The following is a 57,671-nucleotide window of genomic DNA, read 5'->3' on the forward strand; positions in this document are numbered from 1 at the left end:
ATAAGTCAAACCATCCAAAAAGGCAAAGTATGCCTTTCCGGATGGTTCGCCTTATGCTTGTCGCCTCTGGGCAAAGCCCTTCCGCTTTTCGTTTGTCCAGCTGCGGCGGCTAGCCCCTCGAGGTCACAACTGAAAAATCCCATAAGGCAAAGGGCGCCTTTTGGGATTTTCCTGTTGTGCTTGTCGGGGCTGATCGAGCCGCCTCCGCTTTTCGTTTCTTATTGAATATTTTTGTTCATTTGTTTGATTGCTGCTTTTTCTAGTCGTGATACTTGTGCTTGGGAGATTCCGATTTCTTCTGCGACTTCCATTTGGGTTTTTCCTTGAAAGAAGCGTTTGCTGATAATGAGTTTCTCACGATCATTCAATCGTCTCATTCCTTCTTGAAGGGCAATTTCTTCGATCCAGTGGAAATCGCGGTTCTTTTCGTCGCTCAGTTGATCCATAACGAATATTGGGTCTCCTCCATCATTATAGATGGGTTCAAACAGCGAAACGGGATCTTGTATGGCATCCAGTGCAAATACGATTTCTTCGTGAGATACATCAAGAACTTTGGCAATTTCTTCTGCAGTCGGCTCCTTGGATGTCTCCCCCATTAATTTCTCCCTTACTTGCAGAGCTTTGTACGCAATATCCCGTAGTGAACGGGACACCCTTATCGGGTTATTGTCTCTCAAATATCGACGGATTTCCCCAATGATCATCGGAACCGCGTATGTAGAGAATCGAACGTTTTGACCCAAATCAAAATTATCGATGGATTTCATTAATCCGATACACCCTACTTGAAATAAATCATCAACATACTCACCACGGTTATTAAAGCGTTGAATTACACTTAAGACGAGGCGTAAATTTCCGTTGACCAGTTTTTCTCTCGCGGTGATATCACCCGCTTGCATTTCCTTGAATAAAATTCTCATTTCATCATTTTTGAGCACTGGCAATTTGGACGTATCCACACCACAAATCTCGACTTTATTACGTGTCATTCTTTCCCCTCCTTGTAGGAGCTGCTGTACAAAATTCAGTATTTCCTTGAAGAGGAAAAATATGCATTTCATTCTGACATAGAGGGGCGGGAAAGGTCCAAATCCCTTACAATACCTGATTCAAAAAGCTAAAAATTTTTTTAATTCCTGGCCACATTAAAAAGCTGACCTTTTCAATTGAAAAAGTCAGCTTTTTAATGTCATACCATTTTATTGAATTCCTTCTTCAATCGTTTGATAATCCTTTTTTCCAATCGGGAAATATAGGACTGTGAAATCCCAAGCATATCAGCTACGTCTTTCTGGGTTTTTTCCTCTTCCCCCATCAATCCAAAGCGAAGCTCCATAATTTGTTTCTCACGGTCAGTTAGCTGATGAAGGGCATTAAAGAGTAATTTTTTATCCACTGTTGCCTCAAGATCTTTTGTAATGATGTCTTCATCCGTCCCGAGAACATCCGATAACAGCAATTCATTTCCATCCCAATCGATATTAAGGGGTTCGTCAAATGAGACTTCCGAGCGAATTTTGTTGTTTCTTCTTAAGTACATAAGAATTTCGTTCTCTATACACCTTGAAGCATAGGTCGCCAACTTGATTTTTTTCTCGGGATTGAAGGTATTGACTGCTTTAATAAGGCCGATGGTGCCGATACTGATCAAATCTTCTATATTGATGCCTGTGTTTTCAAACTTCCGGGCTATATATACTACCAGTCGTAAATTACGTTCTATCAATAAGGATCGTGCTGCCTTGTCACCTTTAGGCAATTTGTTGAGCAGGACTTCTTCCTCTTCCTTTGTCAACGGTGGAGGGAGGGCTTCACTACCACCTATGTAGTAAATTTCATCTGTCTTCAGACCCAGCTTGATTAACAGTTTGTACCAATAATACAAAAATTTGAATTTGAATTTTTTCATTGTTGCTCCCCCTTCTATTTCTTTAAATTGTGAGTATAGTAGTAATAATTGATTCACGAAACGTTAAGCACCGGTTTTCTTGAAGCCATTTTCGGATGGACGATCGCCCCGAAACTCCCATCTGCCGATAAGGGTTCTTCTCTAAAGGCGACTAACCCATTTGGTATGGTCCATTCCGCTTCATGATCACTGAGTACTAATGAATCAGGCTTTATCGCGGCTAGAAGCTGACTGTTTCTTCCTACCGATTGTGCTGGAACGATACGCATTCTGTCAGACCAGCGGGTATCGATCTCTTTCCCACCCGAAAAAATTTCTTCCACATCATGGCAAAGTGCCTTCATTTCATCGGGAATTTCACCCTCGATTTCAGCAATGGATAGAATCATGACCGGACTTTTTGAAATGGGATCCTGAAGTTGATTCCCACTGTCCACAAGACCGCTTACAGTACAATGGAAATCACCAATCTGAATGCTGACTTTCAGGAGCTGATCATATTGGAGCTTCACATGCTCGATACTATCCATTCTCCCTTTCGAAAAGTACCAGGCAAGAGGCAGGGCGAGCATCACAAATACCCAGCTTATCGGGTCACCAAATCCGCGAATGCTTGCAAGCAGCATGGATGATTCCCTGCTTGGATCGAAGCTGATAAAATAATGAGCCCCAATTAATATTCCACCCATAAAAAAGGTGACGAAATAAAACATAAGAAGATTTGATATATAATAGCGCAATCTTCTATAGCCAAAAGCTGAATACACCATGACGACGGAGAATAATAACTTGACTAAGGGGTTTCCTGCAAAGTAAGCATATGGTGAAAAAGCGAGGAGAATAATGACAGAGCCTATCAGACTTCCGATACCTATTCTCCAGAGGGCGTATTGTCTCTTTAAAATGATTCCTGTTAACCATAATAAGAAAAAGTCTACTAACAGATTTAACAACCAAATGACATCCAAATATAAAGTCAATCTCTCCCCTCCTTTTAACACCTCACAATTCGATTCCGTTAAAGACCGGAATGACTTATGAGAAGTATATCGTACATCCTTTTTAAAGGTTGTCATTTTTTGTATGCTCCCACGGAAAAGTTTTCGGAGATATGAACGAAAAATGTCATTAAATATGGATGCCATAAACACCACCAAAATATAGTTTTTCGGAATGCATTTTTAGTCCAGGGAAAAGAAAATCCTATAAAAATAAGAATCCCCCAAGGCATGAAGCCTTGGGGGATTCTTATTTTTATTCCATTATTAACGACGACGGTTTCTATTGCGAAGGAAGGTTGGAATGTCCAAAGTTTCTTCCGCACCTTGATTTGAAGATGTTCTCACAGGCTCTTGCTGTTGAGGCTGCTCTTCACGTTTAGGCTGTTCCCGTTTCACCGATTGGCTTGGGTTGGTACTTGGATTTGGTTTCATCCCACCGAACGTTGGTCGGGTCTGTTTCGGAGGTTGAATGACCTCTTCATTGAACCCGGTTGCAATGACGGTAACGACGATATCATCTTTTAATTCTTCGTTGATGACAGAACCGAAGATCATATTTACTTCTTGATCTGATGCAGAAGCTACAATATCAGCAGCTTCCTGAACTTCGTAAAGGCTTAATGAAGTCCCACCAGTGATGTTCATCAGGACGCCCTGAGCTCCATCGATGGATGTCTCAAGCAAAGGACTTGAAACTGCCTTTTTCGCTGCTTCAGTTGCACGGTTCTCTCCAGATGCTGCACCGATGCCCATTAGGGCTGAACCTTTGTTAGACATGATCGTCTTAACATCTGCAAAGTCCAGGTTGATCAGACCAGGTGTAGCGATAAGATCCGATATACCTTGTACACCTTGACGCAGGACATTATCGGCTTCACGGAAAGCTTCAAGCATCGGAGTACTCTTATCTACGATTTCCAGAAGGCGATCGTTTGGAATGACAATAAGGGTGTCCACGCCTTCTTTCATAGCTGCGATGCCACCGCTTGCCTGATTTGAACGCTTTCTGCCTTCAAATGTAAACGGGCGCGTCACGACACCTACCGTCAATGCGCCGATTTCGCGGGCAATTTGAGCAATGACCGGAGCTGCACCAGTACCGGTTCCTCCACCCATTCCGGCAGTGACAAAGACCATATCTGCTCCTCTAAGTGCCTCTTCAATCTGTTCTTTACTCTCTTCAGCGGCTTTTTTACCTACTTCAGGATTCGCACCTGCTCCTAATCCCCTGGTTAATTTGCCACCGATTTGCATCTTTATCTCAGCTTTTGATAGATTCAAAGCCTGTGCATCCGTGTTGACTGCGATAAATTCAACACCTTGTACGCCGTGCTCGATCATGCGGTTTACGGCGTTGTTTCCTCCGCCACCGACACCAATAACTTTTATTGTCGCTAATGAATCTAAATTTGTATCAAACTCCAACATGACAAATCCTCCTAACTCGTCGAATCTATGGATTCCTTTATTTATTCAAAGAAGTATCCAAAGAACTTTTTCACTTTTGACATGGCCTTTTCATCTTCATGTTCTTCTTCTTTTACCTTTGCAGGCTTCTGCTTTTTATTCACAGGTTTTGATTGACGCTTCTCAGCAGCCTCTACAGGCACTGGTTCCGCGCTTACAGATCTTCCTTGCAATCTAGCATTCTTTTGAGCGTATTTAATCAATCCAACTGCTGTTGTATACTGTGGTTCCCGTACACCAATATAATCAGGAATTGCCACACGTACACGATTTTGGAAAACGATTTGTGCTAATTCTAACACACCTGGAAGATTTGCTACACCACCAGTTAGAACATATCCACCTGGCAGGTCCCTGATTCCCAATCGTTTCAGTTCATGGCTGATGAGGTCAAGAATCTCTTCAAGCCTTGCTTCTATGATATCAGAAATTTCTAATTGATTAAATTGCTGATGTTGATCACTGCCAATAATTGGCACGCTGAACACTTCATCTTCAGACGCATGGTCATAGAATGCATGTCCATATTTTGTTTTGATTTTCTCTGCGTCGTCCGTTGATGTCCGTAATCCGATCGACAAATCCTTCGTGATATGCTCCCCGCCAACGGGTAGCACGGTTGTTGCCTTAAGGTGTCCCTGTTCGAAAACGGCTATCGTCGTAGAACCGCCACCTATATCGATCAAGGCAGCTCCAAGGTTCTTTTCATCCTTTGATAAAGCAACCGTACCTGCGGCTAAGGGCTGAAGGACGATATCGACAATTTCAAGGCCGGCTTTTTCTACACAACGGAGAGTATTATGTAAAATCGTCTTAGATCCCGTAATGATGGTGCCTTCCATTTCAAGTCGAACACCGATCATACCCCGGGGATCTGTAATCTCATCCAATCCATCAACGATGAACTGTCTTGGGATTACATTGATGATTTCCCTTTCTGGAGGAATCGATACAACCTGTGCTGCATCCATCACTCTTAGAACGTCTTCATCGCCGATCTCCCTGTTATCACTCGACACTGCCACCACACCATGACAGGATTGAAGTGACACATGGTTACCTGTTATACCTACGATGACCTGGCTTATAGATAAACCGACCATCCTTTCAGCTTGTTCAACTGCCTTCTTGATTGTATGAACAGTTTCGTCTATATCTACGATGGAACCTTTTCTGATTCCTTCTGAGTTCACATTTCCTACACCGATTATGTTTAAGGAATCATTTGTCATTTCACCAATGATTACTTTCACTGTGGATGTACCGATGTCTAGGCTAACGTAAATTTCATTGCTGTTCACTCTATGGCACCTCCTTAAAGAATGTTTATTTGGAACAACAATCCTAGAAAAATATTATTCTAAGTATATCTTAATATGATATTCGTCGTAACAAAAACGATTCCCTTTTAAAATTCTAATTTTTTTCTCTTTTTTCTTGATTATTTGACCAATTGCTAATCATTATTCTTCTAATCACTGCAATGTTTTGGAATAATCTTACCCCAAAAGCAAAAACAGCCGCCAAATATAAGTCTACACCAAGATGTACGCCCAGAAAAGCTAAACTTGCTGCTAGTAAAATATTAAAAAAGAATCCAGAAACAAAGACCTTGTCATCATAAATATTTTGGAGGTGGGCACGAATACCGCCAAATAATGTATCCAATGCTGCGAGAACCGCAATCGATAAATAATTTGAATACTCTTCTGGAATTCTAATATCTGTCAGAAGCCCGAGGACGACCCCTACTAGCAACCCTAAAACGGGAAGCCACATATTATTCGTTCCCTCCTCTTTCCTTAACCGGTTCCATAAAACGGATCCGGATTGTATCTTTATATTCTGGAACCGTGAGCTTTTCTAAAGGCTTTGAAATGCTGACCCGTAGATTATCAATAAAGAAATCTTCAACTGATCTTGAAACCTGCATGCGGTTATACAGGTCCTTGGCTGCATTTACATCCTTGGTCAACACCCTCACTTCAAACGGTATTTTTTTAATTGAATTACCGTCCACCTTCGTTTCTCCATTAATATCCCGGATAACTGAGGTATTGATTAGTCGATGGCCGTCAATCGCGATATCGACTGCATCATACTGATTGAGTTCATTTACAAGCCTCTCCAAAAGTTCCGGGGAGACATTTTGAACTTTTTCACCCAGGAGGATTTCCTCCATTGAAGGCTCGATCGTCAGGATAAGACCCGGACCCGTTTTTTCTGTCAGCCCCATTTCAGTCTTCAATTCCTCTAACGTTTGCTTTAATGCCTGCTCTGGGCTTGATTGCTGCTCGGTCTTATACTGTTCCAACTTCGCTTCTACAGAACGAGTTTCTGATAAAAGGTTAGAGTTGACTTCCTTTTCTTTCAGAAGCGCTTCCCTCAGTTCCCAGATATCTCTGGTATCCCGGACAACTGGCTCTTTGACAGTCTGGAACTGAATGGCAATCATAAACCCGATGATGACCGTTATGACGGTAAAGCTGATTTTAAGTTTGTTGTCCATTTATTGCACCTTACTTTCGGGACCTGACCCACGCCCGTACCGTTTACTTCAATGGGAGCCGGCTCATGATTCGCCAATGGTGGGTTCGAGGATGACCGAATTTTCTTTTTTCATCTCAAATATGATATTTTCATTCACCAACTGATCCTTCACTCCGCCTGTGATATTCATGGCGGAGGACAACACTTCCGGATCTCCGATTGCCGTAATTTTGAACGGGGCAGGGTACTCGATGCCATCAATCTGGATGACCGGACCGTTACACAGTATGTATGAATCATGCTTAAGTCTTTGTCCGTTGATGGCAACCGCAGAGGCACCCGCTATATATAATTCATTAATCACCTTAAAGACATGGTGTTCATGGACAATATAATTATTTGCGTTTTCTTCCTCCGGGTCATATTTCGCATCGGACAAGGTGACCGTTACCCCCGGCCCCTTCACTTTCGTTTTACCTAAGTACATACGGTACTTCTCAGCATCCTCTGCCAGGTTGAAATAAATTTGCTTCTCTTTGGAGAATTCCTTCTCCATATTGCCGACCTTCTCCTGTTTCTCATAAAGTTTTTCCTGCAGACGATTATTCTTCTGCTGGTACTCGAGGATTTGATCTCTTAATGTTTCTTCCTGTTTCCATTGACCATTTGTCCGGCTCCCGAGCTCTTTTTGTTCTGTGTTTGCCAGACTGAATGAAAAAGCAAGGATGAAACCCAAAACCAGACATACAAGAGAGAGGACCACGTGCTTACCTCTCACCTTCATCCTCTTCATTCGTTTGTTCACCTTCCGTTTCGTATGCTCTGAAATAAGAACCTACCTCTAAGTCAATGACCCCTTTTACTGCAGGATCTAATTGGCTGACGATCGAAGGATAATGCACCATCTTTTCTGAGAAGCTACGGATGGTCGCACTCACTTCGAACCCATCATTCATAAATAGAGTCAAGTGATATTGGTCTGTTTTCTTGGGAACGAGGTTGATCTCCGAGATGAGATGCTGCACTTCTTTCGGAAGTTCCCCTAATTCGTTCACCATTTTGGCCAGGACCTTATCCTCTTCGAATCCCCTCAATAAAGGTGCATCCACAGGAATTGATCCGGTCCCTTTATCCAGGACCTTCCCATTTTCCAAAATGACAAAAAATTTATTCCCCTTTGAGAGATACGCTTTTTTATCATATTCTTGAACGGTTATTTCGAATGAATTCGGAAAGGATAATTCCACTTTCGCATCCTTTACTTCAGGAAGCTTCTTTAATTGCTCGACCGTTTCCGCTTTGCTTACACTCCATACATTCATACCTTTGTCAATTCCACTTTTTTGAAGAACCGTCTTATTTGATATAAGTTCATTCCCATGAACGGACACTGTGTTTACATGACTCAAGGGCGATTGAAAGTATACAACCGACAATATCATCAGAAAGAATAAAGAAAGTAAAAACAGAAGCCTGCGGTTTGCTTTCTTTTTTCGGTGTTGTTTTAGTTTAGGAATACGATCTTCAATGGAAACAACATTTTCTTTTTTCATTGCGTTCTCCTCAATTTCACTTTGATTTCATTATGTCATGAGTGAGTTAAACTCGTCATGTCTTATAATGAAAGTACTCTTTACATTGGGATACCTTCTATTCTATACGAAGGAATAACATGTTAAAAGAGGAACAGAACGTTATTTTCTGCCATAAGCCCTTTTGGAGGCGAAAAAAATGAGTGATGCAGGGTTAATAGCCTATTTTTGAAGAATTGACCTACAGCCACCCTAAGATGGATTGTCCATACCGCTTTTCGTATATGTACTTTCATTCACTTACCAAAAGAATGACCATCCTATGTATTTCACTCTTGAACCTTATTTTAAACACCAAATGAAGCATTATGAATGCATGTCATTGAATTGTAAAAGTTTTGGTTAACAAAAGTAACAAACTCTCCTTTATTTTGAAAAGGTATGATAAAAATGAATTACGTATATGTAATTTATTGTAACATCGAAAACACAATTATCCTATTGTTATTTCATTCAACAGAAGGATTTTCTTCGTTTCATTGCAAATAAAAAAAGAGACCGACTGAGAAAAATGGGAAGGCCCGGTGAGGTCTTGATTCATCATTCGCCTCTTCTGCCATTTTTCTTGTGTCAATCTCTTTTTATGAAGCATCAATTTCTTGAATAGCGGCTTATATTCAACAGGACCCCTACAGCCATTAGCATGAGGGTCAAAGAAGATCCCCCGTAGCTCAAGAATGGAAGTGTAATCCCGGTCACGGGCATCAACCCCGTCACTACCCCTACATTGATCATCACCTGGATGGCAATCATGGAAACGATCCCTAAAGCAAGGAAGCTTCCAAATAAATCAGGTGCTCCCAATGCGATCCTGATCCCTCTCCACAAGATCAATGAAAACAGGATCAATACCAGGGTACCCCCAATAAATCCAAGTTCCTCTGCTAAAATAGCAAATATAAAGTCGTTTTGAGGTTCCGGCAAATAAAAGAACTTCTGTCTGCTTTGTCCCAGACCCAATCCAAATAATCCCCCCGGCCCGATGGCATACAGGGACTGAATAATTTGGAAACCGCTATTGAGCGGATCCTGCCAGGGATCTAAAAAGGATGTAATCCGTTTAATCCGGTATGGTGCAGAAATGACGAGTCCTACAAATCCCAACAGACCAATCATGCCTAGCCCTACAAAATGTTTAATCCGAGCCCCTGATATAAAGATCATCACAACAGAAGTCCCCACCATGACGGTACCCGTTCCTAAGTCCGGCTGGAGCATGATCATTCCAAAAGCTGTAAACACAAGTAAAAGTGCCGGAAGGACTCCTTTTCTAAAAGAAGTAATATACTTTTGGTTCTCAGATAAATACTTTGATAGAAAGGCGATCATCGCGAGTTTCATAAACTCCGAAGGCTGAATTGAAAAGGCTCCTACACCTATCCAGCTCCTCGAACCATTCCGGAGCACCCCTATCCCGGGAATGAGAACGAGCACAAGGAGGACGAAGCAAATGATGATGATGATCTTTGACCAATTTCTCCATGTCCAGTACTCTACGTTCATGATGAAAAACATCGCGAATAGTCCTACACCCGCAAAGAGCACCTGCCTTTTTGCAAAGAAAAAGGAGTCATCGAATTTGTAATCTGCCCATACAGCACTCGCACTGTATACCATGACCAGTCCAATCGCAAGCAAAGTGAGTGTAACCACAATGAGTATAAAATCGGGAGTCGATTTTTTTAAAGGCAATCCTAAACACCTCGAATAGACAAATTTAGAGCCGTTCGAGCATAGAAAACTACTGATCCTGGATTGAATGACTGGTTGTGTAAGTATGGATGCTCTATATGGACAAGCCCTTATTAAAGCTTATGCACGGCCTCGATAAAAATGTCACCGCGTTGTTCAAAAGTACGATATTGATCCCAACTTGCACATGCAGGGGACAATAATATGATATCCCCTTCCCGTGCATGCTCATACGCAACCGGGACCGCCTTTTCAACATTATCGACAGGAATAATCGTTTGTATCCCTGCCTTTTCCCCTGTTTTCACGAACTTCTCGGATGTTTCTCCAAAGGTGATCAATGTTTTGACGTTTACGAGATATGGAATCAGGTCATCAAATACATTTCCACGATCCAATCCTCCTGCAAGTAATATTGTAGGGGATTCAAATGCTTTAAGCGCACTTTTCGTCGCCAGGCTGTTCGTTGCTTTAGAATCATTGTAAAATTTAATGCCATTCATTTCCCGAACGAATTGAGTTCGATGTTTCACTCCGCCAAACGTACTCAATACCTTTCTGATGCTATCATTTGAAACTCCATATATTTTACAGGCAGCAACGGCACATAGGATATTTTCAAGGTTATGAGCACCCGGAAGGACGATGGAAGATAAATCAACCACTTTTTCGTCTTTGAAATAAATCGCACGATCCTTTATGTAGGCACCGTCTTTGATTTCTTTTTCGGTTGAAAAGCGAATCACCTGGGCTTTTGTAAAGCATACCGCTTCCTGAACATGCTCTTGATCACCGTTAATGATTAAATAGTCTTTTTCCGTCTGATTTTTTGTAATATTGGATTTCGCTTTCCAATATTCGCTCAAGTCCCCATGGTAATCAAGATGTGCATCATATAAATTTGTGATAATGGCAATGTGCGGAGCGAAGTCCTGGGTCCCCATCAGTTGGAAAGAAGAAAGTTCGACTACCATCTTTTCATCCTCTTTCGCGTCCTGGGCTACTTCAGAAGCAACGGTTCCGATATTCCCGGCAATCAGAGGCTTTTGATTATCCTCTTTCAACATTTCGAATAGCAGTGTCGTGGTGGTTGTCTTTCCATTGGTTCCCGTGATCCCGATCATTTCCGCCTCAGAAATTAAATAAGCGAGCTCGACTTCCGTTAAAACGGGAATATTCTTCTCCATCGCTTTTTTAATCAATGGGTTATGGTATGGGATACCCGGATTCTTTATGACATATTGAAAACCTTCATCCAAAAGCTCAATGGGATGACTTCCGCATATGACTTTAATCCCTTCCTGAAGGAGACCCTGGGCTTCGGGATTTTCCGACAAAGGCTTTTGGTCATTGACCGTAACAAATGCTTCTAACTTATGTAGGAGAGAGGCAGCACTTACCCCACTTTTTGCCAGTCCTAATACAAGTACTTTTTTATGTTTGAATTTCGTAATGTTTTTCACTTATAACCACACCTCAATATAGATTCCTAAAACGGCAAAAAGTAATCCCACAGTCCAAAAAGTGACGACGACACGCCACTCCGACCATCCGACCAGCTCATAATGGTGGTGCAATGGGCTCATTTTGAAAATACGCTTTCCGGTTGTTTTGAAGCTTGCTACCTGTAAGATGACGGAAAGAGTCTCAATGACGAATACTCCCCCAATTAGGATTAATATGATTTCAAGCTTGGTTAAAATGGCAATCGTAGCGATTGCGCCACCAAGTGCAAGTGAGCCGGTATCACCCATGAATACCTTGGCAGGGTGGGCATTAAAGACCAGGAAGCCAAGAACCGCCCCCACCACCGCTACTCCGAAAATGGCAACATCATATTGGGATTGGCTCCACGCAAGTACAGCCAGTGCCCCGAATGCAATGGCACTTGTTCCGGACACCAAACCGTCCAGACCATCCGTCAAATTGACGGCGTTTGAAAATCCAACAAGCCAAAAGATAATGAACAAGCAATAAAACCAGCCTAATTCAAACGAAACATCGGTTAATGGTATCGAAACCGTGGTCGGAAAGTCGTTCTGTTTAAAGATAAGATAAAAGATCACCGATATGACAATCTGTCCCAGCAGCTTCTGCTTGGAGGTCAAACCTAAATTCCTTTTCATAACGACTTTAATAAAGTCATCCAGGAAACCCAATAAACCAAATCCGACGGTCACCAGGATCATTAAATACGTTTCAGGACCGGGTTCTGAATATTTACCTGTCATAACAAATGTGGTGATGACAATGGATACTAAGAACACGATTCCACCCATCGTAGGTGTACCGGTCTTTTTTTGATGCGACTCTGGACCTTCATCCCGGATGCTTTGTCCAAACTTCAATCTTCTGAGGAAAGGGATAAACAAGGGGGCAAGCAATACGGTAATGAGAAACGCCATTATAATGGTAAAAAAGATCACTTGTTCCATCATCGTCATTCCCCTCCCATTCCGTCTGTTGGATCCTGTATAGATCCGTTCATAGACATATCATTTGTTTGATTTCGTTCAGATTCATTGCTAAAAATAAACTTCGTCATAATTTCCCACTTTTCTTGATTGTAATTTTGTTTGTAACTCTCTTGTAAGTTTAAATAAGCCTTGTATACATCTTCAACTATAAATAACGGAAAGTGATTGGGGACAAATGATGGGATTTCTTCACCCTTGGGCCAAAGGGAAGCAACCGCTCCTTTTTCGATACTCCTAAAAAGGTTCACTTCACCACCCTCAGGTATATATAGTCCCTTCTCCATTCCCATCCTAGTTGAATTTGAAACTACTAAAAAGGGTAAGCCAGGCAAGTGGATTCCTTTGGTTTCCGGAAACAACTTCTTTACTTCATCATAAAGCAACATTCCTACATCCCCTTGATGAAGTGTCTTGCCACTTCCCGGTCATCAAAATCGTATACATGATTCCCTATGATCTGATAGGTTTCATGTCCTTTCCCGGCAATCAGGACGACATCTCCCGGTTTCGCAAGGTTCAAGGCTTCTTTAATCGCCTCTTTGCGATCAACGATCAATTGATATTGTTTGCCGACCACTCCGGCTTCCATATCCTTCAAGATACCCCCGGGGTCCTCGGTCCTGGGATTATCTGAAGTGAAAATGGCATAATCCCCGTAATCACAGGCAATTTCCGCCATGAGCGGCCTCTTGATCCTATCCCTGTCCCCTCCGCATCCGACCACTACAATCACATGGCCATTTGTAATCGTCCGGATGGTCTCTAATACATTTTTCAATCCATCCGGAGTATGGGCATAGTCGACAATGACCGAAAATGGCTGACCTTCTGAAATTGTTTCAAACCGTCCCCTGACTCCTTTGGCTTTTTCAAGGCTCCTTATACTTTCATCGATTGGTATACCCGCAGCGAACGCTGTCGCTATTGCAGCCAGGGCGTTGTATACATTAAACTTCCCCGCATACTTTAATACCAACTCCCGTTCCCCAAATGGAGAGACAAGGGTGAAGACCGACTCTGTTGCCCTAAGGACCACATCTTTTGCATGGAAATCAGCTGATGAAGCCAGGCCATATGTAAACACATGGGCGGCTGTGGATTTGATGAAATAATCAGCTGCAGCATCGTCCTTATTAATAATGGCATACTTAGGGGATTTCTTGAAATAAGTATTCCCTAATTGAGAAAACAATAAGCCTTTCGCATTACGGTAGTCTTCCATTGTTTTGTGATAATCGAGATGATCCTGTGTCAGGTTCGTAAACACTGCGATATCATAGTCGCAGCCGTGCACACGACCTTGATCCAAAGCATGGGAAGAAACTTCCATGATGGCGGTCCGCACCCCTTTATCGCAAAATCGTCTGAATGTCTGCTGAAGGGTTAAACTGTCAGGCGTCGTATTATGGCTGACCTCCAACTCTTCCCCCACTTTGATATGCAGGGTTCCAATCAATCCTGTCTTCATCCCACTCTGAGTAAAAACGTGATCGATGAGATGGGTCGTCGTGGTTTTGCCGTTTGTCCCCGTCACTCCGACCAAAAGCAGCTGATGGGAGGGCTGTTTATAAAAATGGTCCGCTAGAATCGCCATCGCTTTCTTCGTATCGGGAACAATAATGACAGGAACTCCTGCATCCAGTTCCCTTTCTGCAAGGATCGCTGCTGCACCATTCTTCTCTGCCACTGGTGCAAGAGAGTGGCTATCGATCTCCAATCCATTAATACAGATAAATAAATCACCATTCTTTACTTTCTTATGATGGTTCGCGATGTTTGAAATAGCTGGATTCCCTTCACCCTGTACTGAGAAAAACGGTAGTACTTCCAGCAAAGTGTGCAATCTCATCCTTTCAACTCCTCACAGGCAGAAAGCAACCTTTTTATATTTTACAAAAAAATATGAATGAAAGCTATCAACCTTTTAACTTAGTTCGATATCTTTTTAACGTCACGCGGGCTGACACTTTATATACCGGGGATTCATCGATTCAATCCCCGGCATAAATAAAAAGTATATCATGAAATGACTATTGTGTAGACCTTCTCCGCCATTATTCTTCAGATAGATAAACCCTTACCTTTGAACCCTGTTTTATTTTCACTCCCGGGTCCGGAGACTGACTTACCACCTTTTCTCCACTTCCGCTTACGTCCAAGTCGAGATTCACCAGTTGTTCCCGCAGTTCATTTTTCGTCAATCCGACCAAGTCCGGGGTTTCAATCAGCGGAGTGTCGGTCCACGTCATCTCTTTTTCAATTTGACCTTTACGCTTCGGTACCCCCATTGCCTCCAGACTGTCACCTATGATACTTCCTCCGATTGGGGCTGCTACGACCCCACCGAATTGAATCGTACCCTTCGGATTATCGACAGCGACATACACTACAATCTGAGGGTCATCTGCAGGAGCCACTCCCATAAAGGAAACGATATGATTGTTTTCCAGGTACTTACCGTCTTTTGCCTTTTGCGCTGTCCCCGTTTTCCCGCCTACCCGGTAACCATCTACAAAGGCTTTCTTTCCGCTACCTTTGGCCACCACACTTTCCAACGCTTCACGAATCTGCTTGGAGGTTTCTTCGGAAATGACCCTCTTCTTAATCTGTGGGCTCTTTCTCATGACCACTTCTCCTGTTGAAGGGTCGATAAGCTCTTTTGCGATATAAGGTTGATACAATACTCCACCGTTCACTGCCGCTGACACTGCTGCGACCTGTTGAATGGGGGTAACGGCCACCCCCTGGCCAAATGCGGTTGTCGCCTGCTCTACAGGCCCTACACGGTCAAGGTTAAAGAGAATCCCCTTCCCTTCCCCTTGCAGATCGATTCCCGTCTTTTCACCAAAACCAAAATCATGGATATAACTGAATAATTTTTCTTTGCCTAACCTCTGACCCAATTCGACAAATCCCGGGTTACATGAGTTTTGTACCACTTCAAGGAATGTTTGAGTCCCGTGTCCCCCACGCTTCCAGCAGTGGAGAGTCGACCCAGCCACCTCGATATGCCCGGGATCATGAAATGTCTCTTTATAAAGATCCACCTTTTTTTCTTCGAGGGCTGCTGCAAGAGTAATGATCTTGAACGTAGAACCAGGTTCATACGTGCTCCAAATCGGTAAATTCCGATTATAGATCTCCTGAGGTACATTACGGAAATTAGCCGGATCAAAGGTCGGTCTGCTCGACATGGCCAGTATTTCCCCATTCTTAGGATTCATGGCGATGGCAATGATGCCATCTGGATTATACGTCGCCTCTGCGATATCCAATTCACGCTCAACGATTGTTTGTACCTTGGTATCGATCGTTAACTTTAAATCCAGCCCATTCTCGGGTTTTTCAAAATCATCTGCCATATCAGGCATTCTCTTTCCTTTGGCATCGGAGAAAAATTTGACATACCCTTTATCTCCACTAAGCTCATCATCATAAGAAAGTTCAAGTCCCATAAGCCCTTGATTATCGATTCCTGCGAAGCCAAGTACATGGGATAAATAACTTCCATATGGATAATATCGCTTAGAATCCTCCCCTAAATACACACCCTTTAAATTTAAATCCCTCACTTCTTTCGCTTTTTCATACGAAATCTTTCTCGCTTCCTTAATCAACACCATATTGGCTTTCTGTGTTACATATTTATATGCAGACTCAACTGAAATATTAAGAACGGCCGCCAGTTTATCCGCTGTCCCTTGAGGATCCGTAATTTGCCGTGGAACGACAAATATGGTCGGTGCACTTTGGTTCCCGGCGAGTTCTACTCCATTTCGGTCTACTATTTTCCCTCTCTCAGGTTGAAACGGGATATTTCGACTCCAGGAGTCTTTTGCCAAACCGGTAAGCCAGTCCCCTTTAAAAAACTGAACATACCCCAGCCGGATATCTATGATGGAGAAAATAAGGACCCCTACTACAAGCGCTACTGCCAATCTCTTCCTTACCGTTACATTGGATACTCTTTTCACAAATGGAACCTCCCCTTCTATGGCTCGTTCCATTATATGCTTGGACTAATGATGGTATGTTTGAATTCAGTGAAAGACTAAGGGCTGCTTTTAGCGGGATATTGTTTGATGAAAGGTTGGACAAAAAGGGATGACTCAATGAGTCATCCCTTTTTGCTAATTTAGTTGTTGTTGTTCTTCTTTTTCTTTTGGTTGGGCTGCTTCTTCAGGAGTCTTGAAGTTGACGACGAGTGGCTCATCTTTCTTGACCTTTATACCAGGTTGTATATTCTGGCTGAAAGCATACCCATTTCCAACCATATTGATCTTCAGACCGGCAATGCCCGCTACCTTAAAGACATCCCTTACAGACCACCCTTTCATATCCGGAATGGTGATGTCTCCGTCGGTTTTGATCACAACTCTTTCTCCTTCAAGAATGGCGTTTCCGCCTTGAGGAAGTTGTTTGACCACTTGAGAACCACTTCCGACCACGACTGGAGTAACCCCTGCTTTTTCCAGCTCTTTTTTCGCTTCTTCCACGCTCATTTCCCTCGTATCAGGGAGTGATTGTTTCTTAAGGCTCACTTTTTCCTGAGGTTTGATGTTCAGGTATTTTAAGCTGTTTTGCATAACGGGATTGAATATGGCAGAGACCGGATCAGAGCCGATTTCAGTTGGTTCCAATTCAGGCTGCTGTACCCCGACATAGACAATTAACTGAGGGTCGTCGATAGGGGCCATGCCCATAAAGGAGAAAAGATAATTTTCTTTTCCGACCATATAACGGCCATTCGATGGATCAGGTATCTGACCCGAACCGGATTTACCACCGACACGATATCCTTCTATCGCAAACTTCTGTCCTGTACCATGTTCAGATGTGACAGTCGTCTCCAGGTACTCCCTGGTCTTGATCGCTGTTTCCTTCGTTATCGGGCTCCCTGAAACTTCAGGTTTTGTCTCTTTGATCACTTTATTTGTATTGGGATCGACGATCTTTGAAATGACATAAGGCTTCATCATTTTCCCATCATTGGCAATGGCCGACTCCGCCTGAATCATTTGAAGCGGCGTGACGGTCGTACCTTGACCGAAAATGGTGGTGTATTTTTCAATCGGATAATGATATAATATCGAACCCGATGCCTCATTTGGTAATCCTACGTCTGTAGCTTCGCCAAATCCAAAGTCATGCAAATAGTTTTCATATTTCTTAAATCCGATTTTATCAAGCAGATTCGCAAATGCAACATTGGAGGATCTTTGAACGCCTTCAAGGAATGTAATCGTTCCCCACCCTTCTCCACCATTATGATCCCGGATCGGATTTGGAACATTTTCCACATAATACTTACCAGATTCATAGGTTTCATTCGGATTGAACTTTCCTTCATTCACTGCAGCTGCAAGGGAAAAAGATTTCATTGTGGAGCCTGGTTCATAGGTATCTTCAACGATGATATTCGTCCAGTTATCCAGGAGCCCCTCTCTTGTGTCAGGGTGAAAGGTAGGTCTTTGACTCATGGCAAGAATCTTCCCTGTTTTCGGGTCAGATACGATCGCAAACATCTTCTTAGGCTTGTATTTTTTCTGGACTTCATTCATTGCTTCCTCAAGGAAGGTTTGAATCTTCTTATCGATGGTAAGATAAAGGTCATCTCCATCCTGGGGTGGTGTAACATGTTCGTCTGCATTTGGCAATAAATAGCCCCACACATCACTCTTATAAGAAACAGAACCATCTTTGCCTTTCAATACATCATTGAAACTTGCTTCCACTCCCATTTTCCCCACTGTTGTAGAGTCCCCATCGTCGTCCGTTGTCTTCTGTGCGAACCCGATAAGATGTGAGGCGAAGGAGCCGTTAGGATAGAATCGTTTCGCTTCCTTCCTGAACGTAACACCGGGAATATCTTCTTCTTTAATTTCAAGCATCATCTGATGGGATAAGTCTCTTCCTGCAGCACCGAATTCCACTTGATAAGTACCTTTTTTGTTTAAGCGGTCATAAATCTCACTTTCCTTCATATCAAGATACTTGGCAAGGACTTCGGCCGTTTTTTCAGGGTCTGTCACATGCTTAGGTTTCTTTGGATTACTGGTGATACTTGGATCTAATATCGCAACCAGTGTATAAGCGGATGTGTCCTCTGCGATGACTTCACCTTTCCCGTCAAAGATTGTTCCTCTATGTGCTTCTAAAATATGACTTTTAATATATTTTTTTGCCGCTTGTGACGCAAGGACCTTCCCTTCCGCTTCCCCTGTGACCTGAATGGTGACAAAGCGGACCATTAATACAAAAAAGAGCAAGCCGAAAATCCCGAAAAGGATGGCTGCCCCTATGTTCATACTTGGCCTTTTTTTCATTATTGTTCAACAACCTTAACGTTCTTTTCTTTCAAGTTAAGTCCAAGTTCCTTCGCTTTTTCGAGAATACGCTCATACGTACTCAGTTCACTTACTTGAAGTTTCAGGTCATTGTTCGCCTTTTCCTGCTTTTCAACGGTCGTTTCTACGTGTTGAACTTCTTTGTTGACATCATAGATGGCCGCCTGGGTCGATACAATTTGAACAGCCAGGATACAAAATACCATTGCGAAGATGGCCACTAGGATTTTCTCACCCGGTGTGACAACGGACCTTCTTTCTTCATTCAAACGCTTAGGTTTGGCTTGAGCGGACTGATAGGATTTCTCAACTTTTTGCTGCTCATAATTTCTGGCTAAGTTACTCAAAATTCTCCCTCCTGTTTCCTTCTTTTATATATTTTTTTCTGCGATTCTCAGTTTAGCCGACCTGGCTCGATTATTTTCTTCCAACTCTTCTGCGCTTGGCAGGATCGGTTTTCTCGTTACAAGTTTAAGTTCTGCTTCATACCCCTCTGGGATGATAGGTAATCCCGGTGGAAGATCAGGCCCTGATGCTTTTTCTTTGAACATCGTTTTACAAATCCTGTCTTCTAAAGAATGGAACGTAATGACACTCACTCTTCCACCCTTATGCAAAAGCCCTATGGCTTGTTCCAATGAATCCTCGAAAGCCCCAAGCTCATCGTTGACGGCAATGCGGATCGCTTGAAAGACCCTTTTGGCAGGATGACCACCCTTTCGTCTAGCAGGTGCCGGAATCCCGTCCTTGATCAGTTCTACTAATTCACTTGTCGTTTCGATTGGTTTCACATCGCGTGCAGCTTCAATCTTCCTTGCAATCTGCTTCGAAAACTTTTCTTCACCATACCGGTAAAAGATTCGGACCAGGTCTTCAAACGACCAGTGGTTGACGACATCATAAGCACTTACTTCACCTTGTAAGTCCATTCTCATATCCAGAGGCGCATCGTGGTGATAACTAAAGCCCCTTTCTGGAGTATCCAGCTGAGGAGATGACACACCCAGATCGTAAAGAATCCCATCCACATTATGTACTCCGAGATGTTCAAGTTCTTCCTTGATATGTCGGAAATTTGATTGAACGAATGTTACCCTGTCCTGATAAGCTGCAAGCTTTTCTTTCGCATGGTTGATAGCTGTTTCATCCTGATCGAAGCAATAAAGATGCCCCTCGGACGAAAGCTGGCTGGCAAGGTACTCACTATGGCCCGCCCCGCCTAACGTACAATCCACATAGACTCCATCTTCCTTGATATCCAGTCCATCTACGGTTTCTTTCAATAATACGGTTGTATGTTTAAACATGTTGACTTCACCTTTCCAATCGAACGTTTTGTGGCGGGTTAAATATCAAACCCCTCCATATTCTCTGCAAGCTCAGCAAATGAATCTTCAGACTGTGTGAAATAGTCTTCCCATAATGATTTACTCCAAATCTCAATTCGATTGGAAACTCCCAAAATAATGCATTCTTTATCCAATTGCGCATAATTCACAAGTGTAGCAGGAATATTCACCCTGCCCGTTTTATCCAGTTCACTCTCGGTTGCCCCTGAGAAGAAGAATCGAGTGAAGGCACGGGCATCTTTTTTAGTAAGCGGCAGAGCTTTAAGCTTTTCCTCTAAGGATCGCCACTCATCCATGGGGTAACCAAATAAACACTGATCAAGTCCCCGGGTGATGACGAAAGAATCCCCGAGATGATCACGGAACTTGGCAGGTACGATTAAACGGCCTTTATTATCAATGTTATGTTGATATTCGCCCATGAACATATGCACTGCCCCCACTTTCTATCACAAATGTACCACATCCCCCCACTTTTCTCCACTCTTTTTTATATTCTTTCCTTGCAAAATATTCCCTCTATTTTTCATTAGTGTTTTTCTTGCTTTTACAGACAAATTTCCAAGGTTGAATTTTGTCTCTATACAACATAAAAAGGACCAAATTCGCATATAAAAACGAATTTGGTCCTTTTTTATTGACCGATCAAATATATATTACTTTATGAGTGCCATCAAAGGAATAATCCTGCAGGGTCAGGTCCCTTACGAAAGTGGGGCCGTATTTGTTCATGAAGTAGAGGACATTCCAGGTTCTTTCCTGTGGTCCTTCATTTGGTCTGATACTGTTTTCCACTTTCGTGAACTGAGTGAAGATTAATGAGTGTTTATCTTTTAACGCTTTGTCAATTTTTTTGCGCAAATAATCAAACTGACCATGATGGAATTCAAGGTTCTTATCAAGGATCGGATTTAATCCCCGATCAATCGAGACGACCTGTTTACGGATTTCCTCATATCGGCGATCGAGTTCAACCTGGATGCTCTTCATTTCCTTTTCTATCCCAGGACGCTCAAGAGATTTCCAAAAAGCATCCCTGGCAGTTGTTACCCCTTCTGTAATTACTCCGTGAATGGATAATTGGAGGTCTTGAATCCTCTTGTTTATCTCCCTTTCCACAATGGTGATATTTAATCGTGGCACGACGGGAGGCATCTTCAAATCTACATATTCAAACGCCTTTTTCAATTCTCCCCAGTAGGCTATTTCACCCGGTCCCGCAATAAACGCCAGGTTCGGGAATAACCATTCCTGCATCATTGGCCTTGTGACGACATTATTGCTGAATGATTCAGGGCTCTTCTCCAACATCGATAATAACTCAACGGAAGAATATGTTTTTCCGTTATTTTTCTCAAAAAACATATCCCCATCCCGATCTAACAAAGCCCTTTCATTCTGAATTTGAAGAAAAAGATTGGCGGCAGAGGGGGAGATCTCCAGCTGAGTATGAAATCCACTTTCCCGGATTTCACGCTGTTGCAAAAGGACCGCCTCCGTTATCGACTGGCTGTTCTCGATCAATTGACGGAAATGGGTCGCTTCAAGATTTCTTAGTGGGGGGTAGGAGGAATCAATGACCAGTAATCCGAACTCCTTGAATAAACTCATTACGATATGGGCAAATAAGCGGACGATCGACTCTTCCTCATCGATCATCTGATGAAGCTCCACTGAAAGCTGCTTTGAGTATTCCGCTTCCCCTAAAGCGACCAGAATGTCATCAAGCCATTTCTTCATTATCGATTTAGAATACGTTATGTGAGAGGTCATCTTTTTTTCCAATACTCTCTCGGGATACCCCACCTTTTCAAGCTTCGATCCTTTTTCAACGTATATATGATTCACTTCCTGATAATCGTGGTCTTCTCCTGCAATCCAAAAAACCGGTACAACCGGATGCCTAAGTTTCTCTTCCTGCTGCCTGGCCAATTGAATAACTGAAATGATTTTATGTATAGTATAAAGAGGGCCTGTCAAAAGACCTGCCTGTTGACCGGCCACGACGGTTACCGCATTATTCCTCAGTTTCTCAAGTGCCTCATCTACTTTATCTGAAGTAGGCAGCCCTTTCATATAGGAAGAGATACATTCTGAGAGACCCTCCCGAGGGAAATGACGGGACCTTAAATCCTCCATCCGTTCCTCGTAAACTGATGGTCTGTTGATATTATAGTGAAAAAAAGAAGTGACAGGCTCTTCTTGTTTTAAGTATTTAGATGCAAACTGATTTATTGCTGGAATGTTTAAGCTTTCCAATTCCATATGAATTACTCCTTTTCTAGCTCTTGATATCCTAACGATGAGTATATCATTCCACTAAAGGAAAAGGAAAAAACTTGCCTGCTAATTTTTAATACAATTCAAGAATTCGGAGGATCAGACCTGTAATCATTAAGGTGATATAGGCAGTGAAAAATAAAAGGAAGTTCATCCGCCAGAAGCCCTTAAGTACTTTTGGGTAGTCGATCTCACCCTTTGCTTTCCAATACATAATGGCAAACAGCACCCCGGTTGAACAGATCACAATAAAAATGACCCAAAGGAATGATGTCTTCCAAATGGCGAGGATAATGAAGTGAACAGACACAATTAAGAGAAATGTCGTAATATCAATGGCGATATGAACAGCTCTCCGGTGACTCTTTAAGATTTCCTTCGCAAGAATAAAGCTAATGAAATAACCCAAAAATGGAATCATGACGAAAATGGCAATGATTGTTGAAAAAATGGAAGCCATTTTATCCCCCCAGACCTTCTCTTTCTATTCCTTTAACTAATTGGTAAAGTAGATTCATGATGGGTACAAAATGGTGTTCTTTTTGCGCTTTTTCCAGAAGGACGCCAATGATCGATTCAATTTCCGTCCTTCTTTGTGATTCTATGTCTTTTAACATGGAAGATCTATTTTGATATGTATTCCGGCAGATATCGACTACTTTTTCAAAGGAAATATCCCCTTCCATTTGAGGGAATAAGAGAAGCATTTCGTTGAATAATTCCTTCTGTAGACCATGGAAATACGGGTTGTCAACAAGCTTACCATTCGTCACACCCGTTAAAGCTGTAAGCGGGTTGATTGATACATTGACGAATAACTTAGTCAGTAACATTCTCTCGAAGTCGTGCTGGATTGAAAACGGGAAGGAAGCAGTACTCTTTGATACTAATTCTTCTATAGCACGCCAATTTCCTCTAATTAAAGCAATATTCGTCACTGCTTCCCCTAAATGATGGATAGTAACATCATTCTCCTTCATTGCCCCATGCTCCACTGAACCGGCGATCAGGTGATAATGAGGTAATGCTTTCACCCATTCAACATGACCCACCCCGTTTTGAACAAACATCAGGGGCAGGTGAGAACCGAGTCCCACGAGCTCCTTTCTAAGAAACGGGAGATCATATTCCTTCACAGCCACAATCACAAGGTCTAATTCCTTTTGAACTTCGATTTCTTGTACTGCTCCGACCTTTGTTGTGATTGCCGAACCATTTTTATGTATGGTAACCCCATTTTCCAACAGTGAGCGGGCTTGAGACTCTCTTCTCACAATAAGGGTAACATCAAATAACCGGCCCAAATAACCGGCAAATAAAAGGCCGACTGCTCCTCCTCCAATGATTCCAATTTTCATACAAACTCCTTCTTTTTCATCGTTTATGAACATTTTACCAAATTTTATTCAGTGAGAAAACGGTTATGGGCAGAAAGAATCAATCCCTGTTCAAAAGAAAAGGGCCCGTTCCAAAGGAACAAGCCCTGCTTTAGTATATGCTTATACAGGATATACTGGATGTTTTCTGTCACTGAACCTGACATCCTTAGTTTCATAAAGCTTATAACGTTGGATCAATACGGATCGTAATTCATTCGGGGCGGTGATTTCATCTACAATTAATTCAGAAGCCAACTTATAAATATCGATATGTTCTTTATATTCCTTCTGCTTTTCCTGGACATACTGAATTCTTTCTTTCGGATCCTCGATAGCCTGGATCTTATTGGAATAAACGGCATTCACCGCCGCCTCAGGACCCATTACGGCGATTTGCGCCGTAGGAAGAGCAATACACACATCCGGATCGAATGCCGGACCAGCCATGGCATATAAGCCTGCTCCATATGCCTTCCTGACGATCACAGAAATTTTCGTAACCGTTGCCGAACTCATGGCTGCTATCAACTTTGCCCCGTGACGGATGATTCCCGCCCTTTCCACTTTGGTTCCGATCATGAATCCAGGCACATCAGCAAGGAACAACAAAGGAATATGGAAGGCATCACATAATTGAATGAATTTAGCCCCTTTATCCGCAGAATCATGGAAAAGGACTCCACCCTTCACTTTCGGTTGATTTGCAATGATGCCCACTACCTTCCCGTCAAGTCGACCGAAACCAGTGATCAATTCAGGAGCGAATAGCTTTTTCATTTCAAAGAAGCTTCCTTCATCAATCAATGTATCGATGCAATCATACATATTGAAAGGAGCATTTTGATGTTCAGGAATGATATCTTCCAGCAGTTTATCATGTTTAGGTGCAATTCCCTCCAACACCTTTGGCTTGTGCTGGTAATTTGCCGGGAAATAACTTAGATACCTCTTTGCTTCTTCAATCGCTTCATTTTCGGATGAAGCAAGCAGGTCACCACATCCACTGACCGTACAATGCATTCTTGCACCGCCCATTTCTTCAAGGGTGACTTTCTCCCCGATGACTTTTTCCGCCATTCGAGGCGACCCAAGATACATGGACGCATTTCCATCTACCATGATGACGATGTCACAGAAGGCAGGAATGTATGCTCCTCCAGCTGCCGATGGTCCAAAAAGGACGCAAATTTGTGGAACCATCCCGGACATCTTTACTTGGTTATGAAATATTTTACCTGCCCCCCGCCGATTCGGGAACATATCTAACTGATCGGTGATACGCGCGCCTGCAGAGTCCACTAAATAGAAGATTGGCACTTTTAAATTGAGTGCGGTTTCTTGGATTCTGATGATTTTCTCTACCGTCCTCGCACCCCAGGAACCGGCTTTAACCGTAGAGTCATTTGCCATGACGCACACAGTCTGCCCTCCTACTTTTCCGATCGCCGTCACAACACCATCAGCCGGTAAATCTTCAGCCTTGTTATTGGCAAACATCCCATCTTCCTGATAATCCCCATTATCAAATAATTGTTGCAGACGATCCCGGACAAACATCTTTTTTTGTTCTTTCAATTTCTCATGATATTTAGGCTGACCACCGGATGCAATTCTTTCTCTCGTTTCTTCGAGAGTATTAATGAATGTTTTGGATGTCGACATACTATCCCCTCCGTCGTTTTATGTAAAAATACAAGAACGCTTTACAGACAAGCCAGAAATCGCAGTTGATTTCTGACTCATTGTTTTACCAGGATTACCCTTCGATTATCAGTAATACGTCCCCTTCATTCACGAAGTCCCCTACACTCACTTTAATCTCTGTCACTTTGCCTCCCGCTTCAGTTTCAACGGGAATTTCCATTTTCATGGATTCAAGCATTAGAACTGTATCCCCGGTAGATACCTCTCCACCTTGTTCCACTAATACATTTAATACCGTCCCTGCCATTGTTGATGTGATTTCCTTCATGATTGATTCCTCCAGTTTGTCTTCTTATGTTTGATATATTGCGGTGCATTCCGCACCTCATTACGTGCGGTTGGCTGTCAGAAAGTCCTGGAGCCATTTTGTCGTATATGATCCTTCAATAAAGTCGCTGTCTTCAATGATATCCCTGAAAAGACTGACATTCGTTTTGACCCCTTCAATCGTTACCCCTGAAAAGAAAACCTTTGCTTTATTCAGTGCATCCTGGCGGTCATTTCCTTTGATGATACATTTAGATATCATCGGATCATAGAATGGAGTCACATTGTTCCCCTTTTCGTATCCGCTGTCAATACGGACACCTTCACTTTCGCCCCATTCCAATTCTTTCAGCTTTCCTGGAGAAGGGTAAAACGTCTTTGGATCTTCGGCATATACCCTGAACTCAATCGCATGACCGATATTATGGATTTCCTCCTGCCTGCAAAGAGGCAGAGGCTCACCGTCTGCGACAAGCAGCTGCCACTTCACAAGATCCAGCCCTGTGACCGTTTCAGTGACCGGATGCTCAACCTGAAGACGCGTATTCATTTCAAGGAAGTAAAAATTCTCTTCTTCATCAACTATAAATTCTACCGTTCCTGCATTCGTGTAATTCACTGCCTTTCCAGCCTGTATGGCAGCTGTGAACATCTTTTCCTTCGTTTGTTGAGAAAGGGCAGGAGAAGGTGATTCTTCTATCACTTTCTGATTTCTTCGTTGTACGGAACAATTTCGTTCAAATAGATGAACGAGATTCCCATGATGATCACCGAAAATTTGCACTTCTACATGTCTCGCATTCTCTATACATTTCTCAAGAAAGACTTCCTCTTTCCCGAAATAGGCTTTTGCACGGTTTTTAGTAGAATCAAAGCTTTGAACGAGCGCTTGCTCATTTTCACAGCGGATCATGCCGATCCCCCCGCCTCCGCCACTTGCCTTCAGCATAACGGGATAGCCGATTTCACGGGCAACCTTTTTGGCAGCCTCGATGGTACCGACTCCTCCGTCGCTTCCCGGTACTACAGGGACGGACGCTTCCTGCATGACTCTTCTTGCCTCTACCTTATCTCCCATTTTTTCAATGATGTCATGGGAAGGACCAATAAAAGTAAAGCCCTCTTCCGTCACCCTCTTCGCGAAGTCAGCATTTTCTGATAGCAGGCCGTATCCAGGGTGGATTCCATCCACTTTCTCTTCCTTTGCAACTTCCAGTATATTGTCCACTACTAAGTAAGAACGGTTCACTTGTGATTCCCCTATGCAAAATGCAGCATCCGCTTCTTTCACAAAGGGCATATCCTGATCTGCATCTGAATAGACCGCGACTGTTTGAATGTTTAATTGTTTACATGTTTTGATGATCCTTGAAGCGATTTCTCCCCTGTTTGCAATTAATATCTTCTGCACAATCTCTCCCCTTTCTTCATAGAACACACCTGTTCATAATACGAATTCTACAAAAATCGTCGAAATCCTTCTTCTCCATTGTAAACGTTTTCTTAATTAAGTGCAGAATTTTTTGTTATTTTGTTATATAATAATAATAAATACTTGTTCTAATAGTAAACGAATTGCAAACGGATACAACATTCTTCATGATTTCAAAGAAACATTTTTCAGCATTTTAGGAGGTCATACTATGGCAGTGAAAGTGGAAAAATTAAAAGTAAACTATAAAACTCTAGAGGAGTTTAAGAAATTTAAAGAATATGGTGTACAGGAATTATCCATGCTTGAGGACCTGCAGGCCAATATTATTGAAAACGATAGTGAATCTCCATTTTACGGAATTTACTTCGGGGATACCCTGGTTGCCAGAATGAGTCTTTATCAACGCAATGCCCGTTTTGATCAGTACTTCGATCCTCCCCAGAATTACCTGGAGCTTTGGAAGCTTGAAGTATTGCCAAAATACCAGAAAAAAAGCTATGGAAAAGAATTAGTGGAATTCGCCAAGAACTTCGGATTGCCGATCAAGACAAACTCCCGTATTAAATCTCAAGGATTTTGGGAGAAAATGGGGTTTGAAGCCGTCACATACGAAGTAGAAAGAGATTTAGGTGAAAATCCATACGTATGGTTCCCTGAAGGGGTCAAAGAACAGAAAATCAGTTAATACACAAAAAAGGCTTGCTCAAGTACTCTTGAGTCAGCCTTTTTCTATTCACTTATTCAATCTTTGTAAATTACCGTTCTTATCCATTTGGAATTTCACTTTGTCTTCATTTCCTTGAAGCAGGGCCATTTTTCTCGCTTTTTCAAAGATGGCTAATAAAGATTTATGATCTTCTTCAAGGAGATTGAATTTTTCTTGATACTCTTCCAACTCTTCTTCTGTTTCTTTAAGCTTTTCCTGCAGCTGTGAGATTTGTTCAAGAAGCTGATTGTTTTCATTTCGTACTTTTTCCTCGTTACGGACGGCTTCCTCAGCCTTTTGAAGATACTGTATCATACTTCCCATGGAAAATGCTTCCGGAGACTCCGACGTACTTTCAACCGTCGGGATTTTCTGCTTTTCTTCAATCGTCTTATTTAGCGGAGAATGTTTCTTAGATTGCTTTCTCTGTTTCTTTGCCAGTTCGATTCCGGATTTATATTGTTTACGAACAAATGAATTCCAACGAAAGCCACATGCCGCGGATGTCCTTGATAGTTTTTTTCCTACTTCTTCAAACGCTTGCAGCTGAGTACCACCTTCGCGTATATGACGCAATACCACTTCCGCTAACAATACATCTTCATCCTGGCTCCAGGCATCCTGTCTATTTGAAGACATTTCCATCCCCCCTATTTTGTCAGTTTCTCCATACATATGCTCTTACTAGAGAAGATAGAATCAGCATCGCTATTTTTTACCATACAAAAAAGGAACCGGTTTTCACCTGCTCCTTTTGGTAATATGTCTATTTAGAAAAAAATCGTTCTACTGCCAAGTGGTGCTCATCGTGTGCCCAAAGTTTGGAGCATTGTGTGATTTCCTTCAGGATATTCTCTTCTATCCTCTTTGTATTCCATTGGTTTAGAAGTTGCCGCTTATATGCCTTCAAAACCCCTGCAGATTTAGATGAAATCATTTTAATAAATGGTATTTCATGCACTGGTACCTTTTCATCCACCACCTCATCTACGAACCCCATTTGATAAAGGGCTTCTGCCTGTTCCAGACGCGCCGTCATTAAAAGAGAAAGAGCTTTGGAAACAGGTAGCCTTTCAAGAAGCAGAGTCCCTCCTCCCCATCCGGTAGTGATGGCAAGATTCCCTTGAACGAAACCCATTTTTGCGGTTCTTCTTGAAACCCTGAAGTCACACGCAGTTGCGATCTCACATCCCCCTCCAATTGCTGTTCCATTGATGAAGGCAATGGTAGGTTTCGGCAAAAAGGCGAGTCTCGTAAGGAGGATGCCCATGTTACTGAGCATTTCGTAGCTTTCACTTTCTGTTTTCAGATTATGGAACTGTGACAAATCTCCCCCGGAACAAAAAGCCTGATCTCCGCTTCCGGTTATGAGGAGCGCTTTCACTTGATCGTTTTGAACGCTCTCATCAATCGCCTTCTGAAGCCCATTCATGATTTCATAGCTCACTGCATTTCGTTTATCTGGTCGGTCGATGATAAACTCCAATATCCCTTCGTTGTTCATATGTATTGAATATTCTCCCAATTTCAAAAGCCCCCTTCTATCTTACTTATAGTGTATGGTTTTCCCGATGGGATGAACAGACCTTTTCTCTAGATACGACAAAAAAAGCGTGAAGAGCCATGGTCTCTTCACGCTTTTTTGAGGTGTAAACGATTATTTGTTTACAACTTCTTTTCCTTTATACGTTCCGCACTCTTTACAAACACGGTGTGCTAGTTTCATTTCACCACAGTTTGGGCATGCTACCATACCAGGTACACTTAGTTTGATGTGTGTACGACGTTGTCTTTTTGCTGTTTTAGAAGTTCTTCTAAAAGGTACTGCCATTCTTCCCACCTCCTTAAAAGAGATTCATACTCATTATGAAGCCAGTCAAGCTGGTACTTCGCTTTTAAGAGTTCTTGTTTTGATCAAGAAGTTTTGCTAAGTCAGCGAGTCGAGGATCTACTTTCTTCTCTTCCTCTTGTTCGACTTGATGAGCCTGTTCTTCGGTCATCACTTCCCAGTTCTTACCGGAAGGCATCTCATCTTGTTCTCTCGCTTCATCACTGATTACTTGCATCGGAATCTCAAGTAACAGTAATTCTCTGATAGCCGGTTTTAAATCAATAACATCACCTTGTATACGATGTACTTCCTCTTCCTCATACTGATCATAATCAGCTTCATTTAGAAGATACGTCTCAATCGTATTGATGTCAACTGGTAAATCGACATCCACAAGGGTTCTTGAGCAAGGAAGGACTAACTTCCCTTCTATATGAAGATGGAAAGTGACACGGTTTGAACCAATATCTGCCTTTCCAGACACCCGAATAGGCGAGACTTCTATAATTTGGGGATCGACTTCTTTCAGGTCGTCCAAATTAATCGTTTCGTCTAAGGAAAGTCCCTTGTCTCTAAATTTTTGTAATTGGATTATTGACCATTTCAATGTAATCACCTCAAGGCAACAAAGGTAATTATAGCTTTCATAATACCGTTTGTCAATATTTTTTCTTTACACTCTCTTTACCCATAGTGTTGTAATTATAACGTTTAAATATAAGGACTTTCAAATATTTTATTATATTTGTTATGAGTCATTCAATTGAGGTGCATAAATGGGCACTTAATATAACAGTGACCGCTCCTCTCCGCTCCACTCTTTGATTCTAAAGGATAGTCTTTCCAATTTAACTGAAAGGCAGAATCATTAAATATGTTATATTTAGTTTGTTTCAATAAAAAATGATATTTGAGTACTTTTATTTTCTACTATAAAGAATGTGAGACTGATTACGGAAAGGTTGTGTGGGTTTTATGAGAGCGACAGGGGTAGTTGTGGAGTATAATCCGTTTCATAATGGACATTTACATCATTTGAGGGAAACAAAGGCCGCTACCGGGGCGGATATTGTCGTTGCCGTGATGAGTGGGCACTTTCTCCAGCGCGGGGAGCCAGCACTTGTTTCCAAATGGGCACGTACCAGGATGGCATTGGATGCTGGAGTGGATGTTGTCATAGAGCTTCCATATTGTTTTGCGACTCAGCATGCGGAAGTTTTTTCAAAAGGTGCCATTTCGCTTCTTGATCGATTTGGCTGTGAAAGCTTCTGTTTCGGGAGCGAAGATGGTGATATTGATGCTTTCCTCAACACGATTCGATTCATCCAAACAAACCAGGAACAATACGATACGTACATAAAGGAATTTATCCAGGAAGGGATGAGCTATCCTTCAGCACTGGCCGGTGCATTTCGGAAATTAGGAAATCAGGATTCTGTCATCGATTTAAGTAAACCCAACAATATATTAGGATTTCACTATTTGGAGGCAAGGAATCAACTTGGTTCTTCATTAAAAGCATATACCATTACGCGGGAATCTGCCGGTTACCATGATGAACATTTCTCTTCCCCTTCAATTGCAAGTGCAACCAGCATTCGAAAAAGTATATTCAGTACCCGAGGAGATCACGAGATCGGATCCTATCTTCCGGCCAGTTCTGTGCAGGAACTTGTAAGGTACAAAAGTGAGTATGGAGGATTCCACAGGTGGGAGAATTATTGGACCTTGCTTCAATACAAGCTTCTTTCCTCTTCAAAGGATGAGTTGAGGGATATATATGAAATAGAAGAGGGAATAGAAAACCGGATGGTAGAGTATGCGAAGTCTTCCTTATCCTTTGAAGAATTCATGACGAAGCTCAAGACGAAGCGATATACTTGGACACGCCTTCAAAGAATGCTCCTTCACGTATTAACCGATACACATAAAGAAGAGATGCGGAGCCGGCATGACTCCCCAAGTTATATCCGCCTCTTAGGGATGAATGCCAGGGGAAGGGAATATATTCATTCCCGTAAAAAGAACCTCTCCCTCCCTTTGATCAGCAAGCTATCCAGTGCGGATCAACATGATACTCAATTAGATGTCAGGGCTGCGGAAATTTATTCATTGGGCCTACAGGAGCCAGACGCACGAAAAAAAATGCTTCGACAAGAGTGGTCTCAACCGCCTATCATGAAGACAATATGATTCAAACAAAGAGACTGCCCCCCGTATTGAAGGCAGTCTCTTTGTTCATTTTTTGATCGATTTGAGGAAAGATAGGGCTTCATCAAACGTTTTTACTGGTATCACTTTCATATCCGTATCGATGTCTTCAGCTGTTCTTTTCGCAGCGGTATAGTTGGATTCAAGATCAGGGTATTTTTTCTTCATTTCTTTTGTTATAGTTTCATCCGGTGCAAGGAAATATTCGGCATCCGCATTGTCAGCAGCAATGATTTTTTGTTCGATACCCCCGATACGTCCAACTACACCATCTTCTGAAATCGTACCGGTCCCGGCGATCCTGTGCCCTTTTGCAAGGTCTTCCTTCGTTAGTTGATCATAGATTTCCAAACTGAACATCAATCCGGCAGAAGGCCCTCCTATTTCCTCGGTCTCAAGCTTTACTGGTGGATCAGTTATGATTTCTTTATCATCGCTTAATGTGATCCCGAGGCCAATCTTATCAGGGACGTCTGGAAATGCTTCCAGTGGAATCGTTTCAACCTTTTCCTCTTTATCCCGGACGAACGTGATGTCCACTTTATCTCCTTTCGTTTTCCCACTTACGTAATCAATGAATTCTTGTGACGACTGAAACGTTTGACCGTCGATGGCGGTGATCCGATCGCCCGGTTTCAGAACTTTTTCAGCTGGCATGTCTGGATATATATTTAATACATATATCCCTTTATACTTATATTCATACGGTTTGCCTGCTTTGCTATATGCCACTTCAATGGCATGGCTTTGGGAATTATTCATGAGCTGAAGTTGGCGAAGATTGTATTCTTCATCGCTTTCATGTGGACTCCTGATCTCCTCTACCGGAAAGATATATTCATATTTCCTTATGCTCGCCATTAGATAGGCATATATATTCGCCCTTCCCATTCTGACGGTTGTCAGCATCAGTTCCCCATCGTCTTCATATCCATTCTCGACGTGGACGATCGGATCCAGTTCATGTGCACTCCCGGGTTTCGTTACATAGAAAGGGAGATAATAAAAAGAAGTGGCGACCATAATGATGGTCATGATGAGCAGGGTTCTTATTAGCGTTTTCGTTTTCATATTTTTTACTCCTTCCATTTGTCCAGAGCTTCCTTGATGGAAGGAATAGCCTTCTTTGCTTCTTCTTCTCCCATATCGATGATATCTTCAATGTTTTTAAAAGCTCTGGTGCTGTACATTTCTACATGTGGTCTGATCATGAAATCAGAAGCAAATTCACGGTGAGCGACGATTTCCAGTTGGAGGATATCAATGCTTTGCATGATCACATCATATATGGTGGTGATTTCTGCATTACGTTTAACATGAGACACATCGACCCCGATCACAATATCCGCTCCCATTTCTTTCACCACCGAAACCGGGACCCGGTCAATGACGCCCCCGTCCACCAATAGACGGCCATTTATCCTTTCAGGCACAAAAATACCCGGTATAGCGATACTTGCCCGTACAGCACTTGCTATTGGACCGGTAGTAAAGATGACTTTTTCTCCATTCGTAATGTCAGTTGCCACAACACTTACCGGAATATTCAATTCTTCAATATTTTTATTATGAGTGAAAAGCTGAATGAACTCTTTTATTCTCTTACCAGATATGAAACCCATTTTCGGAACGGTAAAGTCCAAGTAATACTTTCTTCTGAAGGTAGTGGAAAGCTTGTATAGGTCTTCCATCTTGTGACCCACCCCATAGAAGCAGCCGACAAGTGCCCCCATGCTGCTGCCTGCAATCATATCAATCGGTATGTTGGCATCATCAAAGGCTTTCAAGACGCCTAAATGAGCAAATCCCCTTGCGCCACCCGAGCCGAGGGCTAATCCGATCTTTGGTCTATCCATGCCCTTCCCCCTTTTCCCGAGTTATCGGTCTATTCATCATATGGTCTATTTCAATTATGTATGAGTATATTGAATAATATGAGGACAAGTTGAATTAATCTCATTTTATCATTCTTTTCCCTTTTCACAAGGAATTGAGATAGAAGGAACTATATTCTTAGGGGAGGAAGTCCTGTTGTTCAAATCAAAAATCAAAACCTTGGCCTTATCCATAAGTGTGACGGTTTTTGCCACTTCTCTTATCTTGATGCCCGGGGAATCATTGGAGGCATCCATCAGAGGTTTGGACATGTGGTGGGAAATCGTCTTTCCATCCTTATTGCCGTTTTTTATTGTATCTGAATTGCTGATCGGATTTGGCGTTGTCCGGTTTATAGGAGTAATGCTGGAGCCCTTGATGAGACCATTATTCCGGGTCCCGGGGGTAGGCGGATTTGTGTGGGCAATGGGGATGGCATCGGGGTTTCCAGCAGGAGCTAAATTGACGGCTCGTTTGCGTCAGGAAGAACAAATTTCGCAACTGGAAGCGGAACGACTCGTTTCATTCACGAACTCTTCCAACCCGTTATTTATCTTCGGAGCAGTATCCGTCGGGTTCTTTCAAAACGCTACACTGGGCATTGTGTTAGCAGCCGCTCATTATATCGGGAACATTTGTGTTGGAGTCGTCATGAGATTCTATGGAGCTAAGGAAAAAGAAGAAATCAGAAGCAGCTCCGAGAAAAGGAAGGGTTTCATCCTCAGGGAAGCATTCTCGGCACTTCACCAGTCAAGACTACAGGACAAACGCCCCATCGGCAAATTATTGGGAGATGCCGTCACTTCATCTATTCAAACTTTATTAATGATTGGTGGATTCATCATATTATTTTCTGTTATTAATAAAATGCTTTATCATCTGCACATTACGACCTTTTTTGCCGAGGGTTTATCGGCTTTATTTATGCTTTTGAAATTACCTGACCAGTTAAGTATCCCTTTTATTTCCGGACTCTTTGAAATCACATTGGGTTCAAAACTCACAAGCGGTATAACTGAAGCCACCCTCCTCCATCAAGCGATCATTACAAGCTTTATATTAGGCTTCAGCGGTTTCAGCGTCCAGGCTCAGGTCGCCAGTATCCTTGCAGATACGGATATTCGATTTAAACCATTCTTCTACGCACGCTTAGTTCACGGGATTGCAGCATCTGTCACTACCATTCTCATTTGGAAGCCCATTTATGAGAGGTTTTCCGATGAACAGCTATCCAACGCCATCCCGGTATTCGCCAGGCACAACGACGCATTTTGGACCGACATGCTCTATTGGTTCAAGACAGCTGGTCCCATTATCACGATTTCAAGTCTGATTGTATACTTGATTTTATATGCACGAAAACATGTGAATGAATGAAAAACAGGGTTGATCCCCTTAGACCGATATCACAGTTAGTGAAGATATATGGTCTATAGCCGGCTCAACCCTGTATGGTTAGTCACGTTGATATTTCGTCTTTAATGATTCTTCTACACGCTTTGGTACAAGCTCAGAGATATCGCCTCCGTATTTAGCCACTTCTTTGACAATACTCGAGCTTAAGAAAGAATACTGATTATTCGTCATAATAAAGAACGTCTCTATTTCATCATCCAGTACCCGGTTCATGGACGTGATCTGCATTTCATATTCAAAGTCCGATACCGCTCTTAATCCCCTGATGATCGCTTTTGCATTCACACTCTTCGCATAATCGACCAACAAACCTTGAAATGAATCGACTACTACATTTGGTATATCCCTGGTGACTTCCCGAATCAATTCAATTCGTTCTTCAACCGAAAAGAGTGGTTTTTTAGAAGAATTATTTAATACTACCACATACATTTCATCAAATACCTTAGCACCCCGTGTAATAATATCCAAATGTCCGTATGTAATGGGATCAAAGCTTCCCGGACAAACTGCTATACTTGGCATTTCCTTACCTCCCGCTCGTTATCGTACTGCCTATCATTCTCCTCTGGAAAATATCGATATTCTGATGATTCCATAGGTCTCTTCCCTTACCTTCTTCAAGCTTCCCACTCTATCTTCCAATGTTATTTCCGACCCATGCTCACACATGACGTAACCGCTTTCATTCAGAAGGTTGTGTTCATCGATGAATTCCAGGAGTTGCTGAAGCTTTTGCTGTTTATAGGGAGGATCCAGAAATATATAGTCAAAGACTATTTCTCTTTTTAGTATCGCCTTTAACGCTCTCGTAGCTTCATTTCGGTAAACTTCACTTTGATCCATCAAATCACAGTCTTTAAGATTGGCCTTTACCGTTTGAAACGCCTTTTGATCCCTGTCCACGAAAATGACGGAATCGAGTCCGCGGCTTAACGCTTCAATGCCCAGTCCGCCGCTTCCTGCAAACAAATCCAATCCTGTCCCGCCTTCAAAATAGGGACCTAACATATTAAATATCGATTCTTTCACCTTATCTGTCGTGGGCCGTGTTCCACTTCCAGGAACAGCCTTTAGCGGCCTGCCCTTTAACGTACCTGATATGACTCTCATAATCATCCACCATATATGTATTTTTTCCTCCCTATCCTATCATATCTCGACACATATCGCCACATTCAGAATTTGCATCGGAAATGTATAAAATCATTTTGATAGGTGATAATGAGAGTAACAGCATCCTAACTGATGTTGTTGCCAACCGCGGAGAAGACTTACGATTCCCCATAAGTTCTTCCTCCGGTTTCTCCTCTCCCTTTGCCTTCTTTCCAGAGATGGATATAGAAGGACCCTGCAGAAAGTTCTGCAGGGCTTTTTACATTCCCTTTAAAATCTCGATAGCATTTTCCTTGTTCTTCACTTCCGCATTGAACAATTTTTCATACCAATGGATGTCCATATAGATGGTATCCCCTATCGTTTGAACCGGCTTCCCGAGTAATCCGTAATTTTCTTCATTATAAATGAAATAATCTTCATTTATATAAAACCTTAATGTATTCCCCTCTACAGAAGTGAAGTATACGCCAGGCTCCAGTTCTTTTATTTCAATCCCTAAAGCCTCTACCGCCTCAGGGAATTGAATATATTCCTTTTGTTTATATGAAATGTATGACAGCTGAATTGGTTTTCGATTTACCTTCATTGGCTTACTGGCCTTAAGGATTAGCAGAGGATGCTCATTCCCTTTCACATTTTCAGCAAAAAAGGTGCATCTAAACCCTGTCACTCTACTGACTGCTTCATCAAACATGTCACTGTCTACGGATCGATTCTTTATATTTTGTCTAAGATCATCCCACTGGGACGGGCTGAGACCGTTTTTCAGCTGCTTGTATGCCCATGCCGGTTTGGCAGAGTATGGAGTCTCATTAAGCAGGACACTGACAGCCAATTCCTTCAACCAGGCATCTTCATCTTTTGAAGACAAAGTCTGATACAACAGGCTTTGCTTTATCCTTTTCAACTGATCCCCGTACGCTTCACTGATCACAATCAGATGAGGGGACTTAAAAGGATTGATTTTATCAGTAATAAGGACTGTCACAAAACCATCAGCGGATTCAAATGTATCCAGCTTATCAAATCCGACTGGATCCCCTTCCTCAGTCAATACTTTTACTGACCGCGACCCACTCTCTTTCCATGATTCTTTTGACCACACCAAATCTGAAGGTTCCCCTCTGCCACTAAAGAAATAATAATCGATATAATCCAGTTTTTTGTGGTTTGATGTTGGATATCCCGCTATCCATTTTCCGTTTCTTAAACTCTTTTCCGTTAACTGAATATCTGTATTAAGGGTTGAAACCCCAGAAAGTACAGGATACCAATTTCTTAATGGTACACTCTCAGCTTTCGTCAACTGCTTTAATGAATAGGTTATGGTGATTTCCTGAGAATCCTGATTCAAGGAGCTCACATAGAATTCACCGTTTTCTTTCGTTAAACACTTGTTATCTTCCTTATCTTTACAGGTAAAGTTCCCTGCCCCCTCAGGCCATTTGATCAGGAGGGGGCCAGAAGGAATGATGGATGGGAAGTGAATCGTCTGAGCCACCTGAAACTTATCTTCTTCATGAATGATGGAATAGGATTGATTTACCTCAATAACACTGGATTCACCCGCACTCTCTGTCGTAAACCCCATCCACTGGAAAAAGAGAATACCGGAACTTATCAGGACCATCAAAAAACCGAAAGTGAATACAAATCGTTTCATACTATACCCCTTACTCCGTATGCTACTTAAAGAATAGCAGAAGTAGAAGGATAATTGTGGTACATTTTTGTGAAATCCTTCAAATATTGTTGTTTTTTCACTTCCTATGATCTGTAGCTTGTCAACGAGTGTGAGCTACAGGGTGAGGGGAACTGCTTCGCTTTCCACGGACGTTCGGCCGAGCCTCCTCAGCACACTTCGCTTCTATAAACAATTACTTCAGCCTTAAAAAAATGAGAAGTATTATAGACATTTACTATTGTTGTATAAAAAATCATTAAATATAGTTGATTGGAGCGGAAGGTGCTCGACTCCTGCGGGAAATGCGGGAAAGTACGAAAAGCGGAGGCGGATCGTCCAGCCCCGACAAGCATAAGATGAATGGGCCGAGAAGGCGCTTTTTGCCTTATTGGACCATTTAGCTTATGACCTCGAGGGGCTAGCCGCCGTAGCTAGACAGGTGAGACCCCGCAGGGCAAAGCCCTAGGAGGCTCAACTCACGCCCCGCGGAAAGCGAGCACCTGCAGCGGAAATCAACCACTACTCGCTTCTTCTGAGGCAAAATATGAGTGTCTAAAATAGCATCTTTACTTATGTGTTTAGTTTTGAAATAATAAGGAATTGATGAACTTGGTAAGAAAAGGGGAATAATACAATGATTCAACGATTTATTGAATTAGGAGAAGGATATTCAGATATTTATGAACTTTTGGAGCTTGCGAAAGCGAACGAAGATCGTCTGCAGCATATGCTGGCATTCCATACAATCGTGAAGGACCGCGCTGTCACTTCTTTGGCCCTTGTGATGAAACCGACGGAACAAGGGAAATTCCAAGCCATTTATGTATGCAGGGAAGGAATTCCAAATCCGAATATTACACCGAACCAGCGCTACTCACTATTTGAGGAAACAGCTGAGAAGCTTGGCAGGGTCATCATTCAAATGGATGTTAAGCCCTCAACACTATTTCCGGAAAATGCCCTGTATTACCAGCATTTGATAGCGATTTTGCGATTGAACCATTATATACTGCCTTTGCAATAACCGTCTTAGTGGGGCTCAAACGGATTGATATAAAGATCCAATGAAAAAAGCTGCCAAAACAACATTCTTTGGCAGCCATTCTTAAAATCCCATTTTGTAATCATATTCCTTCGCTTTATCAGGTCTTGAATTTTCAAAAACAGACTTGATAAATGGCTTAAAGGAAGGATCGACTCTTTTCACGTATGAATAAGCAGAGATTCTTTCCATCACAGAGTCAATTTCGTCCTGATTGCAATACAGTACAACATATTTCATTTTCTTCGATACATAGTGAACATTTCCAAATCGTCTAAGGGACTTGGCATGCTTCAAGCTATGTAACCAAACAACTAAACCTTGTCTTTCTGTTAACATATAGTTTCCCCTCTAGGAATCACTTTTTTTTAAGTCTAGCATAATAGCGCGTGGGTAAGCAATAAGTAATGGTATGATCTTTCCTTAAATGGAGTGTAAAGTAAATACTGTATATCGAGAGAATGGGGGGCCTACATGGACTTGAATGTAATTTGGGACTATTTCATCGAACACCTGAAGGAAGAGGACGGCATTGAAGAAGCACAAGTAAAATGGAGTGCCGGTATTCCATTCATCTATATTCGATCAGGTAAAACGAAAAGTGATATTGAATACTGCATCAAGAAATGGTCAGCTAAAGCCATGCGTGGAAAGAGACTGCATTCTGATACTATATTTTTCAGGAAAGAGGAATCATTATACGTCTATCGCCACCGATTCTTTGTTCCCCAGGAAAAAATGTTTTGTTGTGGGAACCTCTGTGTGGATTGTGTCCGGTTAAAACAATAGGTGGTCACCTTAAAAAGAGAAAGAGCAGACATTTTCAGTCCGCTCTTTCTCTTTTTGTTTTTTACGCCGAACAACCGCAGCTTCCCCCTGAACCGCAGCCTCCGCCACAGGATCCCCCACTTGAAAAGAAAGGATTTCCTGAAGGAACCTTTACATTTTTCGAGACGGAATGTCCAACCACCAGGCTCACATGATCAAGGAGATCCTGTAACTCGTTTTCGGCTCTGCGGAATTCTGCCACATTCTCATCAAGGTCCATCTCTCTCTTTACTTCCCGGATTTCTTTCATGATGGTTTTGTAGTCAGGATGGTATCTGCCAAAGCGTTGTACTTCTTCGTAACTCTCTTTCATCCGTGAAAAGGTTTGGACCTTTCGCTGGGTTTCAGAGTTGTTACGCAGTTTATATAAAGACTTACGATAATTCTCTGCCACATCAGATTCTAATATCCACTGAGATAATTCGTCAGCTGAATCCAATATTTCCATTCTTTCAATAGTAGCAAGCATAACGCCCACCTCCGTAACGATATTTTAACATGTTTCACGGAAGGAAGCGAATAGGCAAATTCGATATTTCAAATTCAATGGTCATGACTAAAAATAATCACCGCCGAAAGCACGACGGTGAAGTTCTGGATGCTTTATTGAATTGTCACATAAAATTGTTCCTTTATCCCAAATGATTGGTTGTTTTTTCCTACAATTTCAACATTCAATAGGTGCACACCTTTAGGTAATCCTTTAATGACAAAGGCGGCCGTATGATATTCTTTATACACATTCCCTGTATTGGACCGGACAATGATTTTTCCCTTTTTTGCCCCCTTTTTTTCTGTTGTGAATGTAACACCCGGGACAATGCACTCAATATACACTTGATTTCCTTGAACCATATGTTTGATGGAAACTGACTTTTGCTCTGAATTGGCTGCCTCCACTTTTTTAGCGAACGAGAAGCTTTCCGGCTCAGGCATCTTTTCTTTACAACCGCTTAATATTAGTAAAGCGAAGGCTAACATGATCATTTTCTTCATCGTTTACACCACTCCTTACCTATAGCCTTGCCCTATCGATCCCATTTTTACTCAAATATCGTTCGTCCAAATGAAGACAAAAAAATAGTACCTTAATCGTCGGCACTATTCATTGATTGAAACATACTGATCATCATGGAAGCCATCTGGACACCATTTGAAAATTTTTGAACCCTGTGCGGGATCGTTTTTTGAAAATGATTAATGGACGCGATCTCAAACTTTTCTAACTCATTGGGATTTCGGGAAAGTGTGCGGTACCACTCGGGTTGATCCCTAAGGAATAACTTCAGGTCTTCTTTTCCATAAATATATTCAATGACATCTGATCTCATATTTTACCCCCTAATCTTTCCGGAAAGAAAAAGGATGGGAAGGCTTGGCTGGCGCTTCCGTTTTGGTCGCTGTCCCTGATCCCCTATTGTTACCTGATTGAAATTGACTGAGCACTCCCTGAACTGTCCCAAGTGCTTCACTTAAGCTGTTAATATGCTGCTGCAATTGATTAGCGTCCATTTTCTTCACCTTTTCTCCCACCTGATCCATCCACCCTCCTTTACTTTCGGAACTGGTGGAAGTCTTTTCATTTTCTTTCGCTGATTCTGTCCTATATTTATCCCATCTTGTGTCGTCTTCCCCAAGCAAATACCAGTCTTCAAAGAGATCCTGCCAATTAGCATCGCCGTTTCGGACATCCTTTATGATTTTTGGGTGCTTTTTCACAAAACCTTTAAATTCTTTGACTTTAGGGTGTAATGATTTCCCCATAACATGAACACCTCCATTACAGGCTTCTACCTACTACACTTTATGAAAAGTTGAAAAGAATGGTGATACATTCCTTTTTGTAGTAATATTTACATGTACTTACGCATTCGATTCCCCAACGATTCAGTACTTGTTATGCTTGACTGTGAATACTTTAAAAGGATGTTTGAAAATGAGAGAACAGGTACACAAATTATTTAGTGAATGTATGACACGAGCGACTGATGAGGATCTCCTGATTATGAAACAGTTGCTCGTAGGAATACAACGGAAGAATAGCGGTGAAAACGGGTCCATCATCGGCGGAGTTTTCGCCATGGACAGGAAAATGGAGGACGGAAACTTTGAGGTGAGCATCCCGATCACTCCCGTTACACATAATTCCCTGGAAATTGTACATGGTGGTGTAACCGCTACCCTAGTGGATACAGCTATGGGTACCTTAGCGAATATGATACTGCCCGAAGGTTATGGCGCTGTAACGACAAACTTAAATGTCCATTACTTGGCACCCGGTGTAGGTGAACGACTCACTGCCCATGCGACAGTCGTCCACCAAGGAAGCAAAACAATTGTAGTGGACGGTAAAGTGGTAAGTTCTGAGGGGAAAATCGTGGCGCACTCAACGGGTTCTTTTTTCATCTTCAGAAAGAAGCAATAAAAAAAGTGGGTTCTCCAATTCAATATTGGAGAACCCACTTTTTTATTCTTCATCTTCCATTTTCTCTATGAAATTCTGGGTATAAAAACGTTTGTAAACCCCTACGCCAAGATGCGTGAAATCCTGCTCCAGCAGGATCTTCCTGTGACCTTCTGAATTGAGCCACCCATGCACGGCTTCCGGAGCATCAGTGTACTGGGATGCAATGTTTTCACCTGCTGTCTTAAAACGTACACCCCCTTGTTCTAAACGCTGAGAGAGATCCCCAATGGTAGGAGAATCATGGGAGAAGTAGTTCTTCTCAAACATTTCTTTACTATGTCCCCGGGCTATTTGGGCCGTTTCCTCATCCCACTTCAGTGTATCTTCACCAAACTGATGTCTAATCACGTTTGTAATATCAAATATCTGCTGTTCACTGGCAGTATTCACCTTATCCCATTCGTCTTCGCTCGGTTCCGTTTCCTCAGCCAATTCACCTCGATACATCATTTCATACGGGTGCATCTCGATCAATGTGCGGCTATCCAGAAATCGGATACTCGTCAGCCGGCTTGTGATTTTATCCAAGTAAAGCTGAGCATAGATATTTCCGAGTGGTACGAGAAGACGGGTATTCAGATCTTCTTCATTCAGTTCGAATTGATAGGCACCTGAATCATCGTTCACAACTATTTCAGATTCGACAATGGTAAAACGATAAATATCTTCTAGGCGTTGTCCCAACTTATAAGGGGCGACATCCACCTGATTCCCAATGGCATAGAGGGTAACAACTTTATGGTTCAAAACGCCCATTTGTATGTATTGTTTAGTAGAAATCGGGTATACCCACCATTCATACCCATATGGACTGGGTTCGACTCTTTCCGGTTCCCCAAATGCTTTTTTTACCTTTTTCGTATCTTTACCTATCCAGGTAGATAAGCCTGAAGCCGGTCTTTCCCCGGGTGTCTCGATTGTTTGATTCACCTTGTTCTCTTTGTCTTCCTTAAGAGTTTGGGTTTCTGGTGCCTTTAATGGTTTGTTTTCCTGCTTTTGACCTTGATAAATACCAATAATTAAAATAATGACAAAAATGATCAAAACACGTAAAACCGTTCTCAGAATTTCCCCTCCTCTCTTCTCCCCTTGAAAAAACAGGTCTATTTAACTATAAATAGTATACCACTAAAATTGTTTATGAAAATCTGACCTACAATAAAGGATAGCATATTTTTCTTCGTTCTAAAACAGACATACTCCCTCAATCGTTATTGTGCAACAAATCATGTAAATCCTAGTATGATGGGATGTTCATCTTGTAAAAGTTTAACCATTTTTTAAAAATCACCCAATTCAAATGATTCAAGACATTGCAAGATAAAGTTTTTTCCACTATTATTAAGAATGAGAAATACCGCATTTAGTATCAATGTACATACACCGATATAAATGCTTTTACCATACGGACAGCATGGGGGTAACGAAGTATCCGCTGTTCTCATGCAAGCCATTACAGGAGGAAAATATTATGCGTTTTGAAGCAACTGAATTTGAAAGCTTAAAAGTCGATTTAAACCGATTGGACGAAATCATGGAATCTCATGGACTTGTCCGTGCGGGCCAATGGGATTATGAGCGTGTAACCTATGACCGGAAATTCGAAATTAGAGAAGGTATTTTCTATTTACGGATCCAGGGTCTCGCAGTCGAGGGGGATATCGGAAAGCATGACGCTGTTATCCAATTAATGACTCCGCTACTTGGGAAACATTACTACCCCCACGGAGTTGAATATGGTGAAGGTGAAGAGTTCCCTAAACATCTCGTCACTTCTTGCGAAAAGCTCTTAGCTGATGTTAAAAAAGATGCAGCGAACTTTGCATGGTAATACACCTTAGAAAAGACTGTCTGACTTATGGACAGTCTTTTCTATATGATCTTTTCGCAAGAAAGACCCTTCATTGCCACCTGTTCTAAATGGATACAAAACCTTCAAAATTTCACTTTCTTCCCACTGTTCATTCTTCTTTGACTCTAATATAATAAAAGTAAGAGGTTCCTGTTAGAAAGGGGTACACCATTGTCCAAGTTTTTCACTAAAAAAGTATGGATGACGGCATTGGTCATCGTACTGATAGCATTAATTGCATTTTTTATTCTGCCGGTATCCGTCACATTGATTATGGCGATCATTACCGCTCTTTTTCTTGAGCCTGCTGTAGGCTTTATTCAAAAACGCTTTTCAACAAAACGGAGATTCGCGGTCCTTTCCGTTTTCATTCTGTTTCTACTCCTTATCAGTATTTCCTCATTTTTCGTCACCACTAAAGTGGTCGGAGAAGGAATTAAGCTTATTGAAGATGCACCCAAATACGTTAATCAATTAAGCGATATCTGGCTGGATTATGAAGATAGATTGTTGAATGCAACCGAGGATCTCCCTGATGAGTTGGTGAAGAGCTTCAGTGAAGATGTCCAGAACTTTCTGGAAAGCGGCAAGACTAAGATTCTTAATTCATTCAACATAGAAAAAATAAGCGTCTTTTTGTCGTATATCCCGAATTATCTGGTAAGTTTTCTCGTCTACTTAATCGCACTTTTTCTATTCATGCTGGATCTGCCCCGGATCAAGAAATCCATTTATGGTCATCTGACAGAAAGAACAGCTGAGAAAGTAACCTTCATGACGTCGAGACTTACCTACGTTATATTTGGATTCTTTAAAGCGCAGTTTCTGGTCAGTATCATCATCTTTATCGTTTCCTTGATCGGACTTCTTTTCATAGCTCCTGATGTGGCAATTGTCATGTCCCTCATCATTTGGGTGATTGATTTCATTCCACTGATCGGTTCTATCGTTGTATTGGGCCCCTGGGCAATTTTCCATCTATTGACCGGAAACATCGCGCTCGGAAGCCAATTAGCGGTGCTCGCTGCCATACTGTTGATCATCAGACGAACCGTAGAGCCAAAGGTAATGGGAAGCCATATCGGATTGTCCCCTCTTGCTACGCTCATCGCCATGTATCTAGGCCTTAAACTATTTGGGGTATTGGGATTCATTATCGGCCCCCTGCTTCTCATTGTGTTTAACTCCGCAAAAGAAGCAGGGATCATTAAAACCAATTTCAAAGTATAAAAAACCCGCTATGTGCTTTTCGCATAGCGGGCTTTTAATTAATAACCGAGTATTGCCCTAATAACGGATGTTGTCTCTCCACCTTTGTAGAAAACGTAAAGCAGAAGATATACGGCAACCCCTGTGATGGCCGTGAAGAACCATATGAAGCTTGTAATCGGACCAAGCTTGCGATGGGTCTTAAGGCGATCTTTATACCCTGTCCAAAGGCTCAAGATGCCAAATACGGCGCCTGTGGTCGCAAGAGTAATATGAAAGACCAGGAAGATCGTATAATAGATCTTTATGTCATCAGGACCGCCAAACGAAGTGTTCCCGATAAAAATCGTCCTGCTTAAGTAGATAACGAAAAAGATAAGGGCGAAGATTCCTGCAAGGGTCATCGTTTTCTGATGCTGTTCAATCTTTCTTTGTTTAATCTGCCACCAGCCTATCGCCACAGTAACAGCACTTAAGACGATAAAACTCGTGCTAATGGTAGGTAAAATAGGTAAATCCATCTCGTTTCCTCTCTTTTCTAAAAAATTCTGACCAGCGTCTTTCACTCGGAGAGATATTTACCTCTGTACATACCGGAAAAAACACTCCCCGAAATTTTTGCATTAGCATTTATTGTTCTGGCAAATTTGAATCTGCTACAGGGTCATATGAAAGCTTCTCCTGCTGCTCCTGATCCTTTCTATACCATTGGAAGAACAAATTAAATAGAACGACACCGAACACGATTTCCTGAATAATCTTCATTAAGACTCCTCCCAGCTGTTGATCATAGAGAGTCGACATGGATGTAAATAATTCCGGACCTGTCAGTGTCAATCCTTCTAGTGTATTCGCAGGCACACAAAGGGATAAAGCTTGAAGCCATTCGTTTGGATCATTATAGGTCGCATACATCGGGTTTTCGGCGAAGATGATCAATCCACAAGCCGGTGTCAATAACACGGCACTTCCCAGAATGTATCCGATTCGTTTTAATCCACTTAATTCAATATCTTCATCTGCCGGATTAATCAATGGCCACCACATAAATACAGCAAGAATGAATAATATGAACGTGGTCAAAGCGTGTAGAGTGACATCGGTACGTACATTATCGAAAATTAACGGGATATGGTAAATCGAAAAAACCAGATTGAATGACAATAAGGAAATCAGCGGCTTGGTCATAAAACTGAATAATTGTTTGACGACAGGCAATTCAATCGTTGCCTTCCAAACCCAATCCGGTATTCCCAAAATCAATAGCGGAGTAAAGACAAGATATAGAAATGCCATCTGTGTCATATGTGCAGAAAACAATATCCCGCTGAGAACCTCAACAGGCGAACCCTTGATGGCATATAAAAGAACCATAGAAACAAGGAAAAACGCTGCTTCCTTTCCAGTCAATATCCTGTTATCCTTGAAGCTTTCCCTCCATTTTATCGTAATCAAAAAATAGAGTACCGTCATAAACACCAACGTCATGAGAAAAAACGGGCTCCATAACGCCATAAAACCAAAAATACCTAAAGGCATCTTCTCACCTCATTTCACATTTAACACCTACCCCCATTATACTGACAACCCTCCCCCACTTCAACGCAAGGTAATGACAAGTTCTTGAACATTAGAAAAGCGGAGCCGACTGTTCTGGCCCGACAAGCATAAGATGAATGGGCCGGGAAGGCGCCCTTTGCCTTCTTGGCCCATTTAGCTTATGACCTCGAGGGACAAGGAGGCGGAGCTGGACAATCGAAAAGCGGAGGCGGGTTGGGCAGGCCCGACAAGCACAACTGGGAAATCCCAAAAGGCGTTTTTTGCCTTATGGGATTTTTCAGTTGTGATCTCGAGGGACTACCCGCCGAAGCTGGACAATGAAAAGCGGAAGCGCCTTGCACAGCCCCGACAAGCATAAGGCGAATCAACCGGAATGGCGTCCTTTGCCATTATGGTTGATTTGACTTATGACCTCGAGGGACAAGGAGGCGGAGCTGGACAATCGAAAAGCGGAGGCGGGTTGGTCAGGCCCGACAAGCACAACTGGGAAATCCCAAAAGGCGTTTTTTGCCTTATGGGATTTTTCAGTTGTGACCTCGAGGGACTACCCGCCGGAGCTGGACAATCGAAAAGCGGAGCCGACTGTTCTGGCCCCACTGCACAAAAAAAGCCAGCCAAAAGGCTGACTTTTTCTTTAGATCCATACAATTGTTAAAAATGTTAACACTGTGATAAATGCAACAAGTGCACCAGAATACAGGAATAATGAAGGTGCTTCATGGCCCTTATGACTCATATGCATGAAGTAGTACAGTTGAAACACCAGCTGGACAACTGCCAGTAGGAGAATGAACGGTACAACAAAGTACTTATCAAAATCCCCTGCTACAGCGATGAACGCCACCAATGTTAAGAAAATCATTAACATGAAGGATGTTAACTGCATTTTCATGTCTTCTGCATTCTTCTTACGACGATACTCGTAATCTACACTTGGGTTACCTGAAGTTGATTGTTGATTCGCCATCAGTTTATCCCACCATTCCCATTAAGTATACTACTGTAAAGATAAATACCCATACAACGTCGATGAAGTGCCAGTATAGAGAAGCTAAGTAGAACTTCGGCGCATTGTAGAGATTCAATCCACGTTTAGCATTACGAAGCATCAAACTGACGATCCATAGAAGACCGAATGCAACGTGTCCCCCGTGGAATCCTACAAGTGTGTAAAAGGCTGAACCAAAGGCACTACTAGTAAAAGTATGCCCATATTCATGTACGTAATGATTAAACTCATAAATCTCTAATCCCAGGAAGCCTGCCCCTAAAAGCACAGTGATCAATAACCAGGCCTGCATCCGTTGGAAATTGTAGTTTTTCATATGGTACATCGCATAAACACTTGTCAGCGAGCTTGTTAAAAGCAGCATCGTTGCTAAAAAGGAAAGCGGTAAATCAAAAAGATCAGTAGTGAGAGCATGGCTATCACTAGGAACTCTGTTTTTAAGAGCTAAATACGTTGCAAAAAGAGAGCCGAAAAGGACTGTTTCTCCACCAAGGAAAAACCAGAAGCCCATAAATTTATTTTTCCCCTCAAGGGTCGCCTTTTCAGGGGAGGCCGGCCAGGTCTTTGGCGTGAATTTTTCTTCAGCGTGCATTATGCCTTACCCCCTTTATCGTCGTCCATTAAATCTTCTTTATGCACATGATAACCGTGGTCATCTACAACAGAACGAAGGAACATGGATCCCAATGTGATGAGCATACCGATGATGAGGACAGGCAGCGCCCATGCTTTATCATCTACGTGATACATGGCACCGAATGCCGCAATGAATAATCCCAGTGAGATAAAGAAAGGTAAAATGGAATTATTAGGCATATGGATATCACCGATAGGTTCAGCTGGAGTCAATCCTTTATTCCCTTCCATTTTCTCTAACCAATAAGCGTCAAGGCCACGGATAAGCGGTGTTTGCTTAAAGTTATAGAACGGTGGTGGTGAAGGGATTGCCCATTCAATGGTACGTCCGTCTCCCCAAGGGTCATTGGATACTTTCACACCTTTAACCTGTGTTGAAATGATATTGATTAGATAAACGATTACGGCTACACCCATGAATCCTGCACCGATGGAGCTGATTAAGTTAGCCGTTTCGAATCCTTGACCAGGCAAGAATGTCCATACACGACGCGGCATTCCCATAAGTCCAAGGAAATGCTGGATGAAGAACGTTAAGTGGAATCCGATAAAGAATAACCAGAAAGCGATCTTTCCTAAGAAATCGTTCAACATTGTTCCAAACATTTTTGGCCAGTAATAATGAGTACCTGCTAATAAGGCAAATACTACACCACCTACGATAACGTAATGAAAGTGGGCAACAACGAAATACGTATCGTGGAACTGGTAATCTGCTGCGGCAGAAGCAAGCATAATTCCCGTTACCCCACCCGCTACGAAAGTAGGGATGAATGCTACAGCATAAAGCATAGGAGTCGTGAATCTCAGACTTCCTCCCCACATGGTAAGGAGCCAGTTAAAGATCTTGATACCCGTCGGAACGGCAATTGCCATCGTAGCGACGGCGAATATGGCATTCGCAATTGGTCCTAAACCAACCGTAAACATATGGTGGGCCCAAACCATGAATCCTAAGAAACCGATCAATACGGTTGCAAACACCATGGATGAGTATCCGAATAAGCGTTTTCTTGAGAAGTGTGGAATGATCTCAGAGAAAATCCCGAATGCAGGCAGTACAAGGATGTATACCTCAGGATGGCCGAAAATCCAGAAGAAGTGTTCCCAGATAATCGTATTCCCTCCATTTGCCACATCGAAGAAATTCGCTCCGAACATACGATCAAACAGCATTAAGAATAAACCTACTGTCAAGGCAGGAAACGCGAATAAAATAAGTGCCGATGTAACAAATACTGTCCAGGTGAAAAGTGGCATACGCATATATGTCATTCCTGGAGCACGCATATTAATGATCGTTACAAGGAAATTGATACCACCTATCAATGTCCCCGCACCGGCAATTTGTAACCCCAATACATAGAAGTCGATTCCATGACCCGGTGACGCCATGGAAAGAGATGCATAAGATGTCCATCCTGCATCTGGTGCCCCTCCCATAAACCATGAAAGGTTCAGGAATACTCCCCCAAGGAAGAATAACCAGAACCCTAATGAGTTTACGAAAGGAAACGCAACGTCACGGGCACCGATTTGCAATGGTACAACGGCATTCATAAATGCAAATATTAGCGGCATGGCAGCCAGGAATATCATCGTCGTACCGTGCATCGTTAATAATTCGTTGTATAAACCAGCGCTAACAAAGTCGTTGTTAGGAACGGCAAGTTGTATACGAATGATAAGAGCTTCTAAACCACCGACAAGGAAGAAAAATCCTCCTGCCATTAGGTAAAGGATGGCGATCTTTTTATGGTCCACTGTTGTCATATAGTCCCATACAGTCGCGCCGAAGCCTTTTTTCTGTGAATAGCTACTCACGATTAAACCTCCCTTTTACTAATCCCCAATTAATCTTGAACCTTTAAGCCCATTAAATACTCTGCAAGTGCATCAATTTCATCTTCCTGCAGGTTACCATATGTACCTGTCATTTTATTACCTGGTTTGTATTGCTCAGGATCTGATATCCAATTTTTCAACTCTTCTTCATTATGATCTAATACACCAGCGATACGTGAACGCTCACCGAAGTTAGATAAGTTAGGAGCAAGTCGAGCAGATTCAGGTCTTCCATCCTGTGGTGATACGGCGTGACAGCTTAAGCATTTTTTGCTGAAGATTTCTTGCCCTTGTTGAGCTAGATCAGAAGTCGGTTTCGGTTCTCCTGCATTTTTCATATCTTCAACCCATGCTGTAAATTCCTCTTTAGGAAGCGCTTTAACTTTAAAGTCCATCAAAGCGTGGGAAGGACCACATAACTCAGCACATTTTCCATAGAATAATCCGCCTGCATCTTTGGCCTTTTTCCCGTCAAACTCAAGGAAGAATTTATTTACACCATCAACGTTTGTATCAATCTTTCCTCCTGCTGCAGGGATCCAGAATGAATGTTTTACATCAGATGCTGTCACATTGAAATATACCTTTTGATCAGTCGGGACAACTAAGTCTTGAGATGTAATGATCTTTTCATCAGGATATTCGAACTCCCACCAGTAAAGGTTGGCACGGACATTTATCACTAATGCCTCACGATTTCCGTCTGCATCCTTTTTATCCATCGCCTTTGTATCCGCTAACTGGAACGTTGCCGTAACAGTCGGGACAGCAAGGATAAGAAGTAGGATGATCGGGATAACGGTCCACACAATTTCAAGTGTGTGACTACCCTCTACCTGCTTAGGGATTTTTGTATCCCCTTTCTTTCTACGGAAACGAACGATCGCAACCATATAGACAACCATGACTACAATGATGACCAATACCATAATTAATGTTGCAAGTATCATCAAATCATATTGTGTCTGTGCTACTTCACCAGCTGGCTGCAGTGTGGAGAGAAATGGCTCTCCACAGCCAGAAAGAACTAGCGCTAACATTGCTACAATTGAAAATAAGCGCCACTTAGATAGCCTTGCTTTCATAGCTTAATCAAACCCCTCTTTCATGTAATGTTCTTTGAATAAAACAAGGACCCATAAAAATATCTATTTGGATTTCTTAACAGAAAGAATTCCCGCTAATCTTAAAGTACCGTAACGATTACCATCGCTACGAACAAGATAGTCAAGTAATTTAATGAATAGACAAACATAAGTTTTGACCACTTAATATCGTCTTTCATCTTATACCCCGCCAGACCAAGTGCGAGCCAGCCGATGTTAAAGGCCGTTGCCAGAATAAAGAAGAACATTCCGAGATCCATCAAGAAGAAAGGAAGGGGTAAAAGGGCCGCAACCCATGCTACGATATGGTGCTTCGTTGTAGCGAATCCTTTCACTACTGGAAGCATCGGGATATTAGCTGCTCTGTATTCTTCCACTCTTTTCATCGCTAATGCATAGAAATGAGGAGGCTGCCAGATAAACATCATCAGAAACAGCACCCAGGCGACTACATCCAGGTTTGCATCTACAGCTGCCCAGCCGATTAGGGGCGGAACCGCACCAGAGATACTTCCAACAATTGTGTTGCTTACATATTTTCTTTTTGACCACATTGTATATAATACAACGTAACTAAATACCCCGATCAACCCAATGACACCCGCAGTGATGGTTGTCATGAATAACATGATGAGACCGACCGCAATCATGAGTAACCCAAGGGACAATGCCTTTGGTCCATTGATCTTGCCTGTTACGGTTGGACGTTCCTTCGTTCTTTCCATCAGATGATCGATGTCCCGATCATATACATTGTTAATGGAGCAGGACCCCGCAATAATAAGGGAAGAACCTATCAACGTAAGAAACATGATATCCAGGGAATTTAGAAAGTGTGTATTCGTAAAATAAAAGGCTAACCACATACCTGTAAAGGTTGTAATTAAATTGGAATTAACGATCCCAATTTTAATGAGCGCTAAAAAATCCTTCCAAGCAGTGGAAGCTGTCACATCTGCTTTTTCAACGTCTGTCATGATTCGACTGTTAGACATTTTCTCTCTCCTCTCTATAAAAGGCAAGAGGTTTGTTGCCACCTCTATACTATATAGGAAATGATTAACTATTTCTATATTCATCTGTAAAAACATCCACAGATAAGAAATAGTATATATGCTATCAATATTATATTAAACCATATATTTTTTCCTTTTTGGGGGAGAATTAGACAATTATGTGAAGAAATTGTGAAGAAAGAAAGACGCAGACGGTTCTTCATATTTCTACCAACATTTTAATCCCATCATACCATAAAACACAGCAAAGCGCTTACAGATTTTGTTTTTACGCAAATTAGTCCTTCCCTACTATTACTATTCTCTATTCTCCCAATATAAATGCTCATAATTCTGTAACATTTTATCGGTTGAGTTTTTCATACCTATTATGTAATATCGTAGAGGCATATATATTTTTCTACTATATTTATTTATAGAAAGTGTGTAGAGTTTTTTAATTAAGAAGGTGAATAGATTGCAAAAAGGTGTTCACAAAGGATTAAAGTGGCTTGCCGTTCTGACCACTTTGGGGATGTTATTCGTGCTGTTGGGTGGAGCCCTGGTGACGAAGACGGAATCCGGCATGGGCTGCGGGCGATCTTGGCCCCTTTGTAACGGACAGTTCATCCCAAGTGATATTACATTTGAGCTTATTATAGAATTAGCACACCGTGTTGTATCAGGCGGTGTGGGATTATTGGTTCTGGCTTTATCGATCTGGTCATGGAGGTCAATCGGTTATAAACGGGAAACAAAATTCCTTGCAGCCCTTTCTTTCTTCTTTCTTGTATTGCAGGGATTAATCGGTGCTGCAGCTGTATTATGGGGGCAATCGGATTTCGTCCTGGCCATACATTTTGGAATTTCCCTTATTTCTTTTGCTTCTATATTATTATTGACATTTCTGATTTTTGAAGTCGACCAGAAATTTGATGCGAATTCATTGGTCATCAACAAACGGATGAGATTTCATACGGTTGGGGTGACGATTTATAGTTATCTTGTTGTTTATACCGGCGCTCTCGTAAGGCATACGGAGTCTAGCTTGGTGTGCAAGGATTGGCCATTATGCGTCAACTCCTCCCCAAGCCTACCCACTAATCTATACGAATGGATTCAAATGGGGCACAGGGCAGCAGCAGGCCTCATCTTCTTATGGATTGCTTATATCACTTACATTGCCATTAAAGAGCATAAGCACCAGAAAGTGATCTACTGGGGTTGGATCATTGCCTTTACCCTGGTTTGTCTTCAAGTAATGAGTGGGGCACTCGTAGTGTTCACCCGACTGAATCTGGCAATTGCCTTAATGCACGCTTTAATTATTTCTTGTCTGTTTGGATTATTATGTTACTTCAATCTTCTTGCTTCAAGAAGTAAACGTAAGCCATAGAAAAAAGGATTCCGGTACATGTACCGGAATCCTTTTTCATTAAGCTTTATCCACTTCAATCAATAAATCCCCCGGGCTGATGGCATCCCCGTTTTCCACATAGATATCTTTAACTACACCTGCAAAAGGTGCCTGAACGGTCGTTTCCATCTTCATGGCTTCAGTTATCATTAAATGATCTCCCTTTTCAACCGTTTCTCCTTTTTCTGCGATGACCCGTATAACGGTTCCCGGCATAGAAGCCCCGATATGATTTTCATTTTTCACATCAGCCTTCATTTTGGCCGCCACAGTGGATTTAATACTTTCGTCCTTAATGACTACTTCACGTGCCTGACCATTAAGTTCGAAGTAAACAATACGGGTACCATCTGCCTGAGCCTGGCCAATCGAGACAAGCTTCACGATGAGTGTCTTTCCGGTTTCGATTTCCACTTCTATTTCTTCACCCAGTCTCATCCCGAATAAGAATGTAGGGGTATCAAGGACTGAGATATCTCCGAATTGATCCATTGTTTGTGCGTATTCCATGAACACTTTCGGATAGAGGGCATATCCAAGGGCATCAAAACTCGTGACCGGACGCTCGAGGTCTTCAAAGAGTTTTTCTTTCAACGCTGTGAAGTCCACATCATCCAGTAGTTCTCCAGGTCGTACGGTCAAAGGATTGCGTCCTTTCAAAATCACGCTCTGCAATTCTTTAGGAAAGCCTCCGTGAGGTTGACCCAGGGATCCTTCAAATAATTCAACCACTGAATCAGGAAAATCAATTTTCTCACCTTTTTCAAGTACGTCTGTTTCGGACAAATCGTTTTGAACCATGAACAAAGCCATGTCTCCGACTACTTTAGAAGAAGGAGTCACCTTGACTATGTCCCCGAAGAGATGGTTGACCCTTGCATACATGTCTTTTACTTCTTCCCAACGGTGACCCAGCCCAACTGCTTTTGCCTGTTGCTGAAGATTGCTGTACTGTCCCCCGGGCATCTCATGTTTGTACACTTCTGAATGCGGCGACATCATCCCACTTTCAAAGTCTGCATAATACTTTCGGACGTCTTCCCAATAGTGAGAGAGGGTTTCCAGGGAATCGATGTTTACATTCGGTTCTCTTTCCGTCCCTTTTAACGCGTAATACAACGTATTGGCACTTGGTTGGGACGTCAGGCCGGACATGGTGCTGAGGGCCGTATCCACAATGTCAACACCCGCTTCCACGGCTCTGGCGTATGTGTAGATTCCGTTCCCGCTCGTATCGTGTGTATGCAGGTGAATCGGCAGGCTGACAGTATCTTTCAGTTCGGAAATCAACCGGTAGGCAGACTGTGGCTTCAACAGTCCCGCCATATCCTTGATAGCCAGAATATGGGCACCACTCGCTTCGAGTTCTTTGGCCATATTCTTATAGTAATCGATATTATATTTTGTCCGTGTCGGGTCATCGATATCACCGGTATAGCAAATGGCCGCTTCTGCGATTTTTCCGCTTTGTCTCACGGCATCGATCGCTACTTCCATTCCTTTGACCCAGTTTAAGCTGTCAAAGATCCTGAAGACGTCAATACCGGCAAACGCTGATTTTTCGACGAATTCCCTTATTACATTGTCCGGGTAGTTCTTATACCCTACCGCATTGGATGCTCTAAGGAGCATTTGGAATAAGACATTTGGAATGCGTTCTCTCAAAGTCAACAATCGATTCCATGGGTCTTCCTTAAGAAAGCGGTATGCCACATCGAATGTTGCTCCACCCCACATTTCATATGAAAACATATCCGGCAGCAACTGAGATGTTGGTTCAGCTATCTGCTTCAGGTCATTTGTTCTGACACGTGTCGCCAGTAAAGATTGATGGGCATCACGGAATGTTGTATCTGTGAGGAGTACAGAGTTCTGCTCTTTGACCCAATTCACCAGGCCGTCCGCCCCATGCTGATCCAGGATTTGTTTCGTTCCTGGTTGAAAATCTCTCTTTACGTCAAGGGTAGGTACCCGCGGTTTTTGGAAAACAGGTTTTTTCTTTTTCTCTACTCCCGGGAAGCCATTAACGGTTACGTTCCCGATATACGAAAGCATTTTCGTTCCACGGTCTTTCCTTTTCGGGAAAATGAATAGTTCAGGAGTCGTATCGATAAACGATGTATCATATTGTCCTGTAATGAAGTTTTCATGCTTTACAACATTTTCTAAAAAAGGGATATTCGTTTTGATCCCCCGTATTCTAAATTCTTGAAGATTTCTGACCATTTTGGACGCAGCTTGTTCAAATGTAAGAGCCCACGTGGAAAGCTTCACCAGAAGGGAATCGTAATAAGGTGTAATGACCGCACCCTGGAATCCATTCCCAGCATCGAGACGGACCCCGAAACCTCCACCTGATCGGTACGCCATGATTTTCCCGGTGTCAGGCATGAAGTTGTTCAATGGATCCTCCGTTGTCACACGGGATTGAATGGCAAATCCATTCGTCCTGATGTCATCCTGAAGAGGGATACCAAGCTTGTCGCTGTGCAGGGCATAACCTTCCGCGATCATCAATTGTGATTGTACAATATCAACTCCTGTCACCATTTCCGTAATGGTATGTTCCACTTGTACACGTGGATTTACTTCGATGAAGTAGAACTGATCATTCGCTACCAGGAACTCAACGGTCCCTGCGTTCACGTACTTGACATTATCCATTAACCGGACGGCTGCTTCGCAGATATCCTCTCTCAGCTGATCACTCAAGGATACGGATGGGGCAATTTCCACTACCTTTTGATGGCGTCTCTGAATGGAACAATCACGCTCATATAAGTGAACGATGTTACCGTCATGATCTCCAAGAATCTGGACTTCAATGTGTTTCGGATTTTCAACAAATCTCTCCACATAAATCTCATCATTACCAAACGCTGCCTTGGCTTCTGATTTGGCTCGCTCATAGGCTTCTTTTAAGCTTTCAAGGTTTCGGACGATGCGCATTCCCCGTCCACCGCCACCCAGTGAGGCTTTAATGATGATCGGGAATCCATTTTCCTTCCCAAAGCTGATGACTTCTTCCAAAGTTTCTACAGGTCCATCTGTACCCGGGATGACCGGAATATTCGCCTCCTGGGCCTGATGCCGTGCCTTAACCTTGTCACCAAACATATTCAAGTGCTCAGAATGAGGTCCTACAAAGGTGATTCCCTCTTCTTCACAACGTCTGGCAAAATGGATATTTTCAGACAGGAAGCCATATCCCGGGTGGATGGCATCCACATCTGCATTCTTTGCAATTCGGATGATCCCTTCTATATCCAGATAAGCATCAATAGGTTTCTTCCCCTCACCTATCAAATAGGCTTCATCTGCCTTATATCGATGATATGCCCCTGAATCTTCTTTACTATAGATCGCTACGGTTCTAATATTAAGCTCCGTACATGCACGGAACACACGGATGGCAATTTCTCCGCGGTTAGCTACCAGTACTTTTTTAATTCGTTTCAATACACTCTC

Annotated in this window: 57 protein-coding genes; 9 read left to right on the top strand and 48 right to left on the bottom strand. The window is 42.3% G+C overall.

The features are described 5' to 3' along the window. Positions 1–218 precede the first annotated feature (218 nt). The 25 genes from sigG to ACSQ2E_RS14215 form a co-directional block, all read right to left on the bottom strand. Positions 219–1,067: an RNA polymerase sporulation sigma factor SigG gene (gene sigG, locus ACSQ2E_RS14095; protein WP_435991461.1), complete on the bottom strand. Its 849-nt coding sequence runs from the start codon at positions 1,065–1,067 to the stop codon at positions 219–221. 128 nt (positions 1,068–1,195) lie between these two features. Beyond that, positions 1,196–1,915: an RNA polymerase sporulation sigma factor SigE gene (gene sigE / locus ACSQ2E_RS14100; RefSeq protein ID WP_079531515.1), complete on the bottom strand. Its 720-nt coding sequence runs from the start codon at positions 1,913–1,915 to the stop codon at positions 1,196–1,198. 53 nt (positions 1,916–1,968) lie between these two features. Then, positions 1,969–2,895, bottom strand: a complete 927-nt coding sequence (gene spoIIGA / locus ACSQ2E_RS14105; protein WP_435991463.1) for a sigma-E processing peptidase SpoIIGA — start codon at positions 2,893–2,895, stop codon at positions 1,969–1,971. 285 nt (positions 2,896–3,180) lie between these two features. Then, positions 3,181–4,344: a cell division protein FtsZ gene (gene ftsZ, locus ACSQ2E_RS14110; protein ID WP_435991465.1), complete on the bottom strand. Its 1,164-nt coding sequence runs from the start codon at positions 4,342–4,344 to the stop codon at positions 3,181–3,183. Positions 4,345–4,385: 41 nt separating this feature from the next. Further along, positions 4,386–5,684, bottom strand: coding sequence for a cell division protein FtsA (ftsA, locus tag ACSQ2E_RS14115; RefSeq protein WP_435991467.1), 1,299 nt, complete (start codon positions 5,682–5,684; stop codon positions 4,386–4,388). 115 nt (positions 5,685–5,799) lie between these two features. Then, positions 5,800–6,162, bottom strand: coding sequence for a small basic family protein (locus ACSQ2E_RS14120; RefSeq protein ID WP_034755840.1), 363 nt, complete (start codon positions 6,160–6,162; stop codon positions 5,800–5,802). A 1-nt stretch (position 6,163) separates the two neighbouring features. Then, a complete protein-coding gene (locus ACSQ2E_RS14125) occupies positions 6,164–6,892 on the bottom strand; it encodes a DUF881 domain-containing protein (RefSeq protein ID WP_034755843.1) in 729 nt (242 codons plus the stop codon). A 63-nt stretch (positions 6,893–6,955) separates the two neighbouring features. Beyond that, a complete protein-coding gene (locus tag ACSQ2E_RS14130; protein ID WP_336199126.1) occupies positions 6,956–7,666 on the bottom strand; it encodes a DUF881 domain-containing protein in 711 nt (236 codons plus the stop codon). After that, positions 7,641–8,426, bottom strand: coding sequence for a cell division protein FtsQ/DivIB (locus tag ACSQ2E_RS14135; protein WP_435991470.1), 786 nt, complete (start codon positions 8,424–8,426; stop codon positions 7,641–7,643). The genes ACSQ2E_RS14130 and ACSQ2E_RS14135 overlap by 26 nt, the downstream gene beginning before the upstream one ends. 630 nt (positions 8,427–9,056) lie before the next feature. Beyond that, positions 9,057–10,157 carry a stage V sporulation protein E gene (spoVE, locus tag ACSQ2E_RS14140; protein ID WP_258263189.1) on the bottom strand — a complete coding sequence of 367 codons (1,101 nt, stop codon included), beginning with the start codon at positions 10,155–10,157 and terminating at the stop codon, positions 9,057–9,059. Between the two features lie 113 nt (positions 10,158–10,270). Beyond that, complete coding sequence (gene murD / locus ACSQ2E_RS14145; RefSeq protein WP_435991473.1) at positions 10,271–11,620, bottom strand: UDP-N-acetylmuramoyl-L-alanine--D-glutamate ligase; 1,350 nt, start codon at positions 11,618–11,620, stop codon at positions 10,271–10,273. Then, positions 11,621–12,595 carry a phospho-N-acetylmuramoyl-pentapeptide-transferase gene (gene mraY, locus ACSQ2E_RS14150; RefSeq protein ID WP_435991475.1) on the bottom strand — a complete coding sequence of 325 codons (975 nt, stop codon included), beginning with the start codon at positions 12,593–12,595 and terminating at the stop codon, positions 11,621–11,623. A 2-nt stretch (positions 12,596–12,597) separates the two neighbouring features. Next, positions 12,598–13,020 carry a hypothetical protein gene (locus tag ACSQ2E_RS14155; protein WP_435991477.1) on the bottom strand — a complete coding sequence of 141 codons (423 nt, stop codon included), beginning with the start codon at positions 13,018–13,020 and terminating at the stop codon, positions 12,598–12,600. A gap of 2 nt (positions 13,021–13,022) precedes the next feature. After that, positions 13,023–14,483 carry a UDP-N-acetylmuramoyl-L-alanyl-D-glutamate--2,6-diaminopimelate ligase gene (locus ACSQ2E_RS14160; RefSeq protein ID WP_435991479.1) on the bottom strand — a complete coding sequence of 487 codons (1,461 nt, stop codon included), beginning with the start codon at positions 14,481–14,483 and terminating at the stop codon, positions 13,023–13,025. A gap of 205 nt (positions 14,484–14,688) precedes the next feature. Continuing rightward, positions 14,689–16,608, bottom strand: coding sequence for a stage V sporulation protein D (locus tag ACSQ2E_RS14165; protein ID WP_435991481.1), 1,920 nt, complete (start codon positions 16,606–16,608; stop codon positions 14,689–14,691). A gap of 156 nt (positions 16,609–16,764) precedes the next feature. Then, a complete protein-coding gene (locus ACSQ2E_RS14170) occupies positions 16,765–18,960 on the bottom strand; it encodes a penicillin-binding transpeptidase domain-containing protein (RefSeq protein WP_435991483.1) in 2,196 nt (731 codons plus the stop codon). Further along, on the bottom strand, positions 18,960–19,328 hold the full coding sequence (gene ftsL / locus ACSQ2E_RS14175) for a cell division protein FtsL (protein WP_435991485.1): 369 nt from the start codon (positions 19,326–19,328) through the stop codon (positions 18,960–18,962). Before ftsL ends, ACSQ2E_RS14170 begins: the two co-directional genes overlap by 1 nt. A gap of 24 nt (positions 19,329–19,352) precedes the next feature. After that, entirely contained in the window at positions 19,353–20,288 is a 936-nt protein-coding gene (gene rsmH, locus ACSQ2E_RS14180; protein WP_435991487.1) for a 16S rRNA (cytosine(1402)-N(4))-methyltransferase RsmH, read from the bottom strand. A 38-nt stretch (positions 20,289–20,326) separates the two neighbouring features. Then, entirely contained in the window at positions 20,327–20,758 is a 432-nt protein-coding gene (gene mraZ, locus ACSQ2E_RS14185) for a division/cell wall cluster transcriptional repressor MraZ (protein WP_254653743.1), read from the bottom strand. Positions 20,759–20,975: 217 nt separating this feature from the next. Continuing rightward, positions 20,976–22,595: a bacillithiol biosynthesis cysteine-adding enzyme BshC gene (gene bshC, locus ACSQ2E_RS14190; RefSeq protein ID WP_435991489.1), complete on the bottom strand. Its 1,620-nt coding sequence runs from the start codon at positions 22,593–22,595 to the stop codon at positions 20,976–20,978. A gap of 88 nt (positions 22,596–22,683) precedes the next feature. Continuing rightward, positions 22,684–23,070: a DUF3397 domain-containing protein gene (locus tag ACSQ2E_RS14195; RefSeq protein ID WP_435991491.1), complete on the bottom strand. Its 387-nt coding sequence runs from the start codon at positions 23,068–23,070 to the stop codon at positions 22,684–22,686. Between the two features lies 1 nt (position 23,071). Further along, a complete protein-coding gene (locus tag ACSQ2E_RS14200) occupies positions 23,072–23,968 on the bottom strand; it encodes a 2-dehydropantoate 2-reductase (RefSeq protein ID WP_435991493.1) in 897 nt (298 codons plus the stop codon). Positions 23,969–24,109: 141 nt separating this feature from the next. Further along, entirely contained in the window at positions 24,110–25,651 is a 1,542-nt protein-coding gene (locus ACSQ2E_RS14205) for an acyl-CoA carboxylase subunit beta (protein WP_435991495.1), read from the bottom strand. A gap of 94 nt (positions 25,652–25,745) precedes the next feature. Beyond that, positions 25,746–25,961: a biotin/lipoyl-binding carrier protein gene (locus ACSQ2E_RS14210; protein WP_435991497.1), complete on the bottom strand. Its 216-nt coding sequence runs from the start codon at positions 25,959–25,961 to the stop codon at positions 25,746–25,748. A 60-nt stretch (positions 25,962–26,021) separates the two neighbouring features. Continuing rightward, on the bottom strand, positions 26,022–27,371 hold the full coding sequence (locus ACSQ2E_RS14215) for an acetyl-CoA carboxylase biotin carboxylase subunit (RefSeq protein ID WP_435991499.1): 1,350 nt from the start codon (positions 27,369–27,371) through the stop codon (positions 26,022–26,024). 232 nt (positions 27,372–27,603) lie between these two features. On the opposite strand from ACSQ2E_RS14215, the gene ACSQ2E_RS14220 reads away from it, so the two are divergent. After that, the gene (locus ACSQ2E_RS14220) at positions 27,604–28,080 is read left to right on the top strand and encodes an N-acetyltransferase (protein ID WP_435991501.1); all 477 of its coding nucleotides are present in this window, start codon (positions 27,604–27,606) and stop codon (positions 28,078–28,080) included. 48 nt (positions 28,081–28,128) lie between these two features. Here ACSQ2E_RS14220 and ACSQ2E_RS14225 read toward each other — a convergent pair whose 3' ends face one another. The 4 genes from ACSQ2E_RS14225 to ACSQ2E_RS14240 all read right to left on the bottom strand — a co-directional run bounded on the left by ACSQ2E_RS14225 (position 28,129) and on the right by ACSQ2E_RS14240 (position 30,539). Next, positions 28,129–28,740, bottom strand: a complete 612-nt coding sequence (locus tag ACSQ2E_RS14225; protein WP_435991503.1) for an RsfA family transcriptional regulator — start codon at positions 28,738–28,740, stop codon at positions 28,129–28,131. 127 nt (positions 28,741–28,867) lie between these two features. After that, a complete protein-coding gene (locus ACSQ2E_RS14230; protein WP_435991505.1) occupies positions 28,868–29,626 on the bottom strand; it encodes an enoyl-CoA hydratase/isomerase family protein in 759 nt (252 codons plus the stop codon). A 132-nt stretch (positions 29,627–29,758) separates the two neighbouring features. Next, positions 29,759–29,932 carry a 50S ribosomal protein L32 gene (gene rpmF / locus ACSQ2E_RS14235; protein WP_060669915.1) on the bottom strand — a complete coding sequence of 58 codons (174 nt, stop codon included), beginning with the start codon at positions 29,930–29,932 and terminating at the stop codon, positions 29,759–29,761. A gap of 64 nt (positions 29,933–29,996) precedes the next feature. Next, positions 29,997–30,539, bottom strand: coding sequence for a YceD family protein (locus ACSQ2E_RS14240; protein ID WP_435991507.1), 543 nt, complete (start codon positions 30,537–30,539; stop codon positions 29,997–29,999). 368 nt (positions 30,540–30,907) lie between these two features. Between ACSQ2E_RS14240 and ACSQ2E_RS14245 the strand changes: the two genes are divergently transcribed. After that, positions 30,908–32,125, top strand: a complete 1,218-nt coding sequence (locus ACSQ2E_RS14245) for a nucleotidyltransferase (protein ID WP_435991509.1) — start codon at positions 30,908–30,910, stop codon at positions 32,123–32,125. 45 nt (positions 32,126–32,170) lie between these two features. Here the strand turns inward: ACSQ2E_RS14245 and ACSQ2E_RS14250 are convergent, their stop codons facing one another. Beyond that, the gene (locus ACSQ2E_RS14250; protein WP_435991511.1) at positions 32,171–33,214 is read right to left on the bottom strand and encodes a SepM family pheromone-processing serine protease; all 1,044 of its coding nucleotides are present in this window, start codon (positions 33,212–33,214) and stop codon (positions 32,171–32,173) included. Positions 33,215–33,219: 5 nt separating this feature from the next. After that, positions 33,220–33,999: a patatin-like phospholipase family protein gene (locus ACSQ2E_RS14255; RefSeq protein ID WP_435991513.1), complete on the bottom strand. Its 780-nt coding sequence runs from the start codon at positions 33,997–33,999 to the stop codon at positions 33,220–33,222. 175 nt (positions 34,000–34,174) lie between these two features. Here ACSQ2E_RS14255 and ylbJ point away from each other — a divergent pair, with 175 nt between their 5' ends. Next, a complete protein-coding gene (ylbJ, locus tag ACSQ2E_RS14260) occupies positions 34,175–35,395 on the top strand; it encodes a sporulation integral membrane protein YlbJ (protein WP_435991515.1) in 1,221 nt (406 codons plus the stop codon). Between the two features lie 78 nt (positions 35,396–35,473). Here ylbJ and coaD read toward each other — a convergent pair whose 3' ends face one another. The 3 genes from coaD to ACSQ2E_RS14275 form a co-directional block, all read right to left on the bottom strand. After that, positions 35,474–35,959 carry a pantetheine-phosphate adenylyltransferase gene (gene coaD / locus ACSQ2E_RS14265; protein WP_060669926.1) on the bottom strand — a complete coding sequence of 162 codons (486 nt, stop codon included), beginning with the start codon at positions 35,957–35,959 and terminating at the stop codon, positions 35,474–35,476. A 33-nt stretch (positions 35,960–35,992) separates the two neighbouring features. Further along, positions 35,993–36,547, bottom strand: coding sequence for a 16S rRNA (guanine(966)-N(2))-methyltransferase RsmD (rsmD, locus tag ACSQ2E_RS14270; RefSeq protein WP_435991518.1), 555 nt, complete (start codon positions 36,545–36,547; stop codon positions 35,993–35,995). A 262-nt stretch (positions 36,548–36,809) separates the two neighbouring features. Then, on the bottom strand, positions 36,810–38,216 hold the full coding sequence (locus tag ACSQ2E_RS14275) for a hypothetical protein (RefSeq protein WP_435991520.1): 1,407 nt from the start codon (positions 38,214–38,216) through the stop codon (positions 36,810–36,812). Positions 38,217–38,871: 655 nt separating this feature from the next. Here ACSQ2E_RS14275 and ACSQ2E_RS14280 point away from each other — a divergent pair. Further along, the gene (locus ACSQ2E_RS14280; RefSeq protein ID WP_435991522.1) at positions 38,872–39,261 is read left to right on the top strand and encodes a DUF7147 family protein; all 390 of its coding nucleotides are present in this window, start codon (positions 38,872–38,874) and stop codon (positions 39,259–39,261) included. Between the two features lie 81 nt (positions 39,262–39,342). On the opposite strand, the gene ACSQ2E_RS14285 is transcribed toward ACSQ2E_RS14280, so the two are convergent. Next, positions 39,343–39,618 carry a YlbG family protein gene (locus ACSQ2E_RS14285; protein ID WP_060669934.1) on the bottom strand — a complete coding sequence of 92 codons (276 nt, stop codon included), beginning with the start codon at positions 39,616–39,618 and terminating at the stop codon, positions 39,343–39,345. A 135-nt stretch (positions 39,619–39,753) separates the two neighbouring features. On the opposite strand from ACSQ2E_RS14285, the gene ACSQ2E_RS14290 reads away from it, so the two are divergent. Further along, entirely contained in the window at positions 39,754–40,068 is a 315-nt protein-coding gene (locus tag ACSQ2E_RS14290; protein WP_435991524.1) for a hypothetical protein, read from the top strand. Between the two features lie 61 nt (positions 40,069–40,129). Here the strand turns inward: ACSQ2E_RS14290 and ACSQ2E_RS14295 are convergent, their stop codons facing one another. The 4 genes from ACSQ2E_RS14295 to ACSQ2E_RS14310 form a co-directional block, all read right to left on the bottom strand. Then, positions 40,130–40,576: a YlbF family regulator gene (locus ACSQ2E_RS14295; protein ID WP_435991526.1), complete on the bottom strand. Its 447-nt coding sequence runs from the start codon at positions 40,574–40,576 to the stop codon at positions 40,130–40,132. A 134-nt stretch (positions 40,577–40,710) separates the two neighbouring features. Beyond that, positions 40,711–41,103: a membrane lipoprotein lipid attachment site-containing protein gene (locus tag ACSQ2E_RS14300; RefSeq protein ID WP_435991528.1), complete on the bottom strand. Its 393-nt coding sequence runs from the start codon at positions 41,101–41,103 to the stop codon at positions 40,711–40,713. A gap of 92 nt (positions 41,104–41,195) precedes the next feature. Beyond that, positions 41,196–41,438 carry a YlbE-like family protein gene (locus tag ACSQ2E_RS14305; protein WP_435991530.1) on the bottom strand — a complete coding sequence of 81 codons (243 nt, stop codon included), beginning with the start codon at positions 41,436–41,438 and terminating at the stop codon, positions 41,196–41,198. A gap of 10 nt (positions 41,439–41,448) precedes the next feature. Beyond that, a complete protein-coding gene (locus ACSQ2E_RS14310; RefSeq protein WP_435991532.1) occupies positions 41,449–41,871 on the bottom strand; it encodes a YlbD family protein in 423 nt (140 codons plus the stop codon). Between the two features lie 172 nt (positions 41,872–42,043). Between ACSQ2E_RS14310 and ACSQ2E_RS14315 the strand changes: the two genes are divergently transcribed. Next, complete coding sequence (locus ACSQ2E_RS14315; protein ID WP_435991534.1) at positions 42,044–42,532, top strand: PaaI family thioesterase; 489 nt, start codon at positions 42,044–42,046, stop codon at positions 42,530–42,532. 42 nt (positions 42,533–42,574) lie between these two features. Here ACSQ2E_RS14315 and ACSQ2E_RS14320 read toward each other — a convergent pair whose 3' ends face one another. Further along, a complete protein-coding gene (locus ACSQ2E_RS14320) occupies positions 42,575–43,618 on the bottom strand; it encodes a CAP domain-containing protein (RefSeq protein WP_435991536.1) in 1,044 nt (347 codons plus the stop codon). A gap of 427 nt (positions 43,619–44,045) precedes the next feature. Between ACSQ2E_RS14320 and ACSQ2E_RS14325 the strand changes: the two genes are divergently transcribed. Together ACSQ2E_RS14325 and ytvI are read left to right on the top strand one after the other, a co-directional pair. Continuing rightward, entirely contained in the window at positions 44,046–44,405 is a 360-nt protein-coding gene (locus ACSQ2E_RS14325; RefSeq protein ID WP_435991538.1) for a YugN family protein, read from the top strand. A 192-nt stretch (positions 44,406–44,597) separates the two neighbouring features. Then, entirely contained in the window at positions 44,598–45,656 is a 1,059-nt protein-coding gene (gene ytvI / locus ACSQ2E_RS14330; protein ID WP_435991540.1) for a sporulation integral membrane protein YtvI, read from the top strand. 38 nt (positions 45,657–45,694) lie between these two features. Here ytvI and ACSQ2E_RS14335 read toward each other — a convergent pair whose 3' ends face one another. From ACSQ2E_RS14335 to cyoE, 7 genes are all read right to left on the bottom strand, one after another. Further along, positions 45,695–46,156, bottom strand: coding sequence for a DUF420 domain-containing protein (locus ACSQ2E_RS14335; protein ID WP_435991542.1), 462 nt, complete (start codon positions 46,154–46,156; stop codon positions 45,695–45,697). Positions 46,157–46,265: 109 nt separating this feature from the next. Continuing rightward, positions 46,266–47,174: a cytochrome c oxidase assembly factor CtaG gene (gene ctaG / locus ACSQ2E_RS14340; protein WP_435991544.1), complete on the bottom strand. Its 909-nt coding sequence runs from the start codon at positions 47,172–47,174 to the stop codon at positions 46,266–46,268. A 655-nt stretch (positions 47,175–47,829) separates the two neighbouring features. Beyond that, entirely contained in the window at positions 47,830–48,162 is a 333-nt protein-coding gene (gene ctaF, locus ACSQ2E_RS14345) for a cytochrome c oxidase subunit IVB (RefSeq protein WP_034755952.1), read from the bottom strand. A gap of 4 nt (positions 48,163–48,166) precedes the next feature. After that, positions 48,167–48,796 (bottom strand): cytochrome (ubi)quinol oxidase subunit III, encoded by a 630-nt coding sequence (locus tag ACSQ2E_RS14350; protein ID WP_034755953.1) that lies wholly within the window; start codon positions 48,794–48,796, stop codon positions 48,167–48,169. Then, positions 48,796–50,664, bottom strand: coding sequence for a cytochrome c oxidase subunit I (gene ctaD / locus ACSQ2E_RS14355; protein WP_435991547.1), 1,869 nt, complete (start codon positions 50,662–50,664; stop codon positions 48,796–48,798). The genes ACSQ2E_RS14350 and ctaD overlap by 1 nt, the downstream gene beginning before the upstream one ends. 29 nt (positions 50,665–50,693) lie before the next feature. After that, on the bottom strand, positions 50,694–51,770 hold the full coding sequence (coxB, locus tag ACSQ2E_RS14360) for a cytochrome c oxidase subunit II (RefSeq protein WP_435991549.1): 1,077 nt from the start codon (positions 51,768–51,770) through the stop codon (positions 50,694–50,696). A 101-nt stretch (positions 51,771–51,871) separates the two neighbouring features. Further along, on the bottom strand, positions 51,872–52,786 hold the full coding sequence (gene cyoE / locus ACSQ2E_RS14365) for a heme o synthase (RefSeq protein WP_435991551.1): 915 nt from the start codon (positions 52,784–52,786) through the stop codon (positions 51,872–51,874). A 478-nt stretch (positions 52,787–53,264) separates the two neighbouring features. Between cyoE and ACSQ2E_RS14370 the strand changes: the two genes are divergently transcribed. After that, positions 53,265–54,182 (top strand): COX15/CtaA family protein, encoded by a 918-nt coding sequence (locus tag ACSQ2E_RS14370; protein ID WP_435991553.1) that lies wholly within the window; start codon positions 53,265–53,267, stop codon positions 54,180–54,182. Between the two features lie 39 nt (positions 54,183–54,221). Here ACSQ2E_RS14370 and pyc read toward each other — a convergent pair whose 3' ends face one another. Continuing rightward, positions 54,222–57,662, bottom strand: a complete 3,441-nt coding sequence (gene pyc, locus ACSQ2E_RS14375) for a pyruvate carboxylase (RefSeq protein WP_435991555.1) — start codon at positions 57,660–57,662, stop codon at positions 54,222–54,224. Positions 57,663–57,671 lie beyond the last annotated feature (9 nt).

Source organism: Rossellomorea sp. LjRoot5, assembly GCF_964253455.1.
Lineage (GTDB): Bacteria > Bacillota > Bacilli > Bacillales > Bacillaceae_B > Rossellomorea.

Bases quoted from the DNA above. Each gene is read 5' to 3' on its own strand.
- sigG (WP_435991461.1), bottom strand. From the start codon at position 1,067: ATGAAATGCATATTTTTCCTCTTCAAGGAAATACTGAATTTTGTACAG.
- sigE (WP_079531515.1), bottom strand. From the start codon at position 1,915: ATGAAAAAATTCAAATTCAAATTTTTGTATTATTGGTACAAACTGTTA.
- ftsZ (WP_435991465.1), bottom strand. From the start codon at position 4,344: ATGTTGGAGTTTGATACAAATTTAGATTCATTAGCGACAATAAAAGTT.
- ACSQ2E_RS14120 (WP_034755840.1), bottom strand. From the start codon at position 6,162: ATGTGGCTTCCCGTTTTAGGGTTGCTAGTAGGGGTCGTCCTCGGGCTT.
- ACSQ2E_RS14125 (WP_034755843.1), bottom strand. From the start codon at position 6,892: ATGGACAACAAACTTAAAATCAGCTTTACCGTCATAACGGTCATCATC.
- ACSQ2E_RS14130 (WP_336199126.1), bottom strand. From the start codon at position 7,666: ATGAAGAGGATGAAGGTGAGAGGTAAGCACGTGGTCCTCTCTCTTGTA.
- ACSQ2E_RS14135 (WP_435991470.1), bottom strand. From the start codon at position 8,426: ATGAAAAAAGAAAATGTTGTTTCCATTGAAGATCGTATTCCTAAACTA.
- mraY (WP_435991475.1), bottom strand. From the start codon at position 12,595: ATGATGGAACAAGTGATCTTTTTTACCATTATAATGGCGTTTCTCATT.
- ACSQ2E_RS14155 (WP_435991477.1), bottom strand. From the start codon at position 13,020: ATGTTGCTTTATGATGAAGTAAAGAAGTTGTTTCCGGAAACCAAAGGA.
- ACSQ2E_RS14160 (WP_435991479.1), bottom strand. From the start codon at position 14,483: ATGAGATTGCACACTTTGCTGGAAGTACTACCGTTTTTCTCAGTACAG.
- ACSQ2E_RS14170 (WP_435991483.1), bottom strand. From the start codon at position 18,960: ATGAAAAAAAGGCCAAGTATGAACATAGGGGCAGCCATCCTTTTCGGG.
- rsmH (WP_435991487.1), bottom strand. From the start codon at position 20,288: ATGTTTAAACATACAACCGTATTATTGAAAGAAACCGTAGATGGACTG.
- mraZ (WP_254653743.1), bottom strand. From the start codon at position 20,758: ATGTTCATGGGCGAATATCAACATAACATTGATAATAAAGGCCGTTTA.
- bshC (WP_435991489.1), bottom strand. From the start codon at position 22,595: ATGGAATTGGAAAGCTTAAACATTCCAGCAATAAATCAGTTTGCATCT.
- ACSQ2E_RS14195 (WP_435991491.1), bottom strand. From the start codon at position 23,070: ATGGCTTCCATTTTTTCAACAATCATTGCCATTTTCGTCATGATTCCA.
- ACSQ2E_RS14200 (WP_435991493.1), bottom strand. From the start codon at position 23,968: ATGAAAATTGGAATCATTGGAGGAGGAGCAGTCGGCCTTTTATTTGCC.
- ACSQ2E_RS14205 (WP_435991495.1), bottom strand. From the start codon at position 25,651: ATGTCGACATCCAAAACATTCATTAATACTCTCGAAGAAACGAGAGAA.
- ACSQ2E_RS14210 (WP_435991497.1), bottom strand. From the start codon at position 25,961: ATGAAGGAAATCACATCAACAATGGCAGGGACGGTATTAAATGTATTA.
- ACSQ2E_RS14220 (WP_435991501.1), top strand. From the start codon at position 27,604: ATGGCAGTGAAAGTGGAAAAATTAAAAGTAAACTATAAAACTCTAGAG.
- ACSQ2E_RS14225 (WP_435991503.1), bottom strand. From the start codon at position 28,740: ATGTCTTCAAATAGACAGGATGCCTGGAGCCAGGATGAAGATGTATTG.
- rpmF (WP_060669915.1), bottom strand. From the start codon at position 29,932: ATGGCAGTACCTTTTAGAAGAACTTCTAAAACAGCAAAAAGACAACGT.
- ACSQ2E_RS14245 (WP_435991509.1), top strand. From the start codon at position 30,908: ATGAGAGCGACAGGGGTAGTTGTGGAGTATAATCCGTTTCATAATGGA.
- ACSQ2E_RS14250 (WP_435991511.1), bottom strand. From the start codon at position 33,214: ATGAAAACGAAAACGCTAATAAGAACCCTGCTCATCATGACCATCATT.
- ACSQ2E_RS14255 (WP_435991513.1), bottom strand. From the start codon at position 33,999: ATGGATAGACCAAAGATCGGATTAGCCCTCGGCTCGGGTGGCGCAAGG.
- coaD (WP_060669926.1), bottom strand. From the start codon at position 35,959: ATGCCAAGTATAGCAGTTTGTCCGGGAAGCTTTGATCCCATTACATAC.
- rsmD (WP_435991518.1), bottom strand. From the start codon at position 36,547: ATGAGAGTCATATCAGGTACGTTAAAGGGCAGGCCGCTAAAGGCTGTT.
- ACSQ2E_RS14275 (WP_435991520.1), bottom strand. From the start codon at position 38,216: ATGAAACGATTTGTATTCACTTTCGGTTTTTTGATGGTCCTGATAAGT.
- ACSQ2E_RS14280 (WP_435991522.1), top strand. From the start codon at position 38,872: ATGATTCAACGATTTATTGAATTAGGAGAAGGATATTCAGATATTTAT.
- ACSQ2E_RS14285 (WP_060669934.1), bottom strand. From the start codon at position 39,618: ATGTTAACAGAAAGACAAGGTTTAGTTGTTTGGTTACATAGCTTGAAG.
- ACSQ2E_RS14290 (WP_435991524.1), top strand. From the start codon at position 39,754: ATGGACTTGAATGTAATTTGGGACTATTTCATCGAACACCTGAAGGAA.
- ACSQ2E_RS14295 (WP_435991526.1), bottom strand. From the start codon at position 40,576: ATGCTTGCTACTATTGAAAGAATGGAAATATTGGATTCAGCTGACGAA.
- ACSQ2E_RS14300 (WP_435991528.1), bottom strand. From the start codon at position 41,103: ATGAAGAAAATGATCATGTTAGCCTTCGCTTTACTAATATTAAGCGGT.
- ACSQ2E_RS14305 (WP_435991530.1), bottom strand. From the start codon at position 41,438: ATGAGATCAGATGTCATTGAATATATTTATGGAAAAGAAGACCTGAAG.
- ACSQ2E_RS14310 (WP_435991532.1), bottom strand. From the start codon at position 41,871: ATGGGGAAATCATTACACCCTAAAGTCAAAGAATTTAAAGGTTTTGTG.
- ACSQ2E_RS14315 (WP_435991534.1), top strand. From the start codon at position 42,044: ATGAGAGAACAGGTACACAAATTATTTAGTGAATGTATGACACGAGCG.
- ACSQ2E_RS14325 (WP_435991538.1), top strand. From the start codon at position 44,046: ATGCGTTTTGAAGCAACTGAATTTGAAAGCTTAAAAGTCGATTTAAAC.
- ACSQ2E_RS14335 (WP_435991542.1), bottom strand. From the start codon at position 46,156: ATGGATTTACCTATTTTACCTACCATTAGCACGAGTTTTATCGTCTTA.
- ctaG (WP_435991544.1), bottom strand. From the start codon at position 47,174: ATGCCTTTAGGTATTTTTGGTTTTATGGCGTTATGGAGCCCGTTTTTT.
- ctaF (WP_034755952.1), bottom strand. From the start codon at position 48,162: ATGGCGAATCAACAATCAACTTCAGGTAACCCAAGTGTAGATTACGAG.
- ACSQ2E_RS14350 (WP_034755953.1), bottom strand. From the start codon at position 48,796: ATGCACGCTGAAGAAAAATTCACGCCAAAGACCTGGCCGGCCTCCCCT.
- coxB (WP_435991549.1), bottom strand. From the start codon at position 51,770: ATGAAAGCAAGGCTATCTAAGTGGCGCTTATTTTCAATTGTAGCAATG.
- cyoE (WP_435991551.1), bottom strand. From the start codon at position 52,786: ATGTCTAACAGTCGAATCATGACAGACGTTGAAAAAGCAGATGTGACA.